Source organism: Streptomyces sp. NPDC058001, assembly GCF_042886315.1.
Taxonomy (GTDB): Bacteria; Actinomycetota; Actinomycetes; order Streptomycetales; family Streptomycetaceae; genus Streptomyces.
This window is the reverse complement of sequence record NZ_JBHVQT010000007.1, coordinates 402,837-460,507: the sequence shown is the minus strand read 5'-3', so window position 1 is coordinate 460,507 and position 57,671 is coordinate 402,837. Positions and strand designations below refer to the sequence as shown.

Genomic DNA, 57,671 nt, shown 5'->3' with positions numbered 1-57,671 from the left:
TCGTACCGGACGTCATGGTTCTCTCCAAGGCGATCGGCGGCAGCCTCCCCCTCGCCGCCGTCGTCTACCACGACGACCTCGACGTCTGGCCCCCCGGCGCCCACGCCGGAACCTTCCGCGGCAACCAACTCGCCATGGCCGCCGGCGCCGCCACCCTCGCCCACGTCCGTGAGAACCGGCTCGCCGAACGCGCCGGCATCCTCGGCGCCCGCATGCTCGCCCAGCTGCAGGGCCTCGCGGCCGAACACCCCTGCGTCGGTGACGTACGCGGCCGGGGCCTGATGATCGGCCTCGAACTCGTCGACCCCGCCGCCGAGGACCTCACCGCCCCCGGCCCTCCGCCCGCCGCACCCGAACTGGCCGCCGCCGTCCAGCGTGCCTGCCTGCGCCGCGGCCTCATCGTCGAACTCGGTGGCCGTCACTCCAGTGTCGTCCGCCTCCTTCCCCCGCTCACCCTCACCGACGAACAGGCGTCCGCCGTCCTCGACCGTCTCGCCGACGCCATCGCCGAGACGTCCCGCGACCACCCCCTCTGACCGGCGACGCCACCGGCCTCCACCCGCTCCACCCCTCGGAAACGCCCCGGACGACTGAACGGCCCCGGGCCCGTCCCGCACAGGCCCGAACACCCCCCAAGGAAGCGCACTTGAACGCCACCCCCGCACCCGACGGCCGCCCCGACCCCCACGCGCCCGGTGCGTGCGCCACCGGGACCTCGTCGGTGACGGAGCCCGAGACCGTCCCCCGGCAGCTGGGCGGGAGGCCCAAGGCGGAGCGCCTGCACGGCGCCACCGCGGACCTGTTGGAACACCCCGATCCGCGCACGGCCGCCCAGGTCGCGGCCATCGAGAACCTGCTCCGCTGCTGGGTACGCGAGGCCGGCCTCACCGCCCCCGACCACGGCACCCTCCGCATCCCGCTCCCCGCCGCCGGCACCGCCCTGCTGGTCCCGATCCAGTACTGGTCCACCACTGGCTGGCACCGCTTCGGCCTGCCCTACCTGGAGGACGGCCCCGAAGCCGCACTCCCCGTCGACGCCGTGACCCTGGCAGTCCTCCTCTCGCGCGAAACAGCCACCGGGGGCGACGGCGCCGCACACGGTGGCGCAGCAGACGACGGTGCAGCAGACAACGGCGCCGTGGACGCAGGGTCCGCGGACGAGGGCACCGCTGGTTCCGCAGCCGACACCGCCCGCATCCCTGCCGACACCGGTGCCCATGGCCCACCCCTCACCCACACCGCCCCCACCCCCGGCGGAGACCTGGCCGTCCGAGTCGCCGATTCCGTACGCCGCACCGCCACCTTCCTGGCCGACCGCCGCCACCGCCCCGCCGACGGCACCGACCTCTTTCTCTCCGCCGAACAGTCCCTCCTCCTCGGCCACCCGCTGCACCCCACACCGAAGAGCCGCGAGGACCTGTCCGCCGCCGAATCCGCCCTGTACTCACCCGAGTTGCGTGGCTCCTTCCCGCTGCACTGGCTGGCCGTTGCCCCGTCCCTCCGCGCGTCCGACTCGGCCTGGACCGAGCGCGGCCGTACCGTCCCCGCCGAACACCTCACCGCCCGCCTAGCCGGCGCCGACCTCCCGCTGCCCGCCGGGTACGCCGCCCTGCCGATGCACCCCTGGCAGCTGCGTGACATCACCCACCGCGCGGAGAACGCGGCACTCTTCGACGCGGGCCTGCTGCGCGACCTCGGACCCCACGGCGCCGCCTGGTACCCCACCTCCTCCGTTCGCACCCTGTACCGCCCCGGCGCCCCCGCCATGCTCAAGCTGTCCCTCGGTCTCCGGATCACCAACTCCCGTCGTGAGAACCTCCGTAAAGAACTCCACCGCGGCGTCGAGGTCCACCGGCTCCTGCGCACCGGACTCGCGGGGCGCTGGCAGGCCGCCCACCCCGGCTTCGACATCGTCCGCGACCCCGCCTGGCTAGCCGTTGACGGCCCGGACGGGGCACCGTTGCCCGGACTCGACGTGATGATCCGGCACAACCCCTTCGCCCCCGGCGACGACGCCACCTGCGTCGCAGGACTCGTCTCGCCGCGCCCCTCAGCCCCCTTCCCGACTCCGGCTCCTGCACTGTCCGACACGCCATTCCCTAGCCACGGTCCAATGCGCTCCCGACTCGCCGAGACCGTGATCCGGCTCGCCGGCCGCACCGGCCGCCCCCGCGGCGCCGTCGCCGCCGAGTGGTTCCTGCGCTACCTCCAGTACGTCGTCCGGCCCGTGCTCTGGCTCGACAGCGAGGCGGGCATCGCCCTGGAGGCCCATCAGCAGAACACCCTGCTGATGCTGGACCGCGACGGCTGGCCCGTGGGCGGCCGGTACCGCGACAACCAGGGCTACTACTTCCGCGAGTCCCGACGCGCCGACCTCGAACGACAGCTCCCCGGTATCGGCTCCCGGAGCGACACGTTCGTCTCCGACGAGGTCACCGACGAGCGCTTCGCCTACTACCTCGCCATCAACAACGTCCTCGGCCTGATCGGAGCCTTCGGCTCCCAACGCCTCGCCGACGAAGGACTGTTGCTGGCCGCCTTCCGCCGCTTCCTCACCGACGCCGCCACCGGCCCGAACAGCCTGCGCTCACCCCTGCCCGCCCACCTCCTCGACTCACCCGCCCTCCGCTGCAAGGCCAACCTGCTCACCCGCATCCACGGACTCGACGAGCTGATCGGCCCGGTCGACACCCAGTCCGTCTACGTCACCATCTCCAACCCCCTTCATTCCTGAGGAACATGAACCACCTCACCTCCTGAGAGGAACGCCGCCGTGCCCCCGACCGACGCGAGCGCCGACACCGGAACCGAGTCCGCATCCGAAACCCGGGGCGGGCTCGACCCCGATTCCGGACCGGACAGCGAGGACACCCTCGAACTGCGGCTGCCCGACGACCTCATCGCGCTGTTCACCGCGTCCTCGGCGGCACCCGGCGTCCCGTCGGAGGGCGAGGTCGACCACGGCCGCGCCCCGGCACCCGGCGACGGATCCCACTCCGCCTGGTCGGCACCCGCCCCGCACGGCACACCGGAGCCCCACTACCGCGAACACCGGGACGACCTCCTGGACCATGTCGCCTCATGGGGCCCCGCCGTCACCTCCGCCGGAGCGTTCCGGCTCGAACCGGTGCGCACCGACCGTGATCTCCCCCTCCTCACCCGCTGGATGAACGACCCCGCCGTGGCCGCCTTCTGGGAGTTGGACGGTCCGCCGAGCATCACTGAGGCACATCTGCGACCCCAACTGGACGGCGACGGTCGCAGCGTCCCCTGCCTCGGCCTGCTCGACGGCACCCCCATGAGCTACTGGGAGATCTACCGCGCGGACCTCGACCCCCTGGCCCGCCACTATCCCGCTCGTCCCCATGACACCGGAATTCACCTCCTCGTCGGTGGCGTCGCCCATCGAGGGCGCGGTCTCGGCACCACCCTGCTCCGGGCCGTCGCCGATCTCGTCCTCGACCACCGCCCCTCCTGCGCACGCGTCATCGCCGAACCCGACCTGCGCAACACCCCCTCCGTGGCCGCCTTCTTGAGCGCCGGCTTCCGCTTCGCCGCCGAGGTCGAGCTCGGTGACAAGCGGGCCGCGCTCATGGTCCGTGACCGTGCCCTTCGCGCTCTGCTGTGAGCCCGTCACTCCTGCCCGTCACTCTTGGTACACCGCCCGCCCCGATCCGGTTCCCTTCCGAGGAGTCCCCGTGCCGAATCCCTTCGCCGCCCCACTCCCAGGCAACTCGTCCGAGCTGTACGACCCACCCGAACTGACCCCGGAAGGGTGGGAGCGAGCGGGGAGGCGGCTGCTCGCGAAGATGCTGGGGGAGTTCGCGTACGAGGAGATCATCACGCCGGTACCGGTATCCGGCCCGGAAACCGACCCCGACTCCTGGGCGTGGCGCCGGGACCTGGCGGAGGCGCGAGCGCAGGAAGCGGCGCCGGACCGGGCAGTCGGACGGGACAGGGAAGCCGGACGGGACAGGGAAGCGGCACGAGATCGGGCAGCGGCACAGGACCGGGCAGCGGCACGGGATAGGGGAGTGGCGCGGGATGAGGCTCCGGCACCGGACCGGGCAGCCGCACGGGATCAGGCGCCGGCACAAGAACACGCCGCCCCCCGGACCGTGAGAGGCAACGTTTCGCCTGCGGCACCGGACGGCCCGTCGGCCGCCCCGGAGTGCGTGTACACCGACTACACCCTCACCCTCGACACCCCCGCCACCCGCCTCGGCTTCCGTGCCCGCCGCACCGCGTACGGCAGTTGGCAGGTCGACCCCGGCGCCGTGATGCTCGCCGAGGGCGACGGCGGCATCCGTCCTCTCACCGATCCGCTCGAATTCCTGGTCAAGGCCCGCCGCACCCTCGGTATCGACGGTGCCACGCTCGGCCATGTCATCCGCGAGCTGACGACGACCCTCGCGGCCGACGCCCGCCTCGACCACACCGCCGCATCGGCCGCGACCCTCGCCGACCTCTCGTACGCGGAACTCGAAGGCCACCAGACCGGGCACCCCTGGCTCGTGCTCAACAAGGGTCGTATCGGGTTCTCCGCCGCGGATACGGCCCGCTGGGCGCCGGAGGCCCGCCGTCCGGTGACGCTGCCCTGGATCGCGGTCCACACGGACATCGCCACCTACCGAGGCGTGTCCGGCCTGTCCACCGCCGACCGTCTCTTCGCCGCCGAACTGTCCCCGGCCACCCGCGTGACCTTCGCGGACACCCTCCACGCGCGCGGGGTCGATCCGGAGGACTACCTCTACCTGCCGGTCCATCCCTGGCAGTGGGACGACGTCGTGCTCCCCCTGTTCGCGCCGTCCGTGGCCGCCGGCGCGATCATTCCGCTGCCCACCGACGGCGACGTACGCCTGCCGCAGCAGTCCGTCCGCACCTTCCTGAACACGTCGCACCCGGCGCGTCACACGGTGAAGCTGCCGCTGTCCGTCCTCAACACCCTGGTCTGGCGCGGCCTCCCCACCGAGCGCACCCTCGCGGCCCCCGCGGTCACCTCCTGGATGCTCGGCCTGCGCGACGGCGACCCCTTCCTCAGGGACGAGTGCCGGGTCATCCTCCTGGGGGAAGTCGCGTCCGTCACCGTCGAGCACCCGGTCTACGACGCACTGCGCGAGGTCCCGTACCAGTACAAGGAGTTGCTGGGCGCGATCTGGAGGGAACCCGTCGGGCGGTACCTGGCACCGGGGGAACGCGCGCGTACCCTCGCCTCGCTGCTGCACACCGACCCGCGCGGGAGGGCGTTCACGGCGGAACTCGTCGAGCGCTCCGGACTGGCACCGCACACCTGGCTGCGGCATCTCTTCGCCGCCGTGCTGCCCCCACTGCTGCACTTCCTGTACCGGTACGGGACCGTCTTCTCGCCGCACGGTGAGAACGCCGTGGTCGTCTTCGACGAGCGGGACGTGCCGGTCAGGCTCGCCGTCAAGGACTTCGTGGACGACGTCAACGTCAGCTCCGAGCCGCTGCCCGAACACGCCACGATGCCCGACGACGTCCGCGAGGTCCTCCTCACCGAGCCGCCGGCCTTCCTGACGCAGTTCATCCATTCCGGTCTCTTCGTGGGCGTCTTCCGCTATCTCGCCCCCCTGTGCGAGCGGCAGCTGGATGTGCCGGAGGACGAGTTCTGGTCACTCGTCCGGGCGGAGATCCTGCGCCACCATGCCCGCTTCCCCGAGCTGAAGGAGCGCTACGAGACGTTCGACCTGCTCACGCCCCGTATCGCGCGACTCTGCCTCAACCGGAACCGGCTCCACCTGGACGGCTACCGCGATCGGGCCGAGCGTCCGCACGCCGCTGTTCACGGCACCGTTCCCAACCCCCTCCACCCCGCTTGATCGCCCCGATGTCAGTGCCGCACCGTAGGGTGGTCGGCCTATGACGAAGCCCTCTCTTCCCGATCTCCTGCACGCCGCCGTCACCGCTGTCGGAGGCACGGAGCGCCCTGGCCAGGTGAGCATGGCCGAAGCCGTCGCCGAGGTGATCGACGACAGCTCGCATCTGCTGGTCCAGGCGGGCACCGGCACCGGAAAGTCCCTCGGCTATCTCGTGCCGGCGCTGGCCCACGGGGAGCGGGTCGTGGTGGCCACGGCCACGCTCGCGTTGCAGCGCCAGCTCGTCGAGCGGGACCTGCCGCGCACGGTGGACGCGCTCCATCCGCTGCTCCGACGGCGCCCGGATTTCGCGATGCTCAAGGGCCGCTCGAACTACCTGTGTCTGCACCGCCTGCACGAAGGGGTGCCGCAGGACGAGGAGGAGGGCCTGTTCGACCAGTTCGAGGCCGCGGCCCCGACCAGCAAGCTGGGCCAGGACCTACTGCGGCTGCGGGACTGGTCTGGCGACACCGAGACGGGCGACCGCGACGACCTCACGCCCGGCGTCTCCGACCGGGCCTGGGCACAGGTGTCGGTGTCCTCGCGCGAGTGCCTGGGCGCGACGCGCTGCGCGTACGGCCAGGAGTGCTTCGCCGAGATGGCCCGGGAGCGGGCCAAGCTCGCCGAGGTCGTCGTCACCAACCACGCGCTGCTCGCGATCGACGCGATCGAGGGCGCCCCGGTCCTGCCGGAGCATGAGGTCCTGATCGTCGACGAGGCCCATGAGCTGGTCTCCCGGGTCACCGGGGTCGCCACCGGGGAGCTGACCCCCGGGCAGGTCAACCGCGCGGTCAGGCGGGCCGCCAAGCTTGTCAACGAGAAGGTCGCCGACCAGCTCCAAACCGCGGCAGAGGGCTTCGAGCGGGTCATGGAGCTGGCCCTCCCGGGCCGCCTGGAGGAGGTCCCCGAAGACCTCGGCTATACCCTGCTCGCCCTGCGCGACGCCGCGCGGAACGTCATCTCGGCGCTCGGCTCCACCCGCGACAAGTCCGTCCAGGACGAGGACGCCGTCCGTAAGCAGGCCCTCGCGTCGGTCGAGTCGGTGCACGACGTGGCGGAGCGGATCACGAACGGCTCGGAGTACGACGTCGTCTGGTACGAGCGCCATGACCGCTTCGGGGCCTCCCTGCGCGTCGCCCCGATGTCCGTGTCCGGGCTGCTGCGCGAGAAGCTCTTCGCGGACCGTTCGGTCGTCCTCACCTCGGCGACGCTCAAACTCGGCGGCGACTTCAACGGCGTGGGTGCCTCACTGGGGCTCGCCCCGGAAGGGACCGCGGGCGCGTCGGGCGGGGAGAGCGACGACCTGCCCGTATGGAAGGGCCTCGACGTCGGCTCCCCGTTCGACTACCGCAAACAAGGCATCCTCTACGTCGCCAAACATCTGTCCCGGCCCGCGCGCGACGGCGACCGGGGCGACATGCTCGACGAACTCACCGAGCTGATCCAGGCGGCCGGCGGCCGTACGCTCGGCCTGTTCTCGTCCATGCGGGCCGCGCAGAACGCCGCGGAGGAACTGCGGTCACGGATCCCGGAGTTCCCGATCCTTCTCCAGGGCGAGGAGACGCTCGGCGAGCTGATCAAGAACTTCGCGGCGGACCCCAAGACCTGCCTGTTCGGCACCCTGTCGCTCTGGCAGGGCGTGGACGTACCGGGCGCGAGCTGTCAGCTCGTCGTCATGGACAAGATCCCGTTCCCGCGTCCGGACGACCCGCTGATGAGCGCCCGGCAGAAGGCCGTGGAGGACGCCGGAGGCAATGGCTTCATGGCGGTGGCCGCCACGCACGCGGCGCTGCTGATGGCACAGGGAGCGGGCCGGCTCGTCCGGGCCATGGGCGACCGGGGCGTCGTGGCCGTGTTGGACTCCCGGCTCGCGACCGCGCGGTACGGCGGTTATCTGCGGACGTCACTCCCGGAGTTCTGGTACACCACGGACCCCAACCAGGCGCGCCGGTCCCTGGCGGCGATCGATCTGGCGGCGGTCGACGCGGAGGTGCGGGGGCGGGATGCGGGCGACGCGGAAGGCACCGAGGACGAGGTCGGGACCGGGGACGACGCCGTGTAATGCTACGTGGCGCCGCGTAACGCCACGTGGCAGCAGCGGGCATGTACGTGGCGGCGGCGGGCACAAAAAATCAGGCCCCGGAACCGGCGCAGGAGGTTCCGGGGCCCGTCAGGGGTGCGGGTTCAGATCCGCCGCAGTACCGCCACGACCTTGCCGAGGATCGTCGCCTCGTCACCGGGAATCGGCTGGTACGCGGAGTTGTGCGGCAGCAGCCAGACATGGCCGTCCTCGCGCTTGAAGCGCTTGACCGTGGCCTCGCCGTCGAGCATGGCGGCGACGATGTCGCCGTTCTCCGCGACCGGCTGGCGGCGGACCGTCACCCAGTCACCGTCACAGATGGCGGCCTCGATCATCGAGTCACCGACGACCTTCAGGACGAACAGCTCACCGTCGCCCACGAGCTGCCGGGGGAGCGGGAACACATCCTCGACGGACTCCTCCGCGAGGATCGGGCCACCGGCGGCGATGCGGCCGACCAGCGGGACGTACGACGCGGCCGGCTTGCCCGCCGTGTCGGTGGGCTGTGCGGTGGCCTGGTCGGAACCACGGACCTCGTACGCCCGGGGCCGGTGCGGGTCGCGGCGCAGGAAGCCCTTGCGCTCCAGTGCCATCAGCTGATGCGCCACGGACGAGGTGCTGGAGAGGCCGACCGCCTGCCCGATCTCGCGCATGGAGGGCGGGTACCCCCGGCGCTGCACGGAGTCCCTGATGACCTCGATGACGCGGCGTTGCCGGTCCGTGAGACCCGAGCTGTCCGCCCGGATGCCGGGAGGTCGGCCCGGCAGGGAGCGGGTGGGCTTGGGCCCCTCCTGGTTCGTGGCCGCGTCATTCATGGCATGCACCGCCTCGACGAGTCGGCCCTGGGCGCGGTCCTGGGCAGTGATGGTGGCACTGTCTGCGGTGGTGGTCACGTCGGCCCCTCTCGAAATGGTCTCCCTAGCTAGCCAACGGTAGTTGCTTTCGAAAGGTTGCGCCAAACACACGTTCGAGTGAAATATTGCAAAGCACCCACCGCGATCACATGTCCAGGTGTATAGCTGGCCCTCAACGCTTCGGGCAATTCGGTTGATTACGGTACGCTTCACGGCTGGATGTCAGCCCCTGCGGCGGATGCCCCAGTCTGCCATCAGTGCCCCCGTCGATGCGGCACCACCCCCGTATCGGCAGGCCGCCGAATCCGCCCCGTCGAGCGCGACACGGCCGGAATCCGACCGCGCGCGGATGCGCACCGTCGCGGACCCGCTACCGTCGGACGCGGCGACACGCTATGGCGAGGAATTTACCGTCAAACCCCAGATCTAGTGGTTGGATTGCAACAGCAGCCCAGAAGTTGTGGTCCCCGAGTCTCTCGCGGCTCAGGTCATCGCCTATGCTGGGACCTGCTTCGAGGGGCCCACAGGGGCCTTCGAAGGCTCTGAGTCATGCCGTGAGGGAGGGTTGGACGTAATGCACTGCCCCTTCTGCAGGCACCCCGACAGCCGCGTCGTCGACAGTCGCACCACCGACGACGGGACGTCGATCCGCAGGCGCCGTCAGTGCCCCGACTGCTCCCGTCGTTTCACGACCGTGGAGACCTGCTCACTGATGGTGGTCAAGCGCAGCGGCGTGACCGAGCCCTTCAGCCGTACCAAGGTCATCAACGGCGTGCGCAAGGCGTGCCAGGGACGACCGGTCACGGAGGACGCTCTCGCCCAGCTCGGCCAGCGGGTCGAGGAGGCGGTGCGTGCCACGGGCAGCGCCGAGCTGACCACCCACGATGTGGGACTGGCCATACTCGGACCACTTCAGGAACTCGACCTCGTCGCCTACCTGCGCTTCGCGTCCGTCTACCGGGCGTTCGACTCGCTGGAGGACTTCGAGGCCGCCATTGTCGAACTGAGGCACGAGCGGGAGCAACTGATCACCGCGGACCCGGACGGAGCGGGCGCGGAACGCGAAGCGAAAGAACGCGGGCCCGGAGGGACTGTCGAAGTCCCCGTGCCCGCCACCGTCACCGACTGACGGACGCGCCGGACCGGACGCACCGTCCGGCCGGCCGATCGGCGGCGACCATGACCTGCTGGGGGCGGCAAGAGCGGCGTCCGCAGCACCAGACACATCACCGTGCCACGGGAAGAACGAGGCACTTCAGGGCGTTATCGCCCGATACAGGGAGGCGGCATGACAGAGACGGCGAGCGGTCCGGCACGCGGCTCACGCGCCAAGGGCGCGAAGGGCGGCAAGGGGCTGCGTATCGAGCGCATCCACACCACCCCCGGCGTGCATCCGTACGACGAGGTGGCCTGGGAGCGTCGTGACGTCGTCATGACCAATTGGCGCGACGGCTCGGTCAATTTCGAGCAGCGTGGCGTCGAGTTCCCCGACTTCTGGTCGGTGAACGCGGTCAACATCGTCACCAGTAAGTACTTCCGAGGTGCTGTCGGCACCCCGCAGCGCGAGACCGGCCTCAGGCAGCTGATCGACCGCATCGTGAAGACGTACCGGAAGGCCGGCGAGGACTACAAGTACTTCACCTCTCCCGCCGACGCCGAGATCTTCGAGCACGAGCTGGCGTACGCCCTCCTGCACCAGATCTTCAGCTTCAACTCGCCGGTGTGGTTCAACGTCGGAACGCCGCAGCCCCAGCAGGTCTCGGCCTGCTTCATCCTGTCCGTCGACGACTCCATGGAGTCGATCCTCGACTGGTACAAGGAAGAGGGCATGATCTTCAAGGGCGGCTCGGGCGCCGGCCTGAACCTCTCCCGTATCCGTTCCTCCAAGGAACTCCTCTCCTCCGGTGGCAATGCCTCCGGACCGGTCTCCTTCATGCGCGGAGCCGACGCATCCGCGGGAACCATCAAGTCGGGTGGCGCCACGCGCCGCGCCGCCAAGATGGTCATCCTGGACGTCGATCACCCCGACATCGAGAACTTCATCGAGACCAAGGTCAAGGAGGAGGAGAAGATCCGCGCCCTGCGCGACGCGGGCTTCGACATGGACCTGGGCGGCGACGACATCACGTCCGTCCAGTACCAGAACGCCAACAACTCGGTCCGCGTGAACGACGAGTTCATGAAGGCCGTCGAGAACGGCGACAAGTTCGGCCTGCGCGCGCGGATGACCGGTGACGTCATCGAAGAGGTCGACGCCAAGACGCTGTTCCGCAAGATGGCCGAGGCCGCGTGGGCCTGCGCCGACCCGGGCATCCAGTACGACGACACCATCAACCACTGGCACACTTGCCCCGAGTCCGGCCGCATCAACGGCTCGAACCCGTGCAGCGAGTACATGCACCTGGACAACACGTCCTGCAACCTCGCCTCGCTGAACCTGATGAAGTTCCTCAAGGACGACGGCAAAGGCCACCAGTCCTTCGACGTCGAGCGCTTCGCCAAGGTCGTCGAGCTGGTCATCACCGCGATGGACATCTCCATCTGCTTCGCGGACTTCCCGACGCAGAAGATCGGCGAGAACACCCGCGCCTTCCGCCAGCTCGGCATCGGCTACGCCAACCTGGGCGCCCTGCTGATGGCCACGGGACACGCCTACGACTCGGATGGTGGCCGCGCCCTGGCCGGCTCCATCACCTCGCTGATGACGGGCACTTCCTACAAGCGGTCCGCCGAACTCGCCGCGGTCGTCGGCCCGTACGACGGCTACGCGCGCAATGCCACGCCGCATCAGCGCGTCATGAAGCAGCACGCCGACGCCAACGCGAAGGCCGTCCACGTCGACGACCTGGACTCGCTGATCTGGGCCGCCGCCACGGAGGCGTGGCAGGACGTGATCCGCCTCGGTGAGAAGAACGGATTCCGCAACTCCCAGGCGTCCGTCATCGCCCCGACAGGCACCATCGGTCTCGCGATGTCCTGCGACACGACAGGTCTTGAGCCCGACCTCGCCCTGGTCAAGTTCAAGAAGCTGGTCGGCGGCGGCTCGATGCAGATCGTCAACGGCACCGTGCCGCAGGCCCTGCGCCGCCTGGGCTACCAGGAGGAGCAGATCGAGGCGATCGTCGCCCACATCGCCGAGAACGGCAATGTGGTCGACGCTCCCGGCCTCAAGCAGGAGCACTACGAGGTCTTCGACTGCGCCATGGGCGAGCGTTCCATCTCCGCGATGGGCCACGTCCGCATGATGGCCGCGATCCAGCCGTGGATCTCGGGCGCGCTCTCCAAGACCGTCAACATGCCGGAGTCGGCGACCGTCGAAGAGGTCGAGGAGATCTACTTCGAGGCGTGGAAGATGGGCGTCAAGGCGCTCGCAATCTACCGCGACAACTGCAAGGTCGGCCAGCCGCTCTCCGCGAAGACCAAGGACACGCAGAAGGCCGCGGTCACCGCCAAGGCCGAGGACACCATCCGCGCCGCGGTCGAGAAGGTCGTTGAGTACCGCCCCGTCCGCAAGCGGCTCCCCAAGGGCCGTCCCGGCATCACCACGTCGTTCACGGTGGGCGGCGCCGAGGGCTACATGACCGCCAACTCCTACCCGGACGACGGTCTCGGCGAGGTCTTCCTGAAGATGTCCAAGCAGGGCTCCACCCTCGCGGGCATGATGGACGCCTTTTCCATCGCCGTCTCGGTCGGACTCCAGTACGGGGTGCCGCTGGAGACGTACGTCTCGAAGTTCACCAACATGCGCTTCGAGCCGGCCGGTATGACGGACGACCCGGACGTGCGGATGGCGCAGTCGATCGTCGACTACATCTTCCGCCGGCTCGCGCTGGACTTCCTGCCCTTCGAGACGCGTTCCGCCCTCGGCATCCACTCCGCCGACGAGCGCCAGCGTCACCTGGAGACCGGCTCGTACGAGCCCTCGGACGACGAGGTCGACGTCGAGGGGCTGGCCCAGTCCGCGCCCCGGCAGACGGAGTCCCTGAAGGCCGTTGCCGCCCCCAAGGTGGTCGCCGAGGCGGCGCAGCCCGCGCCGCAGGAGGCGCACACCAGCGCCGAACTCGTCGAAATGCAACTCGGCATCCAGGCCGACGCCCCGCTGTGCTTCTCCTGCGGTACGAAGATGCAGCGCGCGGGTTCGTGCTACATCTGCGAGGGCTGCGGTTCGACGAGCGGGTGCAGCTGACGCCTTGAGTGGTACGGGGTGCCTGGCGCCGTAGCTCGGCGGCAGGCCGTACCGAAGGCGCGCGGCGGAAATGAACGCTGAAGGGGCGGCGGACCACTGAGGTCTGCCGCTCCTTGGCGTGCGAGGTGTTGTCGTGCCACGCCTTTGGTGACGTTTCCCGGGCCTGGACGTAGCCGGACCGGACCGGACTGAACCGAGCCGGACTGAACCGAGCCGGACGGGACCGAGCCGGACGGGACCGAGCCGGACGGGACCTGGCCGAAGCTCAGGAGAGGGCGCGGCCCATGGTGCGGGCGAAGGTCAGTGGGTCCGCCTCGAAACCTTGTACGTCGCGGTGGTACTGCCACTCTCCCGAAGCCTCACGCGTGAACTCCCCGACCTTCGCGGCGGTCGCGTCAGTCATCTCGGCGAAGTCGTGCTTGTCCACGTCGAGGGGGCCCGTACGGATACGGATCCCGGCGTTGGCGATCTCGTCGAACGTCCGCCGTCCGTCCCGCTGCTGTATGGCGACACCGATCACCACGCGCGCGTAGGAGGGTGCCAAGCGGTCCAGCTCCAGGACCATGACCTCGTCGTACCCGAAGCCCTGGCCCGTCTGGCTGTCCCGGTTCAGGGTGATCGTGCCGTCCGGTGAACGGCTCCCGAAATACACCAGATAAGCCGGTTCGCCTTTGGTGTCGCCCGTGGTGTACGTCGCGGCGACGATGTCCAGGTCGTGGGCGGGCGTTCCGATCGGGCTGGGATCCCATCGGACGGCCACTTCCACTTTTGCGAGTCCCTTGTTGAGACCGCTCACCAGGTCCCCCTCTGGTTGTGTTCAACTACCCCGCCGCATACGTCTGTTGTCCATGGTGCCACGCCGGGCGGACACCCTTCGAACCCGCGAGCGGGTGCCCCGAGCGCGGGGGCACGGATCCGGCCGCGCCCCCTGCTCGCGCGCTCCGCCACAGGAGTGACCGGCGCCACGCTCCGTGGCCTTACGATGGCGCGGTGCTGGTCAAGTGGATTCGCTGTACCGTCGTCGACCGCCGAGGCTTCGAACGAGGACAGCGAAAGTGGGCGGGGCTTCTGGGGGAGCCAGGATTTCGGGGGCAGGGCGGTGGGTGGAGCCGGGCACGGCAGGGCGTGGCGCATGTCTTCGCGTTCTGGGAGAGCCGGGCGTTCTACGACTCGTTCATGGCCCGCTCCCACGACCGGTTGGCCGCGGCGCAGTCGGGGACGTTCAAGGACGCCCACGTCAAACTCTTCGACCACCGCTTCGACGTGAAGACCGGATTCGAACCCCGCTTCACGGACTCCGACCTGCTCCGGGTCGCCCACTGCCGGGTCCATGCCGAGCGCGCCGAACACTTCGCACTCATGCAGGAGAAGGTCTGGAACCCGGCGATGGCCGGCTCACCCGGGATGGTGCGCGGCCTGTTCGGCGAGGCGCCCGGGAACGAGTTCATGATCCTCTCCATGTGGCAGTCGGCCGCCGAGCACGGCAAATACCGCGTCGAACGCGTGGAGCGGCTGTCGCTGCGTGCGCAGACGGAGGCCGATGTGGCGGCCCTGACCGGCGACATCGTGGACCTGGAAGCGGCCTGGACCGTGTGAGCGCCGAACCTTCCCGGTGCGTCCCCCGGGCGGTGCCAGGAGCGCCGGACTGTTCGAGTACCCCAGGAGAACACGCCCCACGGTATGGACTCCGGACAACTGCTCGAACGGCCAACTCGATCTAGGGTTTCCGCATGGTACGACCACGGCGCATCGTCCTTGTCCGGCACGGAGAGTCGGAGGGGAACGCCGATGACACCGTGTACGAGCGGGAACCCGACCACGCCCTTCCGCTCACGCCGACGGGGTGGCAACAGGCCGACGAGACCGGCAAGCGGCTCAGGGAACTGTTCGGCGAGGAACGCGTAAGCGTTTACGTCTCGCCCTACCGGCGCACCCACGAGACGTTCCGGGCCTTCCGGTTCGACCCCGGACTCGTCCGGGTCCGCGAGGAACCCCGGCTGCGCGAGCAGGACTGGGGCAACTGGCAGGACCGTGAGGACGTCCGCCTCCAGAAGGCGTACCGGGACGCTTACGGGCACTTCTTCTACCGCTTTGCCCAGGGCGAGTCCGGAGCCGACGTGTACGACCGCGTGGGCGCCTTCCTGGAGAGCCTCTACCGCAGCTTCGAGGACAAGGGCCACCCGTCCAACGTCCTCCTGGTCACTCATGGGCTCACCATGCGGCTGTTCTGCATGCGCTGGTTCCACTGGAGCGTCGCCGAATTCGAGTCCCTCTCCAACCCGGGCAACGGCGAGATGCGCGTCCTGGAACTGGGCGTCGACGGCAAGTACACCCTGGACCGGCCTTTTGAACGCTGGCGGGAGCCGGAACCGTACGGAATCACCGGATAGGGAACCGTACGGAATCACCGGATAGAGTGGCAGAGCGATGACCGTTGACTCCTTTCCCGCCCCACGCCTCGGCCGCGCCCTGGCCAGCCTGCGGGGGCTCTCGGTCGGGGACGCGCTGGGCTCCCAGTACTTCGTCCCCGCGAACTACCCGCTTCTCAAGCGCCGTGAAGTGCCGCCCGGCACCTGGCAGTGGACCGACGACACGGAAATGGCCGGCTCCGTCGTCGCCGTACTCGCCGCACACCGCCGCGTCGATCAGGACGCCCTGGCGCGGTCCTTCGCCGAGCGCCACGACTTCGACCGCGGCTACGGACCCGCCGTGAACCGGCTGCTGCGCCTCGTCAGGGAGGGCGGCGACTGGCGGGAACTCGCGGCGGCCCTCTTCAACGGCCAGGGTTCCTGGGGCAACGGCGCCGCTATGCGGATCGCCCCGCTGGGCGCCTGGTACGCGGACGACCCGGAGCAGGCGACCCACCAGGCGGAGATCTCCGCCTACCCGACCCACCAGCACCGTGAGGCCGTCGTCGGCTCCATGGCCGTCGCCGCCGCTGCCGCCCTCGCTGCCGACCCCGCGGGCCCTCCCACGCCGGAGGCGCTGCTCGACGGCGTCATCGCCCTTGTACCGCGCAGTGCCGTCGGTGCGGGGCTGCGCCGCGCGCGGGACATGCTCGACTACGGCGACCCCGGGACCGTCGCCGCCGTGCTCGGCTGTGGTCGCAGGACCAGCGCACACGACACCGTGCCCTTCGCCCTCTGGTCCGCCGCACGCTGTCTCGGCGACTTCGAGCGGGCGTTCTGGGAGACGGCACAGGTCGGCGGGGACGTCGACACGACCTGCGCGATCGTGGGCGGCATCGTGGCCACCGGGAAGGCCGGCGGTCCGCCCGAGTCGTGGGTCGCGCGTACGGAGGCACTGCCCGAATGGGTGCCCACGCGCGCGTAGTGGGTCTTTACGGGCGGTGACTGTCACGGTCGTGCCACAGGCCGACTCCGTCCGCCCTGCCCTCCTTGACCGGGGGCTTAGCCTTGCGGCCACGCCGATTGTCGATCATGACCGGCGTACATCGCCTGCACGGCGTGATGCAAACGAGACACCGGTCCCCGCACCTCGCGGTCGTACGCGCGCGTGCCGGATCGGTCGGGAGGGGGTCCCGTGACCGAGAAACCGACAGAACCACCTCAGAAGGCAGAACCACCTCAGCCACCTGAACCACTCCAGAAGTCAGGGCCACTCCAGAAGGCAGAGCCACCTCAGACAACTGACGCAACTCAGGCAGCAACCGCAACGGCAATTCAGACAGCTGAAGCAGCTCAGAAATCAGCACCAGGTGAGAAGCCTGACAAGACCGTTGCCAAGGGCAATGCCGTCGAGGACAGCGCGTCCGACGACGACGCTCTGGACGACGATTCTCCTGATGACGACGTTGCCGACGACGGCGTGGCGGGCTCCGGGGCGGTGGGCACAGTGACGGCGATCGAGCCCTGGGTCGCCGATCTACGGAGCGACCCACCCAAAGCCATGCGCACCGCGACCCTGTGGGCGGTGCTCGCCACCGGAATCCTGAGCATGGTGCTGCTCGGCGACGGGATGGCGCTCAACCTGCTCCTCGTCGCCCTCCCCGCGAGCCTCGCCGCGTACTACGCCGCGCGACGCGCAGGCCGGAACCCACGCCCCTGGACCCTCGTCTGGGGCCTCGGCGGCCTCGCCCTGCTCGCCGTACCCGCACTGCGCGACGCCGGATGGCCGTCCTTCCTCGCCGTGGCGACCGCCGTCGGACTGGGCTCACTGGCCCTCCACGGCTCCCGCACCTGGTCCGGCATCGCGCTCAGCCCGCTCGGCCTCGTCGACGCACTGCCCCAGGGAATCGCCTGGGGCTGGCGCGGCCTGCGGGAACGCTCCGGCGACGCCTCCGGCAAGGTGGGGCAGGGGCTGCGGGCCGTCGCGGTGACCATTGTGCTGCTCGTGGTGTTCGGCGCCCTGTTCGCGGGAGCCGACGCGGCCTTCGCCGACCTGCTGGGCGGACTGGTCCCTGATGTGTCCGGTGCCCAAGGGCCTTGGCGCGTGGTGCTGTTCGTGTTCGGCGTCGTCTTCGCGCTGACCGCCGCGCACGTCGCCGCGGCGCCCATCCACTGGGACGGCGTCACGGTGCGGCCCGGCCGTGAGCGGGGGCGCGCCGAATGGGCCGTGCCGCTGATTGTCCTGAATCTGCTGTTCGCCGTCTTCAACGCGGTCCAACTGGCCGTCCTCTTCGGCGGATACGAGGCCGTACTCGACAGGACTGGCCTCACGTACGCCGCGTACGCGCGACAGGGCTTCTGGCAACTCCTCCTGGCCACTCTGCTCACGCTGCTGGTCATCGTCTTCGCGCTCCGCTGGGCACCGCGCTCCGCGCCGGGTGACCGGGCACTCGTCCGTGGCGTCCTGGGAACTCTCTGTGTCCTCACGCTCGTTGTCGTGGCATCGGCGGTACGGCGCATGGACATGTACGTGGAGGCGTATGGACTGACTCGACTGCGGATCTCCGTGGTCACCGCGGAGTTGTGGCTCGGACTCGTCATCGTGCTGATCATGGCGGCCGGAGTGTGGGGCGCCCGCTGGCTCCCGCGAGCCGTCGCCGCGAGCGCCGCCGTGGGCGTACTCGCCTTCGGTCTCATGTCGCCCGACGCCCTGATCGCTGAGACCAATGTGGCGCGGTACGAGAAGACGCAGAAGTTCGACCTGGAGTACGCGGGTGGCCTGTCGGCGGACGCGGTGCCCGCGCTGGACAAGCTGAGCGAGCCGATGCGGTCCTGCGCGCTGCGTGAGATCGAGGACGGCCTCGAACTGAACGGCGGCTCCTGGTACGAGACCAGCCTCGGCCAGGCCCGTGCCCGGCGGATCCTGGAGGACCGGCCGCCCGAGGCTTCCTACACGGAGTGCCGAGGGGTGAGCGAAGGGGCGGAGTATCGGTGACCGGGGTTTGACGGCTGTTCTTCGGGGGCTTCCCGGGGTCGGCTCGGCTTCGGGGTTCGGGGGGACAGGTCCGACGAGGTTGCGGAAAGGGGCGGGACTCCGGGTTCCGGAGCCGTGGGGCCGGGGTGACGCTGCGGTTTCTCGGCGTGAGGCGGGTGCCGGGTGGGTGGCCTGGTGGCGGGGTGGGCGCGGCCTCCTCGTAGCCGTGGCGGCGCACCCGGTGGACTCGCCACCCTCTTTCGGCCACCCTCTTCCGGACCGCGCTCCTTCCGGACCGCACTCCTCCCGGCCCCTGCCCCTACGACCTCTGTCCCCAGTCTGCGTCCCGGTCCGGCCCGCCCCCCTCGGCCGGCGTCCCCGCCACTCCGATTCCCGGACCGCCCCGGGCCCCGACTCGGCCCCATGACAGGCGGGCCGGGGCGAACCGTCGGAGTGGGGCAACCGGTCAGCCGGCCGCAGGCCCCGCCGTGCCGGAAAGCGCCTCCAGGTCGCTCCTGCGGACCCTGATCACCAGGGTCGCGGTGAGCAGCGCCAGAACGGCCATCGCGACGGCCGGGACGAACGCCGTGGCGATGCCGTGCGACAGCACCTCGTGTCCCCAGGGCGCGGGCAGTTGCTGCGTCTTCGCGAACTCGGCCTTCTGCCCCGGCGACGCGTTGGCCATGAAGTCCGGGATCTGCTTCTTTGCCTCGTCCCGGCTCGCCGTACCGAACACCGTCGTGAGGATCGACAGGCCCAGCGAGCCGCCGACCTGCTGCGTCGCGTTCAGCAGGCCCGATGCCGCGCCCGCTTCGTGCGAGGCCACCCCGGAGACCGCTGTCAGCGTGAGTGTCACGAAGTTCAGCCCCATGCCGAAGCCGAACACCACCATCGGCCCCAGTACCCCGCCGAGATACGAACTGTCGGGAGTGATGAACGTCTGCCAGCCGAGCCCCAAGACCACGATGGTCGAACCGGTGACCATGAACGGCTTCGGGCCGAGCACCGGCAGCAGTCGCTGCGACAGACCCGCGCCGGCCGCGATCGCGACCGTCACCGGCAGGAAGGCGAGGCCGGCCTCGATCGGCGTGTACGAGAGGACGTTCTGCACGAACAGGACGATGAAGAAGAACATCCCGAACATCGCCGCGGCCAGGCTCAGCATGATCACATACGTGCCGGAACGGTTGCGGTCGGCGAACATCCTCAGCGGTGTGATCGGCTCCTTCGCACGGCTCTCGATCAAGCCGAACGCCACGAGCAGCACCGCCGCCGCGATGAAGGAACCGAGCGTCAGACTGTCCCGCCAGCCCTCCTCCGACGCGCGGATGAACCCGTACACGAGCGCTGCCATACCGCCCGTGGAGGTGAGTGCGCCCGCGATGTCGAAGCGCCCCGGATGGCGCTCGGACTCGCTGATGTAGATCGGTGTGACAACGGCGATCAGGATGCCGATCGGCACATTGACGAACAGGACCCAGCGCCAGTCGAGCCACTCGGTGAGCATCCCGCCGGCCAGTAGACCGACCGCGCCACCGCCCGCGGAGACCGCCGCGAACACACCGAACGCCCGGTTCCGCTCGGGTCCCTCGGGGAAGGTCGTGGTGATGAGGGCCAGCGAAGTCGGCGACGCGATCGCGCCGCCGACGCCCTGGAGTACACGGGCCGCGAGCAGTTGCCAGGGCTCTTGGGCAAGGCCGCCGAGCAGGGAGGCGAAGGTGAAGATGAGAATGCCGGTGATGAAGACCCGGCGGCGCCCCAGGATGTCCCCCGCGCGACCGCCGAGAAGCAGCAGTCCACCGAAGGTGAGGGTGTACGCGCTGACGACCCAGGTGAGGTCGGTGGTGGAGAATTTCAGCGCGTCCTGAATGTGCGGAAGCGCGATGTTCACAATCGTCGCGTCCAGGACGACCATGAGTTGGCAGGCAGCGATAACGGTCAGTGCGAGGCCGCGCCGTCCTTCACGGCGGGCGGCACCGGGCTTTCGGTCATGGGTCAACTGAGAGGTTGTCACTATGGGTCCCCCAGAAGTGCGTTAGTGAACGGATCCGTTCACTGTGACGCCTACGGTAGTGAGTCCCCGACAGTGAACGCAACCGTTCACTGAATTCGCTGCTCGTAGGCCCGTCAACGCACCCGCTCACGGTTCATCGGAGAGGCAGAGATGGATACTTCGCGCTGGACGGCAGCCTCCCCACCGCCGACCTCCATGCGACGGCGCGGCGCCGTACTGGAACGCGCCATCCTCGAAGCCGCGCTGGAACAGCTCAGTACGGTCGGCTGGAGCGGCCTCACCATGGAAGGCGTCGCCGCCGAGGCCCAGACCGGCAAGGCCGCGATCTACCGCCGCTGGCCTTCAAAGGAGGACCTGGTGGCCGATGCGCTCCAGGCCGAGCTCCCCGCTCTGCACGTCGCCCCCGACACCGGCGGCGTCCGAGAGGACCTGCTGGAACTCTGCCGCCTGATGCGTGAGGCGATGTTCTCGCGCCCGGGATCCGCCCTGCGTTCCGTCCTTCACGAATGCGATGTGCCGGCGGCTGAACGCTTTCACGGCGTGATCTTCGAAGGCATCGTCCAACCGGGCGTGGAACTCATCAGGGAAGTACTCCGACGCGGAATCGACCGCGGCGAGGTACGCCCCGGGGCGACCGACGACTACGTCTGCGATGTCATCCCGGCGATGATGATGTACCGCTCGAAGGTGTGCGGAAGCGAATGGGAAGACCGGGATCTGGAGGAGATGATCGATCGGGTCATGGTCCCGCTCCTCCGGCCGTCGGCGGGCTGACGCGAGCCGCCCGGACCAGGGTGTCGGAGGGCGCCGCGGGCGGCGTAGGGTGACAGGCGTCATGGCATACGAAGCACCCACCCACACCGTCGAGCGCTCGATACGCGCCATCACCGGAGCGAAGGTCATCGCGGGCGTCGACGAAGTGGGGCGCGGTGCCTGGGCGGGACCGGTCACGGTCTGCGCCGCGATCACCGGATTGCGACGGCCGCCCGAAGGGCTTACGGACTCCAAGCTCATCCCTCGCGTGCGACGCGCGCCGCTCGCGGAGGAGTTGGAGTGCTGGGTCACCGCCCATGCCCTCGGTCACGCCTCGCACGAGGAGATCGACGACCTGGGCATGACGGCCGCCCTCCGGTTGGCCGCGACCCGTGCCCTGGAAGCCCTTCCCGTATGTCCCGACGCGGTCATCCTCGACGGCAAGCACGACTACCTCGGCCCCCCTTGGCGCGTGCGCACGGTCATCAAGGGAGATCGTTCCTGCGTGGCTGTCGCCGCGGCGTCGGTGATCGCCAAAGTACGGCGCGACAAAATGATGGCCGAACTGGGTGTCGACCATGCAGACTTCGACTTTGCGGCCAATGCCGGTTATCCGTCACCGGTGCACCGGGCCGCGTTGGAGGAGCGGGGCCCCACCCCGTACCACCGGCTCACGTGGGCGTATCTTGATGCGCTGCCCCAGTGGCGGCATCTCAAGAAGGCCCGCAGTTGGGCGGACGGAGGCGTTCCGGAGATCGAGGGCCAGCTCGGCCTTGATTTCTGACGTTTTCGCTCGCACTCATGTGCCACCCGCCGGGGCGAGTCGCACCGGTGTTTGATAAAAATCAGCTCATGCCTCTCATTCCCGAGGAGCCTCAGATTCACGAGAGTGCCCAGGGTCCCCGCGCTACCCCGGCCAGTGGCCGTACCGCGCCGACCCCTCGTCCTGTACCCGGTCCACGGCCCGCGGCTCCGCCGCGCCCTGGCCGCCCGGGTGCTCTCCGGCCCACGCCACCCGCGCAGCGCACGCCGCGCGAGCCGTCGGCCGCCAAGCCGGGTCCCGCCCCGGCCGCGACTCCCGCCACCCCGGCCGAGTCGACCCCCGTTGTTCCGAACCAGGCTGCCGCGGTACCGCAGATCCAGCTCATCCCGGCCTCGGCCGAGGGCGCGCTGGACGCCGCCGAGGAAGCCGTCGACCTGCTGCTCGATTCCGGTCGTGCCCCCGGAGAGATCCTGGTGGTCACCACCGGGGAGCAGCACCCGTGGGCCGCGCACGAACTGTCCTTCGGTGACACCGCCTACTGGGCGCAGCACGACGCCGGCGACGACGTCTTCTACGCCGACGCGGCCGGCGCCGGCCGGGCGACCGCCCGTCCCGTCGTGGTCGTCGCCGTCAACGGCGGCGACACGGCGATTGTCACCGCCCTGCCGCTCGCCCGCACCAAGGCGAGCAGTCTCCTGATCGTCTGCGGCGACCCGGAGCGCGTCAACTCGGTGTTGGGCGCCGGGGTCTGACCGGCCTCGGCGCGGCACCCACGCCCGGGGCCCGCTCCCGGGCACCGGGCGATGTGGGCTGCCCCGGACCGGGCGTGGGCTGCCCTGGGCGTTCCCGGGAGGGGCGTCGGGGTGCATCCATCGTCGGTGCTCGTGGGCGCGGACCTGGTCGTGCGCGGGTCGACAGCGGTCCCGACCGTGGTGCGGCGCCGTGGCGTGGACTCAGCGGGCGGCTGCGCGGCGCATGAGGTCGGACGCCGCGCCTCCGGTACGCGGTGGCAGCGGCTCGACGTCGGCGACGTGGTTCGATGCCGACAGCGCGCTGGGCCGACGGCCGCCCCGGCCCTCGCCCAGCACCTGCCAACCGTCCCGGGTCAGCGTGATGTACGCCCCACAGCGCAGCCCGTGCAGTGTGCACGCGTCCCGGAGTCCCCACATCCAGGCGCCGTCCTCCTCTGTCCACCGCGCGTCGCCGTCCCGGCAGTAGAGCAGTACCGCGGTACGGATCGGGGTCCGTCGCCGCAGATCGTGCGGGATCACCCGGCGCAGCTGCGACAACAGCGCGTTCCGCAGCACCCACCCGTCCGCCGCCGCGGGCCGCCGCGCGAACGACGCGCTCGCGCTGAGCCGTTCGTCGGGGTCCAGGACCGCCACGACGGCCGTGGTCGGGGTGGGACGGTGCCGTGAGTGGAGCCCGCTGACGACCTCGCGTGGATTGCGGAGCAGCGGTATCCCGGCCGCGGCCCACTCGGCGGGTTCGAGCATCCTGGACAGGCGGTTGGCGGGGTCGGCGTAGAGATCGGAACGGGTCGAGGACTCCGACATCGATGCCGCCGTGGACGGAGTGAATCCGAAGGTCACGGCCCTCCCTTCGGATACGCGCCCGCGCTGCGGACGGTGGGCGGACGTGGGGGCGCGCGCACCGCGGCACAGCCCGACCGGACCACGGACAAGCCGCAGGGGAGCCCTTCCAATTCTTCCCGTCGTACAGGCTTGCGGCAACGAGCAATTAGGACTGTCGACCGGTATCGGGTGATCCGTCGTCTATATCCCTCCCATCAGGTCCTCCAGCGGCCTCGTGCCCCTCCCGATCTGTCGCGCGACCGGACTCCTCGACCGACCTTCCGACCTGGTCTGACCCCACCCGACCCTGGCCCGGCCGAGCGGGCCGGCGGTCATGCCTGGACGGCGAGCACCAGAGGCGACACCCCCTTCGCGCCCGCGCGCCGCAGCAGCCGGGCCGCCATCGCCAGGGTCCAGCCGCTGTCGGTCATGTCGTCCACCAACAGAACGACGCCGTCCGCTTCTTGGAGGACCTTCGCCAGGTCGGCGGGCACGGTCAACGTCCCGTCCAGAGCCCTCAGCCGCTGGGCGCTGTTGCTGCGGGGGGTGTGACCGACGTCCGCCCCGGGCGCGTACTCGACCGAGCCGAGGAGCGGCAGACGGCCGACGTCGGCGATCCGGGTGCCCAGGGAGTGGATCAGCCGGGGCCGCGTCCGCGATGTCATCGTCACCACGCCCACGGGGCGGGCCTGTGCGTCGGGTGCCCCGGAGGCCCAGCCGCCGGGACCCTTCGCCCAGTCCGCGAGCACGTCCACCACGGCCTTCGCGACATCGTCCGGTACCGGGCCGTCCGGGGCCTGGGGTGCGAGCATCGGTCGGAGCCGGTTGCCCCAGCCGATGTCGGAGAGGCGCCCCAGGGCCCTGCCCGTCCCTGCCTGTTCGCCGACTTGGATCCGCCCCTTGAGGTCGATCCCCACGGCCGCCAGACCCGTCGGCCACATCCTGCGGGGCTCGACCTCGACGCCCGCCCGGCCGAGTTCCCCGCGCGCGGCGGCCAGCGCCGGGTCCGAGACCGTCTCGCCGAACCGGGACCCCGCGCAGTTGTCACAGCGGCCACAGGGTGCCGCCCCCTCGTCGTCCAACTGCCGCCGCAGGAACTCCATCCGGCAGCCGCCCGTCGTGGCGTAGTCCCGCATCGCCTGCTGTTCCGCCGACCGCTGTTTCGCCACCCAGGCGTAACGCTCCGTGTCGTACACCCACGGCTCGCCTGTCGAGATCCAGCCGCCCTTCACACGTCGGACCGCTCCGTCCACGTCAAGGACCTTGAGCATGGTCTCCAGGCGGGAGCGCCGCAGCTCTACCAAGGGCTCCAGCGCGGGCAGTGACAGCGGTCGCCCCGCCAGTGCGAGCGCGTCCAGGGTGCGCCGCACCTGCTCCTCGGGCGGGAACGCGATCGAGGCGAAGTACTGCCAGATCGCCTGGTCCTCCTTGCCGGGCAGGAGCAGCACCTCGGCATGCTCGACACCACGGCCGGCCCGTCCCACCTGCTGGTAGTACGCGATGGGCGAGGAGGGGGAGCCGAGATGCACGACGAACCCCAGATCGGGTTTGTCGAATCCCATGCCCAGCGCCGACGTGGCCACCAGCGCCTTGACACGGTTGGCGAGCAGGTCGTCTTCGGCCTGCTGCCGCTCCGCGTTCTCGGTCTTACCCGTGTACGACGCCACTGTGTGTCCGCGCTGGCGCAGGAAGGCGGCGACTTCCTCGGCTGCGGCGACCGTCAGGGTGTAGATGATTCCGGAGCCCGGCAACTCGTCCAGGTGCTCGGCGAGCCAGGCCAGGCGGTGGGCGGAGTCGGGCAGTTGGATCACGCCCAGACTCAGGCTCTCGCGGTCGAGGGGCCCGCGGAGCACGAGCGCCTCCCGAGTGCCGGCGCCGGCGCCGGTGGCGGTTCCGGATGCGGTTGCTCCGGCTCCGGTCCCGGTTCCCGTGCCTGCTTCGTACGGGCCGTCCGCGCTCGCCGTTCCGAGCTGCTCCGCTACGTCCGCCGTGACACGGGCATTGGCCGTCGCCGTCGTGGCCAACACCGGGACGCCTGGCGGAAGATCGGCGAGCATGGTGCGCAGCCGTCGGTAGTCCGGCCTGAAATCGTGGCCCCAGTCCGAGATGCAGTGCGCTTCGTCCACCACCAGAAGCCCGGTGGCGGCGGCGAGTTCGGGGAGAACCTGGTCCCGGAAGTCCGGGTTGTTGAGCCGCTCGGGGCTCACCAGGAGGACATCGACCTCGCCTGCGGCAACCTCCGCCTGGACGGTGTCCCACTCCTCCGTGTTCGCGGAATTGATCGTCCGCGCCTTGATCCCGGCCCGTGCGGCGGCCTCCACCTGGTTGCGCATGAGCGCGAGAAGCGGGGAGACGATCACCGTGGGCCCACTGCCCTGCTCCCGCAGCAGAGCGGTCGCGACGAAGTACACCGCGGACTTTCCCCAGCCCGTGCGCTGCACGACCAGGGCTCGGCGCTTCTCCGCGACCAGTGCCTCGATCGCACGCCACTGATCCTCGCGCAGCCGGGCCCGGCCGGTCGGATCGCCGACGAGGCGGGACAGAACGGCATCGGCCGTCGAACGCAGGTCTTCGTTGCTCATGGCCCCATGGAACCTGATGGGTCGGACATCACGCGACCGAGCCCTCCAGCCTGTGGACAACTCCTGTCGTGTCCCTGACCCGGGTTATCCACAGGATAAACCGGAATCCTTTGTTCCGGTGCATGGTCGCTCCATGACGAATCACAACGAAGCAATCGGATCCTCCGACGACGGGTCTTTCGACCACGAATCAACTCAGCCGGACTCTGTCGCGCAGGAATCCGCACCGCCGGGAGCCGCGGGACTCGGATCGGTGGCGCACCAATCGTCCGCGGGGAATATTCCGCTCCACCACGGTCGTGGCGGCGACGCCGAGCGGCCCGGCGTCCCGCTCGGCCCGCCGGGTCACCAGGAGCAGGTCACTCTGCGCTCACCGTCGGAACTGGCGGACGCACTGCCGTATCTGCTCGGGTATCGGCCCGAGGACAGCATCGTGCTCGTCGCCATGCACGATCGGAACGGGCAGGGCCGCTTCGGCGGGCGGGCGCGGCTCGGTCTCCCGGACCGCGCCGACGACTGGCCGTCCGTCGCCGATCAACTCGCTCAGGTTCTGGTGAGCGGCAGTGAGCGCAGGGGCGCCAAGCCCGAGGCCATCGTCGCCTTCCTCTGCCAGGATCCGGTACGGGGCGAGGGCGGCCGACGTTTGGAGGGCGGCCGGCGCGTGGAATACGGCCGACACGTCAAGGAAGGTCGCCGTGTCGAAGATGGTCGCAGCGTGATGGAGCGCCTGCGTCCCCTCGCCCAGTACCTGCGCACCGCGTGCGGTCGCCTCGACGTTCCGGTGATCGAGGCGCTGTGCCTCTCGGACGGCCGCTTCTGGTCCTACTGCTGTCCCGGTGACCGCTGCTGTCCGCCCGAGGGTGTGCCCATGGGACTGCCCGGCACCTCGGTACTGGCGGCAGCCGCCACCTACGCGGGACTTCAAGTACGCGGCTCGCTGAAGGAGTTCCGGGCCAGGCTCACACCCTGGGAGAACGCGGCGGCGCTGGAGCAGAAATCCGCGCTCGACGCCGCGGGCATGGCGCTGGTGCCCCGCATGCTGGACGCGGAACGGCGCGATGATGTGGCGGTCGAGACCCTGGACCTCGCTCGGCGGATCATGAATCGACTCGCCGACGTACCGCCTGCCGTGGGCGCCGCTGTCGGGCCCTCGGACCGCCAGGACGACGAACTGGTGGCTCATGACGAAGCCGCGGCCCTGATTCTCGGCCTCCAGAACCGGGAGACCCGCGACCGCGCGGCGGAGTGGGTGGAGAGCGATGAGGCGCCTTCCGCGCTCAGGCTGTGGCGCGTGCTGGCCCGCCGATGCGTGGGCCCGTACCGGGAGCACGCCGCGGCGCCCCTGACGCTCGCGGGGTGGGTGGCGTGGGCGACGGGGGACGAGTTGGAGGGACGCGAGGCGCTGGCCATGGCCTTGGGAGTGGACTCCACCTACCTGTTCGCCCGACTGCTGCACGAGGCGTGCAACGAGGGTCTGGACCCGCAGACGATCCGGCAGTGCTTCAGCAAGGAACGGGACGCGCGCGAACCGGCGGCCGTGCCGACGGCGACTGCGGACGACTCCGAGGTGCCGACACGGAACTCGTCGGCTCCCGATCCCGACTCTCCCGATCGCCTGTCCGCCGATCCGACTCCTGCCGATCCCACGTCCCCGGCTTCGCCCTCGGCCTCCCCGGCTTGCGCGAGTCTCCGGTCGTCGGAGGGCATGCTGGTGCGGCGACGCCGGCCGCGAACGCCCGCTCGTGACGGGGCGAACGGAGTCATCGGGAAGCGTTCGAGCGGTGGTCCCCGGCCTCCTCGCCGAAGTGACCGTCGTGGGCCGGGGAGCGATCGGTGAGGCCCCAGGGCGTAGGCGTCGGGGTGGAGCCACGCCCCTCACTGTTGGGCGGCCCTTCCCAGCCGCGTGATCCGCATGGCCGGTCCCCGACGACCTCTCGGGGCGCGGGCGTGACCTGGGCAGGGCGAGCCCCGTTCACCTGGATGGCGGACCTGGTGACCAGGCTCCGCCGTCACTTCGGCGCCCAGTTCACCACGCCTGGACGTGCCGAACTGGGCCCGCTCACGGCTCTCGCAAAGCTCGGAACAAGCCACCTCAAGGACATCGAATACCTGGTCCCGCCGGCTGAGCGATGTCTGCGATGGCTGCGCGAGACAGTGGGCGACGGCCGCCGAAGGCCGGCCGGGCGGCAGTGGACTGCGGCAGTGGGTGGCCCAGCTCCGCGCTGCCTTCTCGGAGGAGTCGCCGTCCTTGCCGGGATCCGCCCCGACGCGCCGGGAGGCACGGTGAGCCTGTGCCCGGTCCGCGGCGCCCCCTGGGCGAGGTCGGGTTCACCGGCCTGCGAGTGGCCTGCGTCCCGTTCTCGGTGAGGGGCGCCAGGCTGGGCGTGGCGATGGTGGAGGAGGCGGCCGAAGGGCTGCAACTGGGGGCATGACCGGCTCGTCCACGGTCGGGCGAGGAGGTGGGCAGCAGCGTTCGGGCCGACGGGAGGCGGGAGGGAGGCTCAGGAGAAAGTACACGTCAGGAGAAGGCGAAGGGAGTGTTTATCGTCAGGAAGACGACTAAGATCGCGGCATGTCGCCCTACGACCCGTCAGCCTTTCCGCCGTTCGCTGTCACCGTCGATCTGGTGGTGCTGACCGTGCGCCGTCATGCCTTGTGCGCGTTGGCGGTCCGGCGCGGTGAGGCACCGTTCCAAGGGCGGTGGGCGCTCCCCGGAGGATTCGTACGCGTCGACGAGGACCTGTCGGCCGCGGCGGCTCGTGAACTGGTGGAGGAGACGGGACTCTGCGCGCACGATCCGTCGGCCCCGGCGCAGGCCAACGGCGCGCACCTGGAACAGCTCGCCACCTATGGCGACCCCCAGCGCGACCCGAGGATGCGAGTGGTCAGCGTGGCGCACCTGGCCCTTGCCCCTGACCTGCCGGCACCGAGGGCCGGTGGGGACGCGAACAGTGCCCGCTGGGCGCCGGTCGAAGCACTCCTCAACCAGGGCGGTTACGGTCGCGAGGGCGAGCAGGCGGCACCCCTCGCCTTCGACCACGCGCGGATCCTGACGGACGGAGTGGAGCGGGCCCGTTCGAAGATCGAGTACTCGTCGCTGGCCACGGCCTTCTGTCCGCCGGAGTTCACGGTCGGCGAGTTGCGACGGGTGTACGAGGCGGTGTGGGGCGTGGCGCTCGATCCCCGCAACTTCCACCGCAAGGTGACCGGGACGCCAGGCTTCCTCGTGCCCAGCGGAGGGACCACCACACGCCAGGGCGGCCGACCCGCACAGCTGTTCAGGGCGGGTGGGGCGACCTTGCTGAACCCGCCGATGCTGCGGCCCGAAGTCTGAGTGCGGACGGGTCGGCTCACCTCGATTCCTTGGTGGCCGACACCACCCGCTTCCGTCTCCTGACCGAAAAGTCTCAAATGTCGCGCTATCTTGCTGCGGTACCCACGGGGTTCGTCCGTCCCCGCTCGGCGGACGGGCCCCGGCCGCCGAGCGGTCGCACCTCCTGCGAGAGAAGCGATGATCCAGGCCATCGGACTGACCAGCAATCCCCGTAAGGGGCTTAAGCCCGCCGTCGACGACGTCTCGTTCGAAGCGCACACGGGCCATGTCACCGCCCTGCTCGGCGCCCCGGCGTCGGGCAAGACGACCGCGCTCAGACTGATGCTCGAACTCCAACAGGGCCGAGGCGTCACCTACTTCAGAGGTCGACCGCTGCACCGCGTCGCGCACCCCGCACGCGAGGTGGGCGTCCTCCTGGGGGAGGTACCCGGCCACCCCTCGCGAACGGTCAGAGGCCATCTGCGGATGTTGTGCGCCGCCGCCGGGGTGCCCGTGCAGCGTGCCGACGAAGTCCTCGAATCCGTAGGGCTGGTGAGTCTGCGGGACGAGTGCCTGGGCATGCTGTCCCGTGGCCTGGATCGGCGCCTCGGGCTCGCCTGCGTCCTGATCGGAGACCCGCACACGCTGGTCCTGGACGCTCCGGAGGACGGGCTCTCCGCGCGAGAGACCGGCTGGCTGCACGGTGTTCTGCGTGCGCACGCGTCCCTTGGTGGCACGGTCCTGTTCACCACGGACGACGCCAAGGCGGCAGCGCGTACCGCGGACCGTGTCCTGACGCTGGACGCAGGGCGGGTCGTCGGGGATCAGGATGTCGCAGACTTCGCCCGTACCCGACTGCGGCCAAGGGTGGCTGTCCGGACTCCGCACGCCGCCCGACTTGGTGTGCTGCTCGCGAAGGAGGCCCGCACCGCGCGGCGTTCCGTCGAGGTCGTCAAGGAGGACGGCAACCGCCTCTCGGTGTACGGAAGCAGTTGCGCCGAGGTGGGGGAGGCCGCGTACCGTCACGGCATCCTCGTCCACCAACTCTCCGACGAGACCGGAGACATGGGGCCGTCGGCGCATGAGTGGCAGCGAGCGGCAGAGGGATTCGGCGGCGACGTCCGCATCCCCGTCGCGACCGATGGCACCGTTTATGAGCGCCAGCCCGAACCCCAGCCCCAGCTCGTGCCCGAGTCCGATCCGTTGGTGGAATTCGACGATCTGTTGTCGGAATACGAACCCGACACCTACGCCGAGTCCAGCACGGGTGATCACGGGTCCCCGACCGAATCGGCGACGGCGGCCCACATGTCGGACGAACCGTCAGGGGTGGCGCGGCCCACTGGAACGAACAGCTCACCCCTGCCGCCACCCGTGACGGTACGCACCGCGCGCACCCCCCTGCGCCCCCTGCGCTACGAACTGCGCCGTGCCACCGGCATCGGTACCGGCTACTTCACCGGTGCCGCCGTACTGATCAGCTCCGCCGTCATCGCGGTCCTCCTCGCCAGGATCGGTCACAGCCCACAGCCACGGCTGCTGGCGGCCTGGCCCGAGGAACTGCCGCTGCCGCCCGCCGCTCTGGGCGCGGGACTCCTCGGGGCGCTCGCCTTCGGCGACGAGTTCCGCCACCCCGCCCTCGCCGCGGATCGCGGAACCGTCCCCCGACGTCTCGGTCTGCTCGGCGCCAAACTCGCGGTCGCGGCGGGTACCGCGCTGCTGCTGGCCTTTCTGACCGTGGGCTGTGACGCCGCGGTGCTCCAGCTTGTATACGGACAGGAACTCACCAGAGTTCCCGCCGACTGGCTACCGCTGTCCGTGAGTTGGATCAGCATGGTCACCGGGTGCGCCTGGGCAGGAGTGCTCGCGGCCGGAGTGTTCAAGTCCACGACAGCCGGACTTGCCGCCGTACTCGCCGTCCCCGTAGCCGTCGTACCGGCCGTACAGAAAGCCGTCGAGGGACCGGCTGTACGAACAGCCGCCGGCTTTCCCGCGCGGTTGCGGGATCTCGCACTGGTGCAGTGGCCGTTCGGCGCGGAGCGTTATCTCGCTGCCGCTCTGCGGATGATCGTTCAACCTGTGGGCAGTGCGCTGATGTTGTCGCTGACCGCTCTGCTCTGCGCATATGTGCTCACGGGGGTGCGCAGCAGGGTTCGTTGAAGACCGACTCACTGAATCCGATCCGCCGCTGCGCACAACTTCCCTGACAACGCTCATTTCTTTCCGATAAGGCGTCAATTGCGGCGGGGTGAGCGATCACCCTTTCGTGTGCTTTTCACCAAAGACCTCAAGGCGGTTGAGAGCAACGCCGACAAAGGATCCGTGAGTACCCTTGCGCACACCATGATGACCGCCGCCCGCTCCGCCGACTCCGGCCTCGCCGGACCGGGCGAACTCGACCGCTACCCCTACGCGGAGGCCCGGAGTACTGATCGCGTGGGAGCCCCCGTCTGGGACGGCGCGGACCAGGAGCTGGGACGCGTGGGCCGACGACCCGCGGGCAGCCGTGGCCGTGGACTGCACGGTCAACTCGTCCAACAGTTGGGCCAGATGATTGTCTCCGGTGACCTGGGCGCCGACCGCCCGCTCGTGCCCGAGGAGATCGGGCAGCGTTTCGAGGTTTCCCGCACCGTCGTCCGCGAATCACTCCGTGTTCTGGAGGCCAAGGGACTGGTGAGCGCCCGTCCCAATGTGGGCACGCGCGTGCGACCGGTCAGTGACTGGAACCTTCTTGACCCGGACATCATCGAGTGGCGGGCCTTCGGACCCCAGCGCGACGACCAGCGCCGCGAACTGAGCGAACTGCGCTGGACGATCGAGCCGCTGGCCGCCCGCCTTGCCGCCGGGCACGGGCGCGAGGAGGTGCAGCAGCGACTTGCCGACATGGTCGACATCATGGGTCACGCCCTTGGGCAGGCGGACTCGATCACCTTCGCGCGCGCGGACGCCGAGTTCCACGCGCTGCTCATCCAGGTCGCCGGCAATCGCATGCTGGAGCACCTGTCCGGCATCGTCTCGGCCGCACTCCAGGTATCGGGCGGCCCGGTCACCGGTTGCGACCGTCCGAACGAGACCTCGGTGGCGCATCACTCCCGTATCGCGGACGCCCTCGCCGCGGGGGACGGACCCGGTGCGGAAGCCGCGATGCGTCAACTGCTCATTGTCCACCCCGAGGTGGAGCGCGTGGTGCCCGCGCCCCGCGAGCACTGAATCGGTCGCACTGATTGCCCGCGCGGCGGCCCTGTCGGCCCGCACGTACCGCTCCTCCCGCGCGCGTACGCGTTGTTGACGCAGGGTCGCGCCACGGTCGCCGAGGTTCGCCGACGACCACGGGGGAACCGTTCCGCCAGACGACGTCCGTCCCGCGTGCGTACGCGTAGCGCCCGACGGACACCCCGCGCGGTGCCGTCCGCGACATGCGTACCGTCCGCGACATGCGTGCCCCGCGCGGCTCGACCCGCGTCGGATGCCTCATACGGCCCGGCGCGGGTCCGGCCGCACCCGGCGCCTTCTTATGTACCGGTTCCGGTTCATGCATCGGTTCATGCATCGGTTCCGGCCAAGTACGGCCGTTCGTGTTCGTTCGTGGGCCGGGCGATGTTTCAGACGGCGTTGGAGCGGCATTGAACCCCGGTGAGGGGCCATCGACCCTGATCGACCGATCTCTGACCGTTTCTGACCGTATCTACATGCTTTTGAGTGCTTACGGGGTGTGACTCGGGCCACGCAGATTGGGCGTAACGCTCCTCGGAACTGCGCGATGACCTAAGAGGTGACAGCCGAAGAGGGAATACAGCCGCCAGCGACGGCGCTGTCCATCTCCTAGGCCCCACGCCCACGCCGTCGGCCCATCCCCAAGTCGGCGGTCGTCGGCTCCGGTCCACACTGGACAGGGGCCGGAAGCCGTTTTCCAACGTTCCGAGAGGTTGTTCGTGTCGGCCAGCACATCCCGTACGCTCCCGCCGGAGATCGCCGATTCCGTCTCTGTCATGGCGCTCATCGAGCGGGGAAAGGCTGAGGGGCAGATCGCCGGCGATGACGTGCGTCGGGCCTTCGAAGCTGACCAGATTCCGGCCACTCAGTGGAAGAACGTACTGCGCAGCCTCAACCAGATCCTCGAGGAAGAGGGTGTGACGCTGATGGTCAGTGCCGCGGAGCCCAAGCGCACCCGAAAGAGCGTCGCAGCGAAGAGTCCGGCCAAGCGGACCGCCACCAAGACCGTGGCGGCCAAGACGGTCACGGCCAAGAAGGCGACCGCCACGGCCGCCCCCGCCGAGGCCGCCACCGACGCCATCGTTGACGAGACCGCGCCCGCGAAGAAGGCCGCCGCCAAGAAGACGGTGGCGAAGAAGACGGTCGCCAAGAAGACCGTCGCCAAGAAGACGACGGCCAAGAAGAGCGCCACCAAGAAGGACGCCGACGAGATCGTCGACGAAGAGGCGGTCGAGGAGACCGCGGGTGCCGCCGCCGGCAAGCCCGGCGAGGAGCCCGCGGAGGACGGCAGCCAGGGCTTCGTCCTGTCCGACGAGGACGAGGACGACGCCCCCGCGCAGCAGGTCGCGGCGGCGGGCGCCACCGCCGACCCCGTCAAGGACTACCTGAAGCAGATCGGCAAGGTCCCCCTCCTCAACGCCGAGCAGGAGGTGGAGCTGGCCAAGCGCATCGAGGCCGGTCTCTTCGCCGAGGACAAGCTCGCCAACGCCGACAAGCTCGCGCCGAAGCTCAAGCGCGAGCTGGAGATCATCGCCGAGGACGGCCGCCGCGCCAAGAACCACCTCCTGGAGGCCAACCTCCGCCTGGTGGTCTCGCTGGCCAAGCGCTACACCGGTCGCGGCATGCTCTTCCTGGACCTCATCCAGGAGGGCAATCTCGGTCTCATCCGCGCGGTCGAGAAGTTCGACTACACCAAGGGCTACAAGTTCTCCACGTACGCCACCTGGTGGATTCGGCAGGCGATCACCCGCGCCATGGCCGACCAGGCCCGCACCATCCGTATCCCGGTGCACATGGTCGAGGTCATCAACAAGCTCGCGCGCGTGCAGCGTCAGATGCTCCAGGACCTGGGTCGGGAGCCCACCCCGGAGGAGCTGGCCAAGGAACTCGACATGACCCCCGAGAAGGTCATCGAGGTCCAGAAGTACGGTCGCGAGCCCATCTCACTGCACACCCCGCTCGGCGAGGACGGCGACAGCGAGTTCGGTGACCTCATCGAGGACTCCGAGGCGGTCGTCCCGGCCGACGCCGTCAGCTTCACGCTCCTCCAGGAGCAGCTGCACTCGGTCCTCGACACGCTCTCCGAGCGTGAGGCCGGCGTTGTGTCCATGCGTTTCGGTCTCACCGACGGTCAGCCGAAGACCCTCGACGAGATCGGCAAGGTGTACGGCGTCACCCGCGAGCGCATCCGGCAGATCGAGTCCAAGACCATGTCGAAGCTCCGGCACCCGTCGCGTTCTCAGGTACTGCGCGACTACCTCGACTGATCGTGTCACGCGACTGATCGCCTTACGCGGCTGATCACGTGACGCGACAGTAGCGCGCACCGATCCGTCGATACGCCACCGAAGGCCCGGCCTCCCGCAAGGGAGCCGGGCCTTCGGCGCGTAACGGTTGCCGCCCGCGTGGTCGGAGGCCCGATCGGCGACACGCGCGCGGCGTGCGATGTCGACGCCTCTGGATCACTCTGGGTATGTCACTGCAACGCAGAGTGAGGAGAGCGCATGCTCCGTCCCGTCGTCCGAAACCTGACCGGCGCGCTGGCCATGGCGGCCACCGCTTCCGGGCTGCCCCTGGCCACCCCGACAGCCGTGGCGGCCGACAGTGTCGTCATCGGTGGTCATCCGGTGGACGTGGCGGACAGTCCCTGGGTGGTGGCGCTCTCCAGCCGTGACCGGTTCGGCGGTACCCGGGCGGGACAGTTCTGCGGCGGGGTCGTCATCGGTCGCACGACGGTGCTCACGGCGGCGCACTGCCTCGGCCGAGAGGTTCTCGGCGCCTCCGGGAGGACTCCGGGCGACCTCAAGGTGATCGCCGGACGCAGCGACCTGAGGAGTTCCGGTGGAGTCGAGATCCCGGTGCGGTCCGTTCGGGTCAATCCTCGCTACGACAGCACCACGAACTCCGGCGATGTGGCGCTCGTCACATTGTCGAAGCAGCTTCCCGAGGGCTATGTGATCAGCGTGGCGGGTGAAGGCGACTCTGCCTCCAAGCCCGGCACCCCTGCCTCCGTCTACGGCTGGGGAGACACCACGGGGAGAGGCGGCTACGCCAGAATGCTTCATTCCGCACAGATCCAGGTACTGCCGGATGCTCTGTGTGAGGCGGCCTACCCCGGGAACGCGGACGGGGCGTACCGGGCCGATTCCATGCTGTGTGCCGGTGAGGAGGAAGGCGGACGGGACGCCTGCCAGGGCGACAGTGGGGGCCCACTGGTCGCACACGGGCGCCTGATCGGCCTGGTGTCGTGGGGAAGCGGCTGCGGGCAGCCGGGCAGCCCCGGGGTCTATACGCGCGTCTCAGCGGCCCTCAGGGACGTCAGAGGGGCGTCCAGGGTCCGTGGCTGAGTGCGGGTCCGCGGACGAACACGAGCGGCTGCCCCTGAGGTGCAGGGGCAGCCGCTCGCTCGCCGGCCTGTGCCGGTGCTGGCTCGTCGTTGATGCGAAGTGTCAGCGTTCCTCGTCCTCGGCGGATGCCGGGGCGGGGGTCAGGCGCTCCGTCTCGTCCTGTATTTCAGCGGCGATCTTCTTGAGTTCCGGCTCGAACTTGCGACCGTGGTGGGCGCAGAAGAGCAAGTCACCACCGCTCGTCAGGACGACGCGCAGGTAAGCCTGGGCGCCGCAGCGGTCGCAGCGATCGGCGGCCGTCAGCGGGCTCGCGGGGGTCAGAACAGTAGTCACGTCGCCTCTTCTCTAGCTCGACGAGCTGTCGTACCAGGGTCAACATCCAACCAGGCCGAAAACGTTCCCGCTCGCGGCTTCTCCTCGAAAAAATCTTTCCGAGGTGGTCCTCAGCTGCCGATTGGCGGCGAATGTGCCGTATTACGTGTCTTTGTGTCTTACGGGTTCGCGCTGTCTGTCGGGTTGTGTCCTCCCGGCTGGGTTGCCGGTTGTTCATGAGGACGTGCCCGGAGCCTAAATGGTTCATGCCTGGAAGGGAACGTGATATGCGCTTCACTCCATCGAGCGATCGAACAAGCATGCGACCGTGGACTAGGCTGAGATTGCACGAGGGTGGCGTGACAACGGCTCTACCAGGGCTCGGTACCCTCTGACCGGCGACCGAAGCCGGGCCCTTACCCCAAAGGGTCCTACCTGAAATTCAGCGAGGAGCGAACCGCGTGACCGCCGATACGTCTGTGCCGTCCACTGCGCTGCTGACCGGAGCAGACCGGGACGGTTCCAACTACACCGCGCGGCACCTGCTCGTCCTGGAGGGCCTGGAGGCCGTCCGCAAACGTCCGGGCATGTACATCGGCTCGACGGACAGCCGTGGCCTGTTGCACTGCCTCTGGGAGATCATCGACAACTCCGTCGACGAGGCCCTGGGCGGGTACTGCGACCACATCGACGTCATCCTGCACGACGACGCGTCCGTCGAGGTGCGGGACAACGGCCGCGGCATCCCTGTCGACGTGGAGCCGAAGACCGGGCTGTCCGGCATCGAGGTCGTGATGACCAAGCTGCACGCCGGCGGCAAGTTCGGCGGCGGGTCGTACGCCGCCTCCGGTGGTCTGCACGGTGTGGGCGCCTCCGTCGTGAACGCCCTGTCGGCGAGGCTCGACGTCGAGGTCGACCGCAGCGGCCACACCCATGCGATCAGCTTCCGGCGCGGTGTCCCCGGTGCCTTCGCGAAGCTCGGGGCCGACGCCCCGTTCGATCCGGACAGTGGCCTGCGCAAGACCAAGAGGATCCCCAAGACGCGCACGGGCACGCGCGTGCGTTACTGGGCCGACCGTCAGATCTTCCTCAAGGACGCCAAGCTCAATCTGGAGATGCTGCACCAGCGCGCGCGTCAGACCGCGTTCCTGGTGCCCGGCCTGACCATCGTCGTACGCGACGAGTACGGGCTCGGTGACGGCGGCAGCAAGGGCGAGGAGTCCTTCCGCTTCGACGGCGGCATCAGTGAGTTCTGCGAGTACCTGGCGTCGGACAAGCCGGTCTGCGACGTTCTGCGCCTGTCCGGACAGGGCACCTTCAAGGAGACCGTTCCTGTCCTCGACGACCACGGACAAATGACGCCCACCGAGGTGACCCGCGAACTGGCTGTGGACGTGGCCATGCGCTGGGGGACCGGGTACGACACCACGCTCAAGTCGTTCGTCAACATCATCGCCACGCCCAAGGGCGGTACCCACGTCACCGGGTTCGAACGCTCGGTGACCAAGACGATGAACGAGGTGCTGCGCAGCCAGAAGCTGCTGCGTGTGGCCGAGGACGACATCGTCAAGGACGACGCCCTGGAGGGCCTCACCGCGGTCGTCACCGTGCGCCTGGCCGAGCCGCAGTTCGAGGGGCAGACCAAGGAGGTGCTGGGCACCTCGGCCGCCAACCGCATCGTCGCCAATGTGATCGCCAAGGAACTCAAGGAGTTCCTGACCTCCACCAAGCGTGACGCAAAGGCCCAGGCACGGTCCGTCATGGAGAAGGCCGTCGCCGCCGCGCGCACGCGTATCGCGGCCCGCCAGCACAAGGAGGCGCAGCGCCGGAAGACCGCTCTGGAGTCCTCGTCGCTGCCGGCCAAGCTCGCCGACTGCCGCAGCGACGACGTGGAGCGCAGTGAGCTGTTCATCGTCGAGGGGGACTCCGCGCTCGGCACCGCCAAGCTCGCGCGCAACTCCGAGTTCCAGGCGCTGCTCCCGATCCGCGGCAAGATTCTCAACGTTCAGAAGGCGTCCGTCTCGGACATGCTCAAGAACGCCGAGTGCGGCGCGATCATCCAGGTCATAGGAGCCGGATCCGGCCGGACGTTCGACATCGACGCGGCCCGCTACGGGAAGATCATTCTCCTGGTCGACGCCGATGTTGACGGCGCCCACATCCGCATCCTGCTGCTGACGCTGTTCCAGCGCTACATGCGTCCCATGGTCGAGGCGGGTCGCGTCTTCGCGGCCGTGCCGCCGCTGCACCGGATCGAGCTGGTCCAGCCGAAGAAGGGGCAGGACAAGTACGTGTACACGTACTCGGACCGGGAGTTGCGCGAGACGGTGATGGAGTTCCAGCGCAAGGGTGTGCGCTACAAGGACTCCATCCAGCGCTACAAGGGCCTCGGTGAGATGGACGCCGATCAGCTGGCGGAGACCACGATGGACCCGCGCCATCGGACGCTGCGCCGCATCAACATCTCGGACCTTGAGGCATCCGAGCAGGTCTTCGATCTCCTCATGGGCAACGAGGTGGCGCCGCGCAAGGAGTTCATCTCCAACTCGGCGGCGACGCTGGACCGGTCGCGCATCGACGCCTAGCCCGTCGCTGCCGGCCCCCGGCCCCCGGTCTCCCGTCCCGGTCCCCGGCCAGGTTCGGCGGCGATCAGGAGATCAGCCGGGTCCGAGGCATGGGATGGCGCCGTCTGCCGCACGCCGTCACCTCTTCGAGTGACATGGATCCGGTGTCTCCACCCGCGGGTGGAGACACCGGATCCACCCATGATCCACCCCTGCTCCGATCTCCTGACCAGGCCCTTTCCGTAGCGTCGAAGGCGTCATCACATCCGTCTTCCTCGCCCTTCGGAGGCACTCGATGCCCGGCCTTGCCAATGTTCTGGTGGTCGTCGCCGTGGTCGTGCTGATCGCCGTCCGCCAGACGCGACCTCAGCCGATACGGGACGCCAGGCGCTGGTGGATCGTGCCGGTCGTCCTGCTGTTCCTCGGCCTGCGGGAGCCCGGCACCGTCGACTCCCACCACGCTGCCGCGTCGGGCGTCCTGCTCACCGTCGAACTGCTCGTCGGCCTGCTGATGGGAGCCGCGTGGGGCTGGACCAGCCGCGTCTGGTCCGAGGCTGACGGCTCCGTGTGGTCGAAGGGCACAAAGGCCACGGCGGCTGTGTGGGCCGGCGGCATAGCTCTCCGCCTCGGCCTGGTCGGGGCCGGCGCCCTGATCGGCGTGCACCAGGGATCGGGTGCCCTGCTCCTCGGCCTCGCCGCGTCCCTCCTGGTGCGTTCCGGAGTGCTGGCCTGGCGTGCCCAGTCCGTCCACCCCACGTACGCGCAGGCCACGGCGTACGGTGACGACGTGCCGGTGTCGACGTGGAGGGACCGCAGGTGACGCGGAGCGTCTGGACCACCTGGCCCACCCGGGAGGCACTCTCCCGGGCGGGCATGAGCACAGCGCGGCGCGTCCTCGCCTGGACCGTGCGGGTGGTCGTGATCGGCGTCCTGCTGTGGGGCGCGGTCGCCCACAAGGGGGTGCACGGCTGGGAGGCGGTCGTCGGGGCGCTGGGGGTGATCGGCAGCGCGGCGGCGGCGTGGGGTTTCTTCCGTACGACCTACCACCATCTGCTGTGGCCGTCCCTGGGACTGCTCACGCTGTTGATGGGCGCGGGCATTGTCGCGGAACAGGCCGGGTTCCCGGTGCCGGCGCTCGTGCTGTGGTGCGGCTGCGCCGTCGTCGGCCTGGAGCGACTCCCGCTGGTGGCCGCGGTGCCGACCACGGCGGCGGCCCTCGCCGCCTACGTCCTGGTCAACGACGACGTGTGGCTGACGACGGCGATCACCACGGCGGGCCTGGGCCTCGCCGGATACGTCCTGCGGCTGGACGCCGAGGCGCGGGGCAACACACAGCGGCTGCTCGCTCAGGAGCGTGCTGCCCGCGTGGCCGAGGCGGAGTCGGCTGCCCTCGCGGAGCGGGCCCGGATCGCTCGGGAGATCCACGACGTCCTGGCACACAGCCTCTCCGCGCAGCTTGTGCACTTGGAGGCGGCGCGGCTCCTGATCGAGCGGGGGGCGGACCGCGGGCAGATCCTCGACAGGGTGGTGGCCGCGCGCGGGATGGCCCGGGACGGGCTCGACGAGACCCGGCAGGCCCTGTCCGCGCTCCGGGGTGAGATGTCGCCCCTGGAGGAGTACCTGCGCGAACTGGTCACGGCGTCGGCGGGGGCCGAGGTCCTGGTCGACGGGGAGCGGCGGGCCCTGTCGGCGGAGGCGTCGCAGGCGGTGCGCCGCGTCGCGCAGGAAGCGGTCACCAACGCGCGCAAGCACGCACCGGGCGCGAAGGTCGCGGTGCATCTGAGCTACGGCGACGACGACGTGACGCTCGATGTGCGGGACTCGGGCGGCTCGCCGGGTGATCTCGCGGGCTCCGGCGCCGGGTACGGTCTGTTGGGGATGCGGGAGCGTGCCGAACTACTCGGCGGCTCCCTGGAGGCCGGGCCGTACGAGGAGGGCTTCGCAGTGACGTTGAAGGTGCCCGTATGACGGAGGAGAGCACCGGGCGTACCGCGCGCGTGGTCGTCGCCGACGACCAGACCGTGGTGCGGGAGGGCATCGTCATGCTGCTGGGTCTGCTGCCCGGCATCGAGGTCGTCGGGGCGGCGGGCGACGGCGAGGAGGCGGTCGCGCTGGTGGCCGAACTCGCCCCGGACGTCGTGCTGATGGATCTGCGGATGCCGCGCTGCGACGGCGTCGAGGCGACACGGCGCATCCGTGCGGGGTATCCGGGGACGCACGTGGTCGTGCTCACCACATACGCCGACGACGACTCGCTGTTCCCGGCCCTTGAGGCGGGCGCGCGCGGGTATCTCACCAAGGACGCGGGGGGCGACGAGATCGTACGGGCCGTGCACAGCGTCCTGTCCGGAGACGCGGGGCTCTCGCCGAGTATCCAACGGCGTCTGCTGGAGCGGCTGTCCAGACCGCCGGCTCTGATCCCGGTCGTGGAGCCGCCCGACGGTCTCACCGCGCGGGAGACGGAGGTGCTGGTGCTGATCGCCGAGGGGCTCACCAATCAGGAGATCGCCCACAGGCTCCATGTCTCCACCGCCACCGTGAAGACCCACATCAACAACCTCTTCGCGAAGACCGGGCTCAAGGACCGTGCGCAGGCGGTGCGTTACGCGTATGCACGCGGATTGGTGACACCGCCGGGCACATCTCTCACCTGATCCGGCGCGTCCATCACCTGATGGAGTGAAGAGCGGGGGGAGAAGAGTCCGGGATCTTCCTGTTCTGCCCATCCTTGGGCACGCGGCCGTACGGGCCGCGGACAAGGAGACACCGGTGAAGAAGCACGACGGGCGGAAAACCGGGGAGGCCCGGTTCGACGACCCCTGGTACGACGCGCTTGCCTCCGGCTGGGGTGAATGGGACGGCGCGGGGGCACCCGCCCCGGTCGTACCGCCCCAGGCCGCCTCGCAGGAGCGGAGCGCGAGCAGCGTCTACCTGGAGGTGCAGCAGAGCGCCGCTTTCCAGGAAGTGCGCAGCCGGTATCGAAGGTTCGTCGTTCCCGCCGTCGCGATCTTCCTCACCTGGTACCTCGCCTATGTCGTGGCCGCGACCACCGCGCCGGAACTGATGGCGCGGCAGGTGGTCGGCGCCGTGAACGTGGCGATGGTCGCGGGACTCGGACAGTTCCTGTCGACCTTCCTGTTGACCTGGGCGTATGCCCGGCATGCCCGGCTGCGTCGAGACCGTGCGGCCCTCGACCTCCGGTGGGACACACAGGAGCTGACACGGGGGATCGGCCGGTGACGGGGCATCACCAGACGCTGGCACTGCTGCTGTTCAGCGCGTTCGTGGCTGTCACGCTGGGGATCACCACGTGGGTGAGCCGTAACCGCCATGGTTCGCCGGAGGAGTTCTACGCGGGCGGACGGCTGTTCACGCCCATGGAGAACGGTTTCGCCATCGCCGGTGACTACATGTCGGCGGCGTCCTTCCTCGGTATCTCCGGACTCATCGCGCTCTTCGGCTACGACGGCCTGCTGTACTCGGTGGGCTTTCTCGTCGCCTGGCTCGTCGTGCTCTTCCTCGTCGCCGAACTGGTCCGCAACTGCGGGAGGTTCACCCTTGCCGACGTCGTCGCCGCCCGGATGAGCGAGCGGCCTGTTCGTATCGCGGCGGGAACTTCCTCGGTGACCGTGTCCGTTCTCTATCTGGTGGCGCAGATGGTGGGGGCGGGCAGCCTGGTCGCGCTGCTGCTGGGAGGCACCGGCGAGGCGGCTCAGACGTGGACCGTCATCGGGGTCGGTGCGCTCATGGTCATCTATGTGTCGTTGGGAGGGATGCGGGCCACCACGTGGATCCAGATCGTCAAGGCGGTCCTGCTGATGGGCGGTGCGATCGCGCTCACCGTGCTCGTCCTGGTGCGCTTCCACGGTGACTTCGACCAACTGCTGCGTACCGCCGCCGCGCGCAGCGGACACGGTGCGGACTTCCTCGTACCGGGGTTGAAGTACGGCGGGGACTGGACGTCGCGGTTCGACTTCATCAGCCTGGGCCTCGCGCTCGTCCTGGGTACCGCCGGACTGCCGCACATCCTGTCCCGCTTCTACACCGTGCCGACCGCGCGGGCCGCCCGCCGCTCGGTCGTCTGGTCCATCGGTCTCATCGGCAGCTTCTACCTGATGACGATCGTGCTGGGCTTCGGCGCCGCCGCGATCCTGGGCTCCGACGCGGTGCGTGCGTCGAACCCGGCCGGGAACACGGCGGTTCCGCTGCTCGCCCTCGACGTGGGCGGCGGCGCGGACTCCACCGGAGGAACGGTTCTGTTCGCGATCGTGGCCGCGGTCGCCTTTGCCACGATCCTCGCCGTCGTCGCCGGGATCACGCTCGCCTCGTCCGCGTCCGTCGCGCACGACCTGTACGCGTCACTGCGCAGGCGGCACGCGAAGCAGCACAGCGAGGTAGCGGTGGCGCGGATCGCCGCGGTCGGGATCGGCGTCGTCGCGATCGGCCTCGGGCTGCTCGCGCGGGATCTGAACGTGGCCTTCCTGGTGGGCCTGGCGTTCGCGGTCGCCGCGTCGGCGAACCTGCCGGTGCTGCTGTACTCGCTGTTCTGGCGGAGCTTCACGACGAGGGGAGCCGTGTGGTCGGTGTACGGAGGGTTGATTCCGGCGCTGGTGCTGGTGCTGCTGTCGCCCGTGGTCTCCGGGAGCCCGACCTCCCTGTTCCCGGGCGTGGACCTCCAGTTCTTCCCGCTGGAGAACCCGGGCCTGGTCTCCATTCCGCTGGGGTTCCTGGCCGGCTGGCTGGGCACCATGACGTCCGCCGAGCCCGCCGACGAGGCCAAGCACGCGGAGACGGAGGTACGGTCGCTCACCGGCGCGGGAGCGGTCTGACCTGGGCCGACGCGGCAGGCCCGTCACCCGTGGCCGTCGGTCGGCGTACACGACGGGCGGTGGTCCCGGCGGCCGGGACTCAGCCCGGGGCGACCCACGCGTACCGGTGTTCCGGTCGGCCCGTGTCGCCGTAGCGCAGGGTGAGGCGGAGGCGCCCCGCCTGTTCCAGATGGCGCAGATAGCGCTGCGCCGTGGAGCGGCTCAGGCCCGTCTCCGCCGCCACCTCGTGTGCCGAGAGGGGCTGGGCGGCCCGGTGCAGCACCCCGCAGATGAGGTCCGTCGTGGGCAGCGAGTGCCCGCTCGGCAGGCCCTGGGCAGGGGCGGCCGTGGTGGTACGCAGCGCGCCGAAGATCCGGTCGACCTGCTCTTGTACCGCGATACCGCTGCCACTGCCGCCGACCCGGTCCACCGTGCGCCGCAGCGCCGCGTACGCCTCAAGGCGGGAGCGCAGCGCGCCGAAGGTGAACGGCTTCACCAGGTAGTGCAGCGCCCCCAGACGCATGGCCTCCTGCACCGTCGTCACATCGCCCGCCGCCGTGATCATGATGACGTCGGTGCGGTGGCCGAGTTGGCGCATGTGCTGCACCAGAGCGAGACCGGTCTCGTCGGGCAGGTAGTGGTCGAGCAGGACGAGATCGATCCGCTCGCGCTGCACGGTGGCGAACGCCTGGGCGGCGTCGTGGGCGCGCGCGACCACACGGAAGCCGGGAACCTTGGCGACGTACCGCGCGTTGATCTCTGCGACACGGAAGTCGTCGTCCACGACCAGGACGTCAATCATCGATTGGGCCTTTCTCGTTAAGCCCATGTTTCGGCTTGGTTGTTGTAGCGCGAGCAAAACGAGCACAACAGGGGTTTGCAAGCAGAAGATGGGCCAGCGCGCACAAGGATCCCGCAGTGACCCAAGGCGGGCCTACGGTCCCGGTCCATGAGTAGAGACACCAACCCCGCGATAGAGCTGAGGGGCGCCGGCAAGGCGTTCCGTACGCCGTCCGGGGCCCTGCACACCGCCGTGCGGGCACTTGACCTGACGGTCGAGCAGGGCGAGTTCGTCGCAGTGGTCGGCCCCACCGGCTGCGGCAAATCGACCACACTCACCCTGGTCAGCGGCCTGGAGGAGCCCACCGAGGGCGATGTACTCGTCGCGGGTGAGCCCGTGCGCGGCATCGGCGACAAGGTCGGCTTCGTCTTCCAGCAGGACGCCGTCTTCCCATGGCGCACGGTCCTGTCCAATGTGATGGCAGGCCCCCGCTTCCGAGGCGTTCCCAAGGCGGAGGCCAAGGCCCGCGCCCGTGAATGGCTGGACCGCGTCGGCCTCTCGACTTTTGAGGATCGTTACCCGCACCAGCTCTCCGGCGGCCAGCGCAAGCGCGTCGCGCTCGCGTCGACCTTCGTCAACGACCCCGAGATCCTGCTCATGGACGAGCCGTTCTCGGCGCTCGACGTCCAGACCCGGGCACTGATGTCGGACGAACTCCTCGAACTGTGGGCAGGCACGGGCGCGTCGGTCGTTTTCGTGACCCACGACCTGGAGGAGTCCATCGCCCTGGCCGACAAGGTCGTCGTCATGACCGCGGGCCCGGCGACGGTCAAGCAGATCTTCGAGATCGATCTGCCGCGCCCGCGCAAGGTCGAGTCGATCCGCCTGGAACCCAGGTTCGTGGAGATCTACCGCGAGATCTGGGTGTCGCTCGGCGAAGAGGTCCGCATCACCCGCGAGAGGGGTGCCGCCGATGTCGCATGAGACGCTCGACGTGCCCCTCACCAAGACAGCGCCCACGGAACGCACCCGTGCCCGCGTGCGGGCGGCCCGTAACCGCCGCTTCCTCGTCTACGGAAGCCGTGGCCTGCTCCTCGTCGCGGTCATCGTCCTCTGGGAGGTCATGGCTCGCACCGAGGTCATCGACCCGTTCAACTTCTCCATGCCGTCCAAGATCTGGGAACAGATGCGCGTCTGGGCGGTCGACGGCACCGCCCAAGGCTCCCTGTGGGAACAGATCTGGTACACGCTCTACGAGGCCCTCCTCGGCTGGGTCGTGGGTGTCGCCGGTGGTGTGGTCCTCGGTATCACGCTCGGCAGGATCCGCTTCCTCGCCGATGTGGTGGGCCCGTACATCAAGGTCCTCAACGCGATTCCACGGATCGTCCTGGCGCCGATCTTCCTGATCTGGTTCGGTCTGGGACCGGCATCCAAGGTCGCGTCGGCCGTGGTCCTCGTGTTCTTCCCCGTCTTCTTCAACGCCTTCCAGGGCGCGCGGGAGGTCGACCGCAATCTCGTCGCCAACGCCCGCATCCTGGGCGCGAGCAACCGGCGGGTCACCTTCCAGGTGGTCATTCCGTCCGCCACCTCCTGGATCTTCACCAGCCTCCACGTGAGCTTCGGCTTCGCCCTGATCGGCGCGATCGTCGGCGAGTACATCGGCGCGACCAAGGGCCTCGGCCTGCTCGTCGCGGCCTCCCAGGGCACGTTCAACGCCGCCGGCGTGTACGCGGCCATGGCGATCCTCGCGATCGTCGCCCTGCTCACCGAGGGCCTGCTCACCTTCGCGGAACGGCGCCTCTTCAAGTGGCGGCCCGCGGAACCCGGCACCGAGCAGTGACAGCGCGTTCCCGGACATCTCTTCGGCGCCGCCCTGTCGGCCGGTCGGCGCCTTTTTCTGGCACAACCCCAAAGGACGTGATGAACATGCGTGGCACCAGCAGAGCGACGTCAGCGGTCGGAGCGGGCGCGGTGGCGTTGAGCGTGCTCGCCGGACTGACTCTTCTCAGCGGCTGCGGCGACTCCGGCTCGACGAGCAAGGACGGCTCTCCGAAGGTCAAGATCATGGTGGGTGGTCTCGACAAGGTCATCTACATGCCCGCGATGCTCACGCAGCAGCTCGGCTACTTCAAGGACGAGGGTGTTGACGTTCAACTGTTGACCGAGCCGGCCGGTGTACAGGCCGAGACGGCTCTCGTCTCGGGCGATGTGCAGGGCACCGTCGGCTTCTACGACCACACCCTCGACCTTCAGGTCAAGGGCAAGGAGGTCGAGTCCGTGGTGCAGTTCTCGCACGCGCCCGGCGAGGTCGAGATCGTGTCCACCAAGGCCGCCGGCGACATCAAGTCCCCGAAGGACTTCAAGGGCAAGAAGCTCGGTGTCACCGGCCTCGGCTCGTCCACGGACTTCCTCACCAAGTATCTCGCCGTCAACGACGGTGTGGAGACGAGCGAGTTCACGCCCGTGGCGGTGGGAGCGGGACAGACCTTCATCGCCGCGTTGCAGCAGGGGTCCATCGAGGCCGGTATGACGACGGACCCGACCGTCGCCAACATCCTGGAGAAGAAGCTCGGCACCGTATTGATCGACATGCGGACGCCGGAGGGATCCAAGCAGGCACTCGGCGGTGCGTATCCGTCGTCAAGTCTGTACATGAACACTGACTGGGTCAACGGTCACAAGGACACCGTCCAGAAGCTCGCCAATGCCTTTGTGAAGACCCTCAAGTGGATGTCCACGCACAGCCCGGAGGAGATCGCGGCGAAGATGCCCGCCGACTACGCGCAGGGCGGCCAGAAGCTGTACGCGGAGGCGATCAAGAGCACCTTGCCGATGTTCACCACGGACGGCGTCATGCCGGCGGACGGTCCGGCAACTGTTGAGCGGGTACTCAAGTCGTTCAACCCCAACCTCAAGAACGCCAAGGTTGATCTGTCCAAGACCTTCACCACCGAGTTCGTGGAGAAGGCCCAGGGCTGAATCAGCCCTTCCCGGTGAGTCCCCGCGGTTCCCCGCCCGCGGGGGCTCACATCTGTCCGGCTCACGTCCGCCCGCGCGGACCCGGCGCCCGGACCCACCTACGCGCGCGTCTCACACGGGTGGCGCCCACGCGTAGCGGTGCTCGGGGCGGCCCGTCTCGCCGTACTTGAGGCTGAGCCGGACGCGACCCGCGCGTTCCAGGAGTTTGAGGTAGCGCTGCGCCGTCTGGCGGCTCAACTGGGTGCGGTCCGCCAGTTCCTGCGCCGACAGCGGGCCGTCGGCGCCCATGAGGGCGCGGCGCACCAGTTCGGCGGTCGTGGGGGAGTGGCCCTTGGGCAGCTCCGGTGCCCCGGACGGGACCGAGAGGGCACCGAACATGCGGTCCACCTCCGCCTGTTCGGCCTCTCCGCCGCCCTCCAGGGTGCGGCGCAGGGCGGCGTACGCCTCCAGTTTGGTGCGCAGCCCCGAGAACGAGAACGGCTTGACGAGGTACTGCAGCGCGCCCAGCCGCATCGCCGCCTGGACCGTGCCGACGTCGCGCGCGGCGGTCACCATGATGACGTCCGTCCGGTGGCCGCCCTCGCGCAGTCTGCGGACGACGTCCAGGCCGGTCTCGTCAGGCAGGTAGTGGTCGAGCAGGACCAGGTCGACCGGGTGGCGCTCCAGCAGTGCCAGGGCCTCGCCGGCACTGTGCGCCTTCGCCGTCACCCGAAAACCGGGAACTTTTCCGACGTACGCGGCATTGACGGTCGCGACACGGACGTCGTCGTCCACGACCAGGACCTCGATCAACGTGTTTCCTCCGTGCTTGCCACGCCGTTCGCCGGCTCCGACGTGCCCCTCGGGACGGACGCGTGCGTCAGTTCCGACTCCGTCAGGGCGTCGGGCAGGACGACGATGAACTCGGCGCCACCGTCCGGGGCTTCGCCGACCTCGGTGCTGCCGCCCTGCCGTTCCGCCAGCCTGCGGACCAGGGCGAGCCCGATGCCGCGCTTGCCGTGGGCCGGCGGCTTCTTCGTGGTCCACCCCTCGGTGAAGATCGCCTCGCGCTGGTCGGCCGGTACCCCGGGCCCCGTGTCGCGTACCCGCAGCACCGCGGTCCTGCCCTCGGCGCGCAGAACGACCTCCACGCGCGCGTGCCCGGTACCGGCGGCGGCGTCCAGAGCGTTGTCCACCAGGTTGCCGACGACGGTCACCAGCCCACGCGGGTCGACGAGCCGGTCGGGCAGGGCCGTGTCGGGTGAGACGGAGAGCGTCACGCCGCGTTCCGCCGCGACCGTCGCCTTGCCCACGAGGAGGGCCGCGAGGAGCGGGTCCTGGATCTTCTCGGTGATCTGCTCGGCGGTGACCCGGTGGGCGCCGGCGACCTCACCGACGTACTCGACGGCATCGTCGTACATCTCAAGTTCCAGCAGGCCGAGCAAGGTATGCATGCGGTTGGCGTGCTCGTGGTCCTGCGCGCGCAGGGCGTCGATCAGTCCCCGGGTGGAGTCGAGTTCGCGGCCGAGCTGTTCCAGTTCGGTGCGGTCGCGCAGGGTGGCGACGGCGCCTCCGTCGTCGGTGGGCATCCGGTTGGCGATCAGGACGCGCTGTCCACGGACCGTCAGCAGGTCCGTGCCGGTCACCCGGCCCGCCAGCACGTCGGTGGTGCGTCCGGCGCCCAGAGCGGCGTCCAGGGGCTCTCCGACGACCTCCGTGCCCAGCCCCAGGAGGCGCTGCGCCTCGTCGTTCAGCAGCCGGATCCGGCCGCCGCGGTCCAGCGCGACGACGCCCTCGCGGATGCTGTGCAGCATCGCCTCACGCTCCGCGAGCAGTGCGGAGATGTCGGAGAACGCGAGGTCGCGGGTCTGCCGCTGGACCCGCCGGGAGATCAGGTACGCGGCCAGGGCGCCCACGGCGAGCGCCCCGCCCGCGTAGGCGAGCAGTCCGGGGATCGACTGGATCAGCCGGGCCCGCACGCTCTCGTACGCGATGCCGACCGACACCGCGCCGATGACGGTGCCGTGCGCGTCCCGCAGCGGCACCTTCCCGCGCGCGGAGCGGCCGAGGGTGCCGTTGTCGATCTCCATGATCTCCTTGCCCGAGAGCGGGACGCTGGGATCCGTGGAGACGACCCTGCCGATCTCACTGATGTCGGTGTGCGACCAGCGCACCCCGTCCATGTTCATGATCACTATGTACTCGGCGCCACTGGCCCGGCGGATCCGCTCCGCCTCGGCCTGCACGGGGCCGTCGACCGTCGGCAGGGACGCCTTCAGGTCCTCCGCGATCCGGGGCTGCGCGGCCGTGGTCTGCGCGATGGCGAGGGCACGGCGCATCGCCTGGTCGTCGAGCTGGTCGCTCAGCGGCGCGAGGAAGAGTCCCGTGGCGAGGACGGCGACGCCGGCCGCGATCGCCAGCTGCATCAGCAGGACCTGCGAGAAGACCCGCCGGGGCAGGCCGAGGCGCAGTCTTCGCTTGGAGGAGGTCGGGCTCATGCGTACGAACGGTACGGGGCACCGGCGGCTTCGCCGTAGTCCCTGTGGCGGGGATCTCGTGACCATCGGCGGGCCCGGCGCCCTCACACCGGAGTGAGCTGCCGTACCGCGACGACGTCCATGCGCGCGGGGGACCCCAGTGCGGCGCCGCAGCTCTCCGGCCTGGGCGGCAGCGAGGCGCCCTGGGCCACGGTCACGCGCCAGCGCCTGCCGTCCGCGTGCGCGACGGTCACTTCCCAGCGCGGGGCGGTGCCGTCCGTCTCCAGGACGCCGAGGACACCCGCCGCCCTCTCGCCCGTCGAGGTACGCACCGCCAGCTCGGCGGCCTGACCGGGGCGCTCCCAGGCGGAACTGCCGCGGCACCCCTCCGTGACGACCCGGCCGTCACGGATCGCGTCGAGCACGCCTTTGACGTGGGGTGCCTCCGCGCGGCCGTACGCGTATCCGTGGGGCAGCACCAGCAGGGTCGGCGAGAAGCGGTGGCCGCCGAGGTGTGTGACCTCCCAGACGCCTTCCTCGCCGGAGTCGACGAGTTCCGAGGCGAGGGGGCGGCCCAGGAGGGCGCAACAGCGGTCGCGTTTGCCGTTGGTGCACACGAGGGCGAGCGGGGACCCGGTGTGGGGCCGGGCGCCCAGGACCCGGCCGACGCTGCCGTGATCGCCCGCGCCGAGTGCGGCGAAGTCCAGGCCGAGCAGGCGGGCGGGGTCGTCCGTGGTGGCCTCACGAAGCCAGGCGTTGCCCGGGACGGTGTGCGCCACGTACACGTGCCGGGACGTCGGCGCGTGGCGGTCCGCGTGCCGGCCGGGCCTGCGGATGAGCGCGACCCGTACGCCCGTACCCTCGGCGGCGGCTTCCAGCGCGCGGCCCACGGTGGGGTCCAGATGGCTCGATGTGAGCGCCTTGGCGCCCCAGGGGCCTGGTTGTTCGAGCAGCAGCCAGGTCCTGGCGGTGGCCGCGGTCCCGGCGAGGGGCTCGTCCAGGTCCCGCGAAGCGGTGGCGCACGTACTCACAGAGGTGAGCCTAACCTGCCTTGAGAGAGGTCGATTTCCGGCACTCCTCGCGCGCGGGAGCCCGATCCGGACCCACGGAACCCACGGAACCCATGGACGCGGGCGCACTCCGCGCGCGGGACGGTCACCCGGCGTGCGGGAGGGGCTGCGGCGGGCGTGGGCCGACGTACTGGCCGCTCGGCCGCATCCGCAGGGGACGCTCCTGGTACTCCTCCAGAGCGTGGGCGATCCATCCTGCCGTCCGGGCCACGGCGAAGATCGTCTCGCCTGCTTCGGCGGGCATCCCCGAGGAGACCGTCAGGACGGACAGAGCGAGGTCCACATTGGCGTGCAGGTCCGTGTGGCGGGCCGTGGTGGTGACGACGTCCTGGGCCGCGGCGAGTGCCGGCGTTGCCCCGGGGACGTCTTCCAGCAGGGTGAACAGCGCCCGCGCGCGGGGGTCGTCGCCCGGGTAGAGCCGATGTCCGAGGCCCGGGATACGGCGTCCCGCGCGTAGTTCGTCGGCGACTACGGGGGCCGCGTTGCCCCGGTCGAGCACATCCAGGAGCATCCGGTGCGCGAGGCCGCTCGCCGCGCCGTGCAGGGGGCCCTCCAGGACGCCCAGACCGGCCGACACCGCCGCGTACGCGTGCGCGCGCGCCGACGCGGCGACCCGGACCGCCAGGGTCGACGCGGCGAGGTCGTGGTCGACGAGGAGGGCGAGTGCCGTGTCCAGGACGCGCAGTGACGCGTCGTCGGCCGGGCGGCCGGTCAGCCGCGCCCACAGCCGCCGGGCGAGGGAGCCCTCGTCGCGATGCGTCTGGCGCGCCGGTGGGAGCGCGGCGACGAGGGTGGGGATGAGCGTGCGGGCCGTGCCCAGGACGGCTGTCTCGGACAGGTCGAAGCGGAGCGGGTCGGCCGCGGCGGCGGCGATGGCGGCGACGCGCAGCCGGTCCGTGGGGCCGCTCAGCTCCGGGAGCGCGTCGACCGCGCGGCGGGCCGCCCTGCCGGACGCCTTGGGGGCGGTGAACGCGATGCCCGGCCGCAGCACCCCGGTCCACAGCCATTCCGCGACCTCCTCGTACGAGTGCCGTGCGGCCAGCTCCGCCGCGTCCACGCCCCGGTAGTAGTACCGGTCTTTCTCGATCAATGTGATCCGGGTGCGGACCGAGAGATCGGCTGTGGACGGGGTCGCGACCCGCTCGCGTCTGTTGCGGCCCGCCAGGGACTCGACCTCCTGGGCGTCGAAGGTGCTGCCGCGTCCACCCGGGCCGCGGCGGCTGCTGAGCTGGCCGCGGCTGACGTAGGCGTACACGGTTTCCGGCTTCACGCCGAGGAGTTCGGCAGTCTCCCTGGTGGTGAGCCGTTGCCCTTCGTCCACCTGCCGCATGGGTTCCTGATCCGTCATGCGCGTCACCGTATCCGCGTAGCCATGGCATTGATTGAATCAATATTGACAGGATTAGAGTCAAGCATGGACAGTCGAATCAAGTCCAGGGAGGAAGCAGAGGCAACACCATGTCCATCAATGCGACCAGAGCCGCCGTCCACACGACCGGCGTCACCGCTCCTGTCGAGGTACCGCGAGGACTCGCCGGCGTCGTCGTCACCGATACGGCACTCGGCGATGTCCGGGGGCGCGAGGGCTTCTACCACTACCGCCAGTACTCGGCCGTCGAACTGGCGAAGACCCGCGGCTTCGAGGATGTCTGGCACCTCATGGTCCACGGCGAACTACCGGACGCCGCGCGGTCCGCCGCCTTCACCGCGCGTACGGCGGCCCTGCGCGGGCTGCCCGACGATCTGCGGGCCGTGCTGCCCGCCGTCGCCGCCGCCAGTGGCCGGTCGGGGCCGCTGGCCGGACTCCGTACGGGGCTCTCGCTGTTCGGCGCCGGTCAGGGGTTCCGGCCCGTGTACGACCTCGACGCGGAGCGGCGCAGGGAGGACACGCTCGCCGCCTGTGCCGTCGCGCCCACGCTGCTCACCGCGCTGTACCGGCTCGGGCGGGGACTTGATCCCGTGGAGCCGCGCGAGGATCTGTCGTTCGCGGCCAACTACCTCTACATGTTGACGGGTTCGGAGCCGGCGCCGGAGCGGGCCCGTGCCGTCGAGCAATACTTGATCTCAACCATTGATCACGGCTTCAACGCATCGACGTTCACGGCTCGGGTGATCGCGTCGACCGGGGCCGATGTCGGGGCGTGTCTGGTCGGGGCGATCGGGGCGCTGTCCGGGCCGTTGCACGGGGGTGCGCCGAGTCGGGCGCTCGACACGATCGATGCCATCGGGAGTCCGGACCGTATTGACGCCTGGATTCGTGAACGAGTCCTCGCGGGCGACCGGATCATGGGGTTCGGGCACCCCGTGTACCGCACCGAGGACCCTCGATCCCGCATGCTGAAGGGGATCGCCCAGGAGTTCGGCGGCCCCCTGGTGAACTTCGCCGTCGAGGTCGAACGGCAGGTGGAGGCGATCCTCGCGGAGCTGAAGCCCGGCCGCGAGCTTCACACGAACGTGGAGTTCTACGCGGGGGTCGTCATGGAACTCTGCGGGTTGCCGCGCGAGATGTTCACGCCGACGTTCGCGGCGGCACGGATGGTGGGCTGGAGCGCCAACATCCTGGAACAGTCCGAGGACTCGAAGATCATCCGCCCGGCGGCGCGGTATGTGGGTCCGGGGGCACCGGTTCCGGTGCCGGCGGCGGCCTGAGGGGGTGGATGGCAACGCGCTGACGTAAGTGTCTGCGCGCTCCTGTCCCGGACGCTTCCACCAGCGAGTTCCCGCCCTGGACTCACCCGGTGCCGGTTGGGGTGTCCGGAGCCGGGGTTGGTGCCCCCGGCGCTGGATCGCGTCGGGGCGGTGGCGGGGATTGGGCATTGACGTCATCCGCCTGCGCCATGGCACTTTCGAAAATCCTGAACAGGCGCCCCTCTTCACTGTCCGGGGGCAGGCCGGTCTTTCCTTCCCTCGATGCCACCCAATAGCGCCTGAATGCCGGACTTCGCATCAGGTTCCGCGCGTACACGAGGATCTCGGCCTCGGTGTGGTCGCCCCAGGTGTATGCGAGCAGATAGTGGCCGAAAGTGAGATTGGCGAAGAGATACTGGCGCATCGCTTCGGGCGGCATGCCGGGGTAGTCGTGCCAGACCTCGGCGAGCGATGGGTCATCCATCTGCATCTGAGTCAATTGCACGTGAAGACTTCGCAGGTCCGCCGCCGCACTCCTGCGTAGTTCATTCCGGGATGAGGCCAACTCCGTGCGCTGCAAAGACAATTCCTGTCGCTGCATTCTTAATTCGCGCTGCTGCATCAGCAGGGTGATGACGAGGAGAAGAAGGGCGACACCTGAGAAAACAGCACTGGCGGCGTCGAAGTAGCTTCCCAGATCGCTGCGTTCCGCAGCGGCGCTCCTGCTGCCGTTGGCTCGCTCGACGCCGTCTATCAGCCATCCGCTGACAATCACTGAGGCCGCACCGACCCCTGCGATCACTGCGAGAGCCGCTGTCAGCCAGACACTCAACCGCGCCACGGAACGCCAGGCGGGAACGCGTGCCACCTCGGTCCTCCCTCAAAGAGCGGGGAAGAGTTACCCGAGTGCTTCAACCGGAAAACCCGGAGCTGGAGGTGAAGTCGGCGCCGCGCAGCGGCAGCCGGGGCCGGTGGATGTTGATCCGACCGGAGCCGGGGTGGTGCGGCCATCCCATTCCGCCCACTCGTATGCTGGCGTCTCCAGTCATTCGTGGTATGAGCCTTGCCGCAGAGGGCCTCGCCGTCTAAGCCGGGCGCGGCGGGACCGGAGGCAGCAGGGCGGAAGAGGGTTGTTGTGAGGTTGCGGCAGGTGGCTGTTGTTGTGTTGGCGGGGTTTTTGGGGTCGGGGAAGACCACCCTGCTCAATCATCTACTGCACAGCAGCAGAGGGAGTCGTATCGGGGCTGTCGTCAATGACTTCGGGGCGATCGAGATCGATGCCATGGCCGTCGCCGGGCAACTCGGGGACTCGACGGTGTCCCTCGGGAACGGATGCCTGTGCTGCGCCGTTGATGTCAGTGAACTCGATGCCTATCTGGAGCGGCTCACCCGGCCCTCCGCCCGGATCGACATCATCGTCATCGAGGCCAGCGGGCTCGCCGAACCGCAGGAACTCGTGCGGATGGTGCTGGCCAGTGAGAATCCCCGCGTGGTGTACGGGGGGCTCGTGGAGGTGGTCGACGCCGTCGAGTTCGACGCCACCAGGGAGCGGCACCCCGAGCTGGACCGGCACCTCGGCATCGCCGACCTCGTCGTCGTGAACAAGGCGGACCGGGTGTCACCCGTGGACCTCGACCGGGTGCTCGGGCTCGTCGGCACGCTGGTCGACCGGGCCGCCGTCGTCACCGCCGCGTACGGGCGGATCGACCCCGAGCTGCTCTTCGACCGCAAGGCCGTCGAGGAGCGGGTCGGGCAACTGTCCTTCGACGACCTGGTGGCCGTGGACGAAAGTCGTGAGCACGACCACCGCCCGGCCTGTCCCGACGGCGCCCACGCAGAAAGCGCCCACTGCGACGGCGCCCAGCCCCATTTCCACCCCCGCCCCCACCTCCACAGCGCCTACACCTCCGTCGCCTTCCGTGCCGCCGCGCCCCTCCACCCCCGGCGCCTCATGGACCTCCTCGACAGCCGGCCCATGGGGCTCTACCGGATCAAGGGGTACGTCGACTTCGGCGCCGCCGATCCCCGTAACCGCTACGCCGTGCACGCCGTAGGGCGGTTTCTGCGGTTCTATCCGGAGCCCTGGGGCAGGGACGAGGAGCGGATGACTCAGCTCGTCCTCATCGGTACCGGCGTCGACGAAACCGGCTTGCGCAAGGAACTCGATGCCTGCCAGGTCCTCGCAGACGAGGACACGCCCGAGGAGCACAGCATGTGGGGCGTGCTGCGGTACGTACCGGACCACGAGCGGGCCGACGAGATCGGGGACACCGCTGACGGCATCCCCGACCCCCTTCAAGCCTCGTAGGCAAAGGCAAAGGCCCTCAGACCCAGGCCCCTGCCTCGATCACGCCGGGCCCGCCACCACCGCCACCGTCTTCGGCAGGGACACACCCGATCCGTCCCGGCGCGGGTCGATCTCGGGCAGGTCCACCGGTGTGCCGTTCTTCTGCGCCGCGCGCGGGGGCGTCGGGCCCGCCCACGCCAGGCTCAGACAGTCCTCGCCCTTCAGGAACCGCTGGCAGCGCACACCACCCGTGGCGCGGCCCTTGCGCGGGTACTGGTCGAACGGCGTCAACTTGGCGGTCGTCTGGACGGAGTCGTCGAGAGTGCCGCGCGAGCCCGCGACCGTGAACACCACGGCGTCCGCCGCCGGATCGATGGCGGTGAACGAGATGACCTTCGCGCCGTCCGTCAACTTGACGCCGGCCATGCCACCCGCCGGACGACCCTGCGGACGCACCTGGGACGCCTGATAGCGCAGCAGTTGGGCGTCGTCCGTGATGAAGACGAGGTCCTCCTCGCCGGTGCTCAGTTCGACCGCGCCGACGATCCGGTCACCGTCCTTGAGGGAGATGACCTCCAACTCGTCCTTGTTCGTCGGGTAGTCCGGCACCACCCGCTTGACGACGCCCTGGGCCGTGCCGATCGCGAGGCCAGGGGACGACTCGTCGAGCGTGGTCAGACAGATCAGCGTCTCGTCGCCCTCCAGGGAGAGGAACTCGGATACCGGTGCACCGCCCGAGAGGTTGGGCGCCGTGGCCGTGTCCGGGAGTTGCGGCAGGTCGACCACGGCGAGCCGCAGCAGCCGCCCGGCGGACGTGACGGCGCCGACCTCACCGCGCGCGGTGGCGGGGACGGACGACAGGATCACGTCGTGCTTGGTGCGACGGCCGTCCTGCTCACCCAGCGGCTCGCCGTTCGGCGTGCGGGCCAGCAGGCCCGTCGATGACAGCAGCACCCGGCAGGGATCGTCGGCGACCTGGAGGGGCACCACGGAGGCCGTGGTACCCGAGGACTCCAGCAGGACCGTCCGCCGCTCGGTGGCGAACTTCTTCGCCACCGCGGCCAGTTCACCCGAGACGAGCTTGCGCAGCTCCGCGTCGGACTCCAGGATCCGGGTCAGCTCCGCGATCTCCGCGCTGAGCCTGTCGCGCTCCGACTCCAGCTCGATCCGGTCGAACCTGGTGAGCCGGCGCAGCGGGGTGTCCAGGATGTACTGCGTCTGGATCTCGCTGAGCGAGAAGTGCTCCATGAGGCGCGTCTTGGCCTGCGCGGAGTTGTCGCTTGAGCGGATCAGACGGATGACCTCGTCGATGTCGAGCAGCGCGACGAGCAGGCCCTCCACCAGGTGCAGCCGGTCCATCCGCTTCTTGCGGCGGAACTCGCTGCGCCGCCGTACGACGGTGAAGCGGTGGTCGAGATAGACCTCCAGCAGCTCCTTCAGACCGAGCGTGAGGGGCTGGCCGTCGACAAGGGCGACATTGTTGATGCCGAAGGACTCCTCCATCGGCGTCAGCTTGTAGAGCTGCTCCAGGACTGCTTCCGGGACGAAGCCGTTCTTGATCTCGATGACCAGGCGCAGACCGTGTGAACGGTCGGTGAGGTCCTTGACGTCCGCGATGCCCTGGAGCCGCTTCGAGCCGACCAGGTCCTTGATCTTCGCGATGACCTTCTCGGGGCCGACGCTGAACGGCAGCTCCGTGACGACCAGGCCCTTGCGGCGCGCCGTCACCGTCTCGACCGCGACCGTGGCACGGATCTTGAAGGTGCCGCGGCCCGTCTCGTACGCGTCCTTGATGCCGGACAGGCCCACGACCCGGCCGCCCGTGGGGAGGTCGGGCCCCGGGACGTACCGCATCAGGGTCTCCAGGTCCGCGCCCGGGTGCCGGATGAGGTGCCGGGCGGCGGCGATG

General features: G+C 69.7%; 44 protein-coding genes and 1 pseudogene (2 of these 45 cut by a window edge). 32 read left to right on the top strand and 13 right to left on the bottom strand.

The window, feature by feature from the left end; translation table 11 throughout:
* The 5 genes from ACFVT5_RS20070 to ACFVT5_RS20050 form a co-directional block, all read left to right on the top strand.
* Positions 1–536, top strand: partial view of a diaminobutyrate--2-oxoglutarate transaminase family protein gene (locus tag ACFVT5_RS20070; RefSeq protein ID WP_389889254.1) — the 3' portion only. 835 nt of this gene lie to the left of the window's left edge; the window shows 536 of its 1,371 coding nt (coding positions 836–1,371); its start codon lies beyond the left edge, outside the window; it ends in the stop codon at positions 534–536.
* Positions 537–646: 110 nt separating this feature from the next.
* Entirely contained in the window at positions 647–2,734 is a 2,088-nt protein-coding gene (locus ACFVT5_RS20065; protein WP_389889251.1) for an IucA/IucC family protein, read from the top strand.
* Positions 2,735–2,773: 39 nt separating this feature from the next.
* Positions 2,774–3,628, top strand: a complete 855-nt coding sequence (locus tag ACFVT5_RS20060; RefSeq protein WP_389889248.1) for a GNAT family N-acetyltransferase — start codon at positions 2,774–2,776, stop codon at positions 3,626–3,628.
* Positions 3,629–3,698: 70 nt separating this feature from the next.
* Positions 3,699–5,840: an IucA/IucC family protein gene (locus ACFVT5_RS20055; RefSeq protein WP_389889245.1), complete on the top strand. Its 2,142-nt coding sequence runs from the start codon at positions 3,699–3,701 to the stop codon at positions 5,838–5,840.
* A gap of 40 nt (positions 5,841–5,880) precedes the next feature.
* Positions 5,881–7,938 carry an ATP-dependent DNA helicase gene (locus ACFVT5_RS20050; RefSeq protein WP_389889242.1) on the top strand — a complete coding sequence of 686 codons (2,058 nt, stop codon included), beginning with the start codon at positions 5,881–5,883 and terminating at the stop codon, positions 7,936–7,938.
* Between the two features lie 122 nt (positions 7,939–8,060).
* Here ACFVT5_RS20050 and lexA read toward each other — a convergent pair whose 3' ends face one another.
* Positions 8,061–8,849 (bottom strand): transcriptional repressor LexA, encoded by a 789-nt coding sequence (gene lexA / locus ACFVT5_RS20045; RefSeq protein ID WP_389889239.1) that lies wholly within the window; start codon positions 8,847–8,849, stop codon positions 8,061–8,063.
* Between the two features lie 535 nt (positions 8,850–9,384).
* Between lexA and nrdR the strand changes: the two genes are divergently transcribed.
* Together nrdR and ACFVT5_RS20035 are read left to right on the top strand one after the other, a co-directional pair.
* Positions 9,385–9,939 (top strand): transcriptional regulator NrdR, encoded by a 555-nt coding sequence (gene nrdR, locus ACFVT5_RS20040; RefSeq protein WP_389889236.1) that lies wholly within the window; start codon positions 9,385–9,387, stop codon positions 9,937–9,939.
* Positions 9,940–10,098: 159 nt separating this feature from the next.
* Positions 10,099–12,996, top strand: coding sequence for a vitamin B12-dependent ribonucleotide reductase (locus ACFVT5_RS20035; RefSeq protein ID WP_389889233.1), 2,898 nt, complete (start codon positions 10,099–10,101; stop codon positions 12,994–12,996).
* Positions 12,997–13,261: 265 nt separating this feature from the next.
* On the opposite strand, the gene ACFVT5_RS20030 is transcribed toward ACFVT5_RS20035, so the two are convergent.
* Positions 13,262–13,792, bottom strand: a complete 531-nt coding sequence (locus ACFVT5_RS20030) for a TerD family protein (protein ID WP_389889230.1) — start codon at positions 13,790–13,792, stop codon at positions 13,262–13,264.
* 194 nt (positions 13,793–13,986) lie between these two features.
* Here ACFVT5_RS20030 and ACFVT5_RS20025 point away from each other — a divergent pair, with 194 nt between their 5' ends.
* The 4 genes from ACFVT5_RS20025 (at position 13,987) to ACFVT5_RS20010 (ending at position 18,339) form a co-directional block, all read left to right on the top strand.
* On the top strand, positions 13,987–14,592 hold the full coding sequence (locus ACFVT5_RS20025; RefSeq protein WP_389889227.1) for a YdbC family protein: 606 nt from the start codon (positions 13,987–13,989) through the stop codon (positions 14,590–14,592).
* 134 nt (positions 14,593–14,726) lie between these two features.
* Positions 14,727–15,386, top strand: coding sequence for a histidine phosphatase family protein (locus ACFVT5_RS20020; protein WP_389889224.1), 660 nt, complete (start codon positions 14,727–14,729; stop codon positions 15,384–15,386).
* 37 nt (positions 15,387–15,423) lie between these two features.
* Complete coding sequence (locus ACFVT5_RS20015; RefSeq protein ID WP_389889222.1) at positions 15,424–16,329, top strand: ADP-ribosylglycohydrolase family protein; 906 nt, start codon at positions 15,424–15,426, stop codon at positions 16,327–16,329.
* Between the two features lie 522 nt (positions 16,330–16,851).
* Positions 16,852–18,339, top strand: a complete 1,488-nt coding sequence (locus ACFVT5_RS20010; protein ID WP_389889220.1) for a DUF4153 domain-containing protein — start codon at positions 16,852–16,854, stop codon at positions 18,337–18,339.
* A gap of 445 nt (positions 18,340–18,784) precedes the next feature.
* On the opposite strand, the gene ACFVT5_RS20005 is transcribed toward ACFVT5_RS20010, so the two are convergent.
* Positions 18,785–20,332: an MFS transporter gene (locus tag ACFVT5_RS20005; protein ID WP_389889217.1), complete on the bottom strand. Its 1,548-nt coding sequence runs from the start codon at positions 20,330–20,332 to the stop codon at positions 18,785–18,787.
* Between the two features lie 150 nt (positions 20,333–20,482).
* Here ACFVT5_RS20005 and ACFVT5_RS20000 point away from each other — a divergent pair, with 150 nt between their 5' ends.
* The 3 genes from ACFVT5_RS20000 to ACFVT5_RS19990 all read left to right on the top strand — a co-directional run bounded on the left by ACFVT5_RS20000 (position 20,483) and on the right by ACFVT5_RS19990 (position 22,600).
* Positions 20,483–21,106, top strand: a complete 624-nt coding sequence (locus tag ACFVT5_RS20000; RefSeq protein ID WP_389889214.1) for a TetR/AcrR family transcriptional regulator — start codon at positions 20,483–20,485, stop codon at positions 21,104–21,106.
* A 61-nt stretch (positions 21,107–21,167) separates the two neighbouring features.
* On the top strand, positions 21,168–21,869 hold the full coding sequence (locus ACFVT5_RS19995) for a ribonuclease HII (protein ID WP_389889211.1): 702 nt from the start codon (positions 21,168–21,170) through the stop codon (positions 21,867–21,869).
* Between the two features lie 68 nt (positions 21,870–21,937).
* The gene (locus tag ACFVT5_RS19990; RefSeq protein ID WP_389889208.1) at positions 21,938–22,600 is read left to right on the top strand and encodes a hypothetical protein; all 663 of its coding nucleotides are present in this window, start codon (positions 21,938–21,940) and stop codon (positions 22,598–22,600) included.
* A gap of 201 nt (positions 22,601–22,801) precedes the next feature.
* On the opposite strand, the gene ACFVT5_RS19985 is transcribed toward ACFVT5_RS19990, so the two are convergent.
* Both ACFVT5_RS19985 and ACFVT5_RS19980 read right to left on the bottom strand, forming a co-directional pair.
* Positions 22,802–23,440 (bottom strand): hypothetical protein, encoded by a 639-nt coding sequence (locus tag ACFVT5_RS19985; RefSeq protein WP_389889206.1) that lies wholly within the window; start codon positions 23,438–23,440, stop codon positions 22,802–22,804.
* Positions 23,441–23,754: 314 nt separating this feature from the next.
* A complete protein-coding gene (locus ACFVT5_RS19980) occupies positions 23,755–26,004 on the bottom strand; it encodes a DEAD/DEAH box helicase (RefSeq protein ID WP_389889204.1) in 2,250 nt (749 codons plus the stop codon).
* 133 nt (positions 26,005–26,137) lie between these two features.
* On the opposite strand from ACFVT5_RS19980, the gene ACFVT5_RS19975 reads away from it, so the two are divergent.
* The 7 genes and pseudogenes from ACFVT5_RS19975 (at position 26,138) to ACFVT5_RS19945 (ending at position 35,877) form a co-directional block, all read left to right on the top strand.
* A complete protein-coding gene (locus tag ACFVT5_RS19975; RefSeq protein WP_389889201.1) occupies positions 26,138–27,841 on the top strand; it encodes a DUF4192 domain-containing protein in 1,704 nt (567 codons plus the stop codon).
* 401 nt (positions 27,842–28,242) lie between these two features.
* Positions 28,243–28,436, top strand: a pseudogene (locus ACFVT5_RS19970) (glycogen debranching protein); the annotation flags it as partial.
* A 140-nt stretch (positions 28,437–28,576) separates the two neighbouring features.
* On the top strand, positions 28,577–29,338 hold the full coding sequence (locus ACFVT5_RS19965) for an NUDIX domain-containing protein (RefSeq protein ID WP_389889198.1): 762 nt from the start codon (positions 28,577–28,579) through the stop codon (positions 29,336–29,338).
* A 177-nt stretch (positions 29,339–29,515) separates the two neighbouring features.
* Positions 29,516–31,477, top strand: a complete 1,962-nt coding sequence (locus ACFVT5_RS19960) for an ATP-binding cassette domain-containing protein (RefSeq protein WP_389889195.1) — start codon at positions 29,516–29,518, stop codon at positions 31,475–31,477.
* Positions 31,478–31,639: 162 nt separating this feature from the next.
* A complete protein-coding gene (locus ACFVT5_RS19955) occupies positions 31,640–32,527 on the top strand; it encodes a FadR/GntR family transcriptional regulator (RefSeq protein WP_389889192.1) in 888 nt (295 codons plus the stop codon).
* Positions 32,528–33,249: 722 nt separating this feature from the next.
* A complete protein-coding gene (locus ACFVT5_RS19950; protein WP_389889189.1) occupies positions 33,250–34,797 on the top strand; it encodes an RNA polymerase sigma factor in 1,548 nt (515 codons plus the stop codon).
* 237 nt (positions 34,798–35,034) lie between these two features.
* Positions 35,035–35,877 (top strand): serine protease, encoded by an 843-nt coding sequence (locus tag ACFVT5_RS19945; RefSeq protein WP_389889186.1) that lies wholly within the window; start codon positions 35,035–35,037, stop codon positions 35,875–35,877.
* 102 nt (positions 35,878–35,979) lie between these two features.
* Here the strand turns inward: ACFVT5_RS19945 and ACFVT5_RS19940 are convergent, their stop codons facing one another.
* A complete protein-coding gene (locus tag ACFVT5_RS19940; RefSeq protein WP_389889183.1) occupies positions 35,980–36,210 on the bottom strand; it encodes a hypothetical protein in 231 nt (76 codons plus the stop codon).
* 440 nt (positions 36,211–36,650) lie between these two features.
* Here ACFVT5_RS19940 and ACFVT5_RS19935 point away from each other — a divergent pair, with 440 nt between their 5' ends.
* From ACFVT5_RS19935 to ACFVT5_RS19910, 6 genes are all read left to right on the top strand, one after another.
* Entirely contained in the window at positions 36,651–38,774 is a 2,124-nt protein-coding gene (locus ACFVT5_RS19935) for a type IIA DNA topoisomerase subunit B (RefSeq protein ID WP_389889180.1), read from the top strand.
* Between the two features lie 274 nt (positions 38,775–39,048).
* On the top strand, positions 39,049–39,573 hold the full coding sequence (locus tag ACFVT5_RS19930; RefSeq protein WP_389889177.1) for a DUF1453 domain-containing protein: 525 nt from the start codon (positions 39,049–39,051) through the stop codon (positions 39,571–39,573).
* On the top strand, positions 39,570–40,721 hold the full coding sequence (locus tag ACFVT5_RS19925; protein WP_389889174.1) for a sensor histidine kinase: 1,152 nt from the start codon (positions 39,570–39,572) through the stop codon (positions 40,719–40,721). Before ACFVT5_RS19930 ends, ACFVT5_RS19925 begins: the two co-directional genes overlap by 4 nt.
* Complete coding sequence (locus ACFVT5_RS19920) at positions 40,718–41,407, top strand: response regulator (protein ID WP_389889171.1); 690 nt, start codon at positions 40,718–40,720, stop codon at positions 41,405–41,407. Before ACFVT5_RS19925 ends, ACFVT5_RS19920 begins: the two co-directional genes overlap by 4 nt.
* A gap of 115 nt (positions 41,408–41,522) precedes the next feature.
* Positions 41,523–41,993, top strand: a complete 471-nt coding sequence (locus ACFVT5_RS19915) for a DUF485 domain-containing protein (RefSeq protein ID WP_389889168.1) — start codon at positions 41,523–41,525, stop codon at positions 41,991–41,993.
* Positions 41,990–43,582 (top strand): cation acetate symporter, encoded by a 1,593-nt coding sequence (locus ACFVT5_RS19910; RefSeq protein ID WP_389889165.1) that lies wholly within the window; start codon positions 41,990–41,992, stop codon positions 43,580–43,582. The genes ACFVT5_RS19915 and ACFVT5_RS19910 overlap by 4 nt, the downstream gene beginning before the upstream one ends.
* Positions 43,583–43,661: 79 nt before the next feature.
* Here ACFVT5_RS19910 and ACFVT5_RS19905 read toward each other — a convergent pair whose 3' ends face one another.
* Positions 43,662–44,363: a response regulator gene (locus tag ACFVT5_RS19905; RefSeq protein WP_389889162.1), complete on the bottom strand. Its 702-nt coding sequence runs from the start codon at positions 44,361–44,363 to the stop codon at positions 43,662–43,664.
* Positions 44,364–44,510: 147 nt separating this feature from the next.
* Here ACFVT5_RS19905 and ACFVT5_RS19900 point away from each other — a divergent pair, with 147 nt between their 5' ends.
* From ACFVT5_RS19900 to ACFVT5_RS19890, 3 genes are all read left to right on the top strand, one after another.
* The gene (locus ACFVT5_RS19900; protein ID WP_389889159.1) at positions 44,511–45,326 is read left to right on the top strand and encodes an ABC transporter ATP-binding protein; all 816 of its coding nucleotides are present in this window, start codon (positions 44,511–44,513) and stop codon (positions 45,324–45,326) included.
* Positions 45,316–46,182, top strand: coding sequence for an ABC transporter permease (locus ACFVT5_RS19895; RefSeq protein WP_389889156.1), 867 nt, complete (start codon positions 45,316–45,318; stop codon positions 46,180–46,182). The genes ACFVT5_RS19900 and ACFVT5_RS19895 overlap by 11 nt, the downstream gene beginning before the upstream one ends.
* Positions 46,183–46,268: 86 nt before the next feature.
* Complete coding sequence (locus tag ACFVT5_RS19890; protein WP_389889153.1) at positions 46,269–47,321, top strand: ABC transporter substrate-binding protein; 1,053 nt, start codon at positions 46,269–46,271, stop codon at positions 47,319–47,321.
* Positions 47,322–47,432: 111 nt separating this feature from the next.
* On the opposite strand, the gene ACFVT5_RS19885 is transcribed toward ACFVT5_RS19890, so the two are convergent.
* The 4 genes from ACFVT5_RS19885 to ACFVT5_RS19870 form a co-directional block, all read right to left on the bottom strand.
* Positions 47,433–48,113: a response regulator gene (locus ACFVT5_RS19885; protein WP_389889150.1), complete on the bottom strand. Its 681-nt coding sequence runs from the start codon at positions 48,111–48,113 to the stop codon at positions 47,433–47,435.
* Positions 48,110–49,798, bottom strand: a complete 1,689-nt coding sequence (locus tag ACFVT5_RS19880) for an ATP-binding protein (RefSeq protein ID WP_389889147.1) — start codon at positions 49,796–49,798, stop codon at positions 48,110–48,112. The genes ACFVT5_RS19885 and ACFVT5_RS19880 overlap by 4 nt, the downstream gene beginning before the upstream one ends.
* Before the next feature lie 83 nt (positions 49,799–49,881).
* Positions 49,882–50,808, bottom strand: a complete 927-nt coding sequence (locus tag ACFVT5_RS19875; protein ID WP_389889144.1) for a sucrase ferredoxin — start codon at positions 50,806–50,808, stop codon at positions 49,882–49,884.
* Between the two features lie 124 nt (positions 50,809–50,932).
* On the bottom strand, positions 50,933–52,195 hold the full coding sequence (locus ACFVT5_RS19870; protein ID WP_389889142.1) for a citrate synthase: 1,263 nt from the start codon (positions 52,193–52,195) through the stop codon (positions 50,933–50,935).
* A gap of 110 nt (positions 52,196–52,305) precedes the next feature.
* Between ACFVT5_RS19870 and ACFVT5_RS19865 the strand changes: the two genes are divergently transcribed.
* A complete protein-coding gene (locus tag ACFVT5_RS19865; protein ID WP_389889139.1) occupies positions 52,306–53,496 on the top strand; it encodes a citrate synthase in 1,191 nt (396 codons plus the stop codon).
* 82 nt (positions 53,497–53,578) lie between these two features.
* Here the strand turns inward: ACFVT5_RS19865 and ACFVT5_RS19860 are convergent, their stop codons facing one another.
* Positions 53,579–54,343 (bottom strand): DUF6082 family protein, encoded by a 765-nt coding sequence (locus tag ACFVT5_RS19860; RefSeq protein WP_389889137.1) that lies wholly within the window; start codon positions 54,341–54,343, stop codon positions 53,579–53,581.
* A gap of 273 nt (positions 54,344–54,616) precedes the next feature.
* Between ACFVT5_RS19860 and ACFVT5_RS19855 the strand changes: the two genes are divergently transcribed.
* Positions 54,617–55,783 carry a CobW family GTP-binding protein gene (locus ACFVT5_RS19855; protein ID WP_389889452.1) on the top strand — a complete coding sequence of 389 codons (1,167 nt, stop codon included), beginning with the start codon at positions 54,617–54,619 and terminating at the stop codon, positions 55,781–55,783.
* 39 nt (positions 55,784–55,822) lie between these two features.
* Here ACFVT5_RS19855 and ACFVT5_RS19850 read toward each other — a convergent pair whose 3' ends face one another.
* On the bottom strand, positions 55,823–57,671 hold the 3' portion of the coding sequence (locus ACFVT5_RS19850) for a DNA topoisomerase (ATP-hydrolyzing) subunit A (protein ID WP_389889133.1). 602 nt of this gene lie beyond the right edge of the window; the window shows 1,849 of its 2,451 coding nt (coding positions 603–2,451); its start codon lies beyond the right edge, outside the window; the stop codon is at positions 55,823–55,825.

What these genes read in the sequence shown, in the direction of transcription:
- ACFVT5_RS19895 (WP_389889156.1), top strand. Translation starts at nt 45,316, where the DNA reads ATGTCGCATGAGACGCTCGACGTGCCCCTCACCAAGACAGCGCCCACG.
- ACFVT5_RS19890 (WP_389889153.1), top strand. Translation starts at nt 46,269, where the DNA reads ATGCGTGGCACCAGCAGAGCGACGTCAGCGGTCGGAGCGGGCGCGGTG.
- ACFVT5_RS19880 (WP_389889147.1), bottom strand. Translation starts at nt 49,798, where the DNA reads ATGAGCCCGACCTCCTCCAAGCGAAGACTGCGCCTCGGCCTGCCCCGG.
- ACFVT5_RS19865 (WP_389889139.1), top strand. Translation starts at nt 52,306, where the DNA reads ATGTCCATCAATGCGACCAGAGCCGCCGTCCACACGACCGGCGTCACC.
- ACFVT5_RS19960 (WP_389889195.1), top strand. Translation starts at nt 29,516, where the DNA reads ATGATCCAGGCCATCGGACTGACCAGCAATCCCCGTAAGGGGCTTAAG.
- ACFVT5_RS19870 (WP_389889142.1), bottom strand. Translation starts at nt 52,195, where the DNA reads ATGACGGATCAGGAACCCATGCGGCAGGTGGACGAAGGGCAACGGCTC.
- ACFVT5_RS19975 (WP_389889201.1), top strand. Translation starts at nt 26,138, where the DNA reads ATGACGAATCACAACGAAGCAATCGGATCCTCCGACGACGGGTCTTTC.
- ACFVT5_RS19900 (WP_389889159.1), top strand. Translation starts at nt 44,511, where the DNA reads ATGAGTAGAGACACCAACCCCGCGATAGAGCTGAGGGGCGCCGGCAAG.
- ACFVT5_RS19990 (WP_389889208.1), top strand. Translation starts at nt 21,938, where the DNA reads ATGCCTCTCATTCCCGAGGAGCCTCAGATTCACGAGAGTGCCCAGGGT.
- nrdR (WP_389889236.1), top strand. Translation starts at nt 9,385, where the DNA reads ATGCACTGCCCCTTCTGCAGGCACCCCGACAGCCGCGTCGTCGACAGT.
- ACFVT5_RS20035 (WP_389889233.1), top strand. Translation starts at nt 10,099, where the DNA reads ATGACAGAGACGGCGAGCGGTCCGGCACGCGGCTCACGCGCCAAGGGC.
- ACFVT5_RS19980 (WP_389889204.1), bottom strand. Translation starts at nt 26,004, where the DNA reads ATGAGCAACGAAGACCTGCGTTCGACGGCCGATGCCGTTCTGTCCCGC.
- ACFVT5_RS19965 (WP_389889198.1), top strand. Translation starts at nt 28,577, where the DNA reads ATGTCGCCCTACGACCCGTCAGCCTTTCCGCCGTTCGCTGTCACCGTC.
- ACFVT5_RS20000 (WP_389889214.1), top strand. Translation starts at nt 20,483, where the DNA reads ATGGATACTTCGCGCTGGACGGCAGCCTCCCCACCGCCGACCTCCATG.
- ACFVT5_RS20015 (WP_389889222.1), top strand. Translation starts at nt 15,424, where the DNA reads ATGACCGTTGACTCCTTTCCCGCCCCACGCCTCGGCCGCGCCCTGGCC.
- ACFVT5_RS20020 (WP_389889224.1), top strand. Translation starts at nt 14,727, where the DNA reads ATGGTACGACCACGGCGCATCGTCCTTGTCCGGCACGGAGAGTCGGAG.
- ACFVT5_RS19920 (WP_389889171.1), top strand. Translation starts at nt 40,718, where the DNA reads ATGACGGAGGAGAGCACCGGGCGTACCGCGCGCGTGGTCGTCGCCGAC.
- ACFVT5_RS19930 (WP_389889177.1), top strand. Translation starts at nt 39,049, where the DNA reads ATGCCCGGCCTTGCCAATGTTCTGGTGGTCGTCGCCGTGGTCGTGCTG.
- ACFVT5_RS19995 (WP_389889211.1), top strand. Translation starts at nt 21,168, where the DNA reads ATGGCATACGAAGCACCCACCCACACCGTCGAGCGCTCGATACGCGCC.
- ACFVT5_RS19945 (WP_389889186.1), top strand. Translation starts at nt 35,035, where the DNA reads ATGCTCCGTCCCGTCGTCCGAAACCTGACCGGCGCGCTGGCCATGGCG.
- ACFVT5_RS20050 (WP_389889242.1), top strand. Translation starts at nt 5,881, where the DNA reads ATGACGAAGCCCTCTCTTCCCGATCTCCTGCACGCCGCCGTCACCGCT.
- ACFVT5_RS19905 (WP_389889162.1), bottom strand. Translation starts at nt 44,363, where the DNA reads ATGATTGACGTCCTGGTCGTGGACGACGACTTCCGTGTCGCAGAGATC.